The organism is Pseudarthrobacter sp. KH_020_B (genome assembly GCF_057840185.1).
Window position 1 is genome coordinate 4,221,932 of sequence record NZ_CM174506.1, and the last position, 57,077, is coordinate 4,279,008.

General features: G+C 61.8%; 51 protein-coding genes and 4 pseudogenes (1 of these 55 cut by a window edge). 24 read left to right on the top strand and 31 right to left on the bottom strand.

What is annotated here, in order from left to right:
- Nucleotides 1-66, bottom strand: the beginning of a protein-coding gene (locus AC3IT0_RS19755; protein ID WP_489321353.1) for an FAD-dependent monooxygenase. It extends 1,743 nt beyond the left edge of the window; the window shows 66 of its 1,809 coding nt (coding positions 1-66); it begins with the start codon at nt 64-66; its stop codon lies off the left edge, out of view.
- 665 nt (nt 67-731) lie between these two features.
- Here AC3IT0_RS19755 and AC3IT0_RS19760 point away from each other — a divergent pair.
- The 6 genes from AC3IT0_RS19760 to AC3IT0_RS19785 all read left to right on the top strand — a co-directional run bounded on the left by AC3IT0_RS19760 (nt 732) and on the right by AC3IT0_RS19785 (nt 6,595).
- Nucleotides 732-2,456, top strand: coding sequence for a flavin-containing monooxygenase (locus AC3IT0_RS19760; RefSeq protein ID WP_489321354.1), 1,725 nt, complete (start codon nt 732-734; stop codon nt 2,454-2,456).
- 182 nt (nt 2,457-2,638) lie between these two features.
- On the top strand, nt 2,639-3,253 hold the full coding sequence (locus AC3IT0_RS19765) for a cysteine hydrolase family protein (protein ID WP_489321355.1): 615 nt from the start codon (nt 2,639-2,641) through the stop codon (nt 3,251-3,253).
- 319 nt (nt 3,254-3,572) lie between these two features.
- Nucleotides 3,573-4,943, top strand: a complete 1,371-nt coding sequence (locus AC3IT0_RS19770) for an IS1182 family transposase (protein WP_489323850.1) — start codon at nt 3,573-3,575, stop codon at nt 4,941-4,943.
- A 203-nt stretch (nt 4,944-5,146) separates the two neighbouring features.
- Nucleotides 5,147-5,380: a hypothetical protein gene (locus tag AC3IT0_RS19775; RefSeq protein WP_489321356.1), complete on the top strand. Its 234-nt coding sequence runs from the start codon at nt 5,147-5,149 to the stop codon at nt 5,378-5,380.
- 88 nt (nt 5,381-5,468) lie between these two features.
- Nucleotides 5,469-5,747: a cysteine hydrolase family protein gene (locus tag AC3IT0_RS19780; RefSeq protein WP_489323851.1), complete on the top strand. Its 279-nt coding sequence runs from the start codon at nt 5,469-5,471 to the stop codon at nt 5,745-5,747.
- 137 nt (nt 5,748-5,884) lie between these two features.
- A complete protein-coding gene (locus AC3IT0_RS19785; protein WP_489321357.1) occupies nt 5,885-6,595 on the top strand; it encodes a GntR family transcriptional regulator in 711 nt (236 codons plus the stop codon).
- A 463-nt stretch (nt 6,596-7,058) separates the two neighbouring features.
- Here the strand turns inward: AC3IT0_RS19785 and AC3IT0_RS19790 are convergent, their stop codons facing one another.
- The 4 genes and pseudogenes from AC3IT0_RS19790 to AC3IT0_RS19805 form a co-directional block, all read right to left on the bottom strand.
- Entirely contained in the window at nt 7,059-7,325 is a 267-nt protein-coding gene (locus tag AC3IT0_RS19790) for a hypothetical protein (protein ID WP_489321358.1), read from the bottom strand.
- An 86-nt stretch (nt 7,326-7,411) separates the two neighbouring features.
- Nucleotides 7,412-7,633: a transposase gene (locus AC3IT0_RS19795; RefSeq protein WP_489321359.1), complete on the bottom strand. Its 222-nt coding sequence runs from the start codon at nt 7,631-7,633 to the stop codon at nt 7,412-7,414.
- Between the two features lie 50 nt (nt 7,634-7,683).
- Nucleotides 7,684-7,866, bottom strand: a pseudogene (locus tag AC3IT0_RS19800) (IS1595-like element ISCARN11 family transposase); the annotation flags it as partial.
- A gap of 311 nt (nt 7,867-8,177) precedes the next feature.
- A complete protein-coding gene (locus AC3IT0_RS19805; protein WP_427174558.1) occupies nt 8,178-8,486 on the bottom strand; it encodes an antibiotic biosynthesis monooxygenase family protein in 309 nt (102 codons plus the stop codon).
- Between the two features lie 250 nt (nt 8,487-8,736).
- Between AC3IT0_RS19805 and AC3IT0_RS19810 the strand changes: the two genes are divergently transcribed.
- Nucleotides 8,737-9,039, top strand: coding sequence for a hypothetical protein (locus tag AC3IT0_RS19810; RefSeq protein WP_489321360.1), 303 nt, complete (start codon nt 8,737-8,739; stop codon nt 9,037-9,039).
- Nucleotides 9,040-9,044: 5 nt separating this feature from the next.
- On the top strand, nt 9,045-9,473 hold the full coding sequence (locus AC3IT0_RS19815; protein WP_489321361.1) for a TSUP family transporter: 429 nt from the start codon (nt 9,045-9,047) through the stop codon (nt 9,471-9,473).
- A gap of 560 nt (nt 9,474-10,033) precedes the next feature.
- Here the strand turns inward: AC3IT0_RS19815 and AC3IT0_RS19820 are convergent.
- The 5 genes from AC3IT0_RS19820 to AC3IT0_RS19840 all read right to left on the bottom strand — a co-directional run bounded on the left by AC3IT0_RS19820 (nt 10,034) and on the right by AC3IT0_RS19840 (nt 15,156).
- A complete protein-coding gene (locus AC3IT0_RS19820; protein WP_489323852.1) occupies nt 10,034-10,627 on the bottom strand; it encodes an adenylate kinase in 594 nt (197 codons plus the stop codon).
- Nucleotides 10,628-10,980: 353 nt separating this feature from the next.
- Nucleotides 10,981-11,580: a UbiX family flavin prenyltransferase gene (locus AC3IT0_RS19825; RefSeq protein WP_489321362.1), complete on the bottom strand. Its 600-nt coding sequence runs from the start codon at nt 11,578-11,580 to the stop codon at nt 10,981-10,983.
- Nucleotides 11,567-12,526, bottom strand: coding sequence for a LysR family transcriptional regulator (locus AC3IT0_RS19830; protein ID WP_489321363.1), 960 nt, complete (start codon nt 12,524-12,526; stop codon nt 11,567-11,569). Before AC3IT0_RS19830 ends, AC3IT0_RS19825 begins: the two co-directional genes overlap by 14 nt.
- 9 nt (nt 12,527-12,535) lie before the next feature.
- Entirely contained in the window at nt 12,536-13,984 is a 1,449-nt protein-coding gene (locus AC3IT0_RS19835; protein WP_489321364.1) for a UbiD family decarboxylase, read from the bottom strand.
- A gap of 698 nt (nt 13,985-14,682) precedes the next feature.
- Nucleotides 14,683-15,156, bottom strand: a complete 474-nt coding sequence (locus tag AC3IT0_RS19840) for a molybdenum cofactor biosynthesis protein MoaE (RefSeq protein WP_489321365.1) — start codon at nt 15,154-15,156, stop codon at nt 14,683-14,685.
- 287 nt (nt 15,157-15,443) lie between these two features.
- Between AC3IT0_RS19840 and moaA the strand changes: the two genes are divergently transcribed.
- Both moaA and AC3IT0_RS19850 read left to right on the top strand, forming a co-directional pair.
- Entirely contained in the window at nt 15,444-16,514 is a 1,071-nt protein-coding gene (gene moaA, locus AC3IT0_RS19845; protein ID WP_489321366.1) for a GTP 3',8-cyclase MoaA, read from the top strand.
- A complete protein-coding gene (locus AC3IT0_RS19850; RefSeq protein WP_489321367.1) occupies nt 16,515-16,808 on the top strand; it encodes a MoaD/ThiS family protein in 294 nt (97 codons plus the stop codon).
- Between the two features lie 201 nt (nt 16,809-17,009).
- On the opposite strand, the gene AC3IT0_RS19855 is transcribed toward AC3IT0_RS19850, so the two are convergent.
- The 7 genes from AC3IT0_RS19855 to AC3IT0_RS19885 all read right to left on the bottom strand — a co-directional run bounded on the left by AC3IT0_RS19855 (nt 17,010) and on the right by AC3IT0_RS19885 (nt 26,584).
- On the bottom strand, nt 17,010-17,894 hold the full coding sequence (locus tag AC3IT0_RS19855; protein ID WP_489321368.1) for an alpha/beta hydrolase family protein: 885 nt from the start codon (nt 17,892-17,894) through the stop codon (nt 17,010-17,012).
- Nucleotides 17,895-18,278: 384 nt separating this feature from the next.
- Nucleotides 18,279-19,676, bottom strand: coding sequence for an MFS transporter (locus AC3IT0_RS19860; protein WP_489321369.1), 1,398 nt, complete (start codon nt 19,674-19,676; stop codon nt 18,279-18,281).
- 4 nt (nt 19,677-19,680) lie between these two features.
- Nucleotides 19,681-20,916 carry a 2Fe-2S iron-sulfur cluster-binding protein gene (locus AC3IT0_RS19865; protein WP_489321370.1) on the bottom strand — a complete coding sequence of 412 codons (1,236 nt, stop codon included), beginning with the start codon at nt 20,914-20,916 and terminating at the stop codon, nt 19,681-19,683.
- Entirely contained in the window at nt 20,913-21,830 is a 918-nt protein-coding gene (locus AC3IT0_RS19870) for an FAD binding domain-containing protein (protein WP_489321371.1), read from the bottom strand. The genes AC3IT0_RS19865 and AC3IT0_RS19870 overlap by 4 nt, the downstream gene beginning before the upstream one ends.
- 11 nt (nt 21,831-21,841) lie before the next feature.
- On the bottom strand, nt 21,842-22,621 hold the full coding sequence (locus AC3IT0_RS19875; protein ID WP_248761430.1) for an enoyl-CoA hydratase/isomerase family protein: 780 nt from the start codon (nt 22,619-22,621) through the stop codon (nt 21,842-21,844).
- 2 nt (nt 22,622-22,623) lie between these two features.
- The gene (locus AC3IT0_RS19880) at nt 22,624-25,032 is read right to left on the bottom strand and encodes a xanthine dehydrogenase family protein molybdopterin-binding subunit (RefSeq protein ID WP_489321372.1); all 2,409 of its coding nucleotides are present in this window, start codon (nt 25,030-25,032) and stop codon (nt 22,624-22,626) included.
- Nucleotides 25,022-26,584 (bottom strand): class I adenylate-forming enzyme family protein, encoded by a 1,563-nt coding sequence (locus AC3IT0_RS19885; protein WP_489321373.1) that lies wholly within the window; start codon nt 26,582-26,584, stop codon nt 25,022-25,024. Before AC3IT0_RS19885 ends, AC3IT0_RS19880 begins: the two co-directional genes overlap by 11 nt.
- 93 nt (nt 26,585-26,677) lie before the next feature.
- Between AC3IT0_RS19885 and AC3IT0_RS19890 the strand changes: the two genes are divergently transcribed.
- A complete protein-coding gene (locus AC3IT0_RS19890; protein ID WP_489321374.1) occupies nt 26,678-27,214 on the top strand; it encodes a PadR family transcriptional regulator in 537 nt (178 codons plus the stop codon).
- Between the two features lie 154 nt (nt 27,215-27,368).
- On the top strand, nt 27,369-28,517 hold the full coding sequence (locus AC3IT0_RS19895; protein ID WP_489321375.1) for an XdhC family protein: 1,149 nt from the start codon (nt 27,369-27,371) through the stop codon (nt 28,515-28,517).
- A 460-nt stretch (nt 28,518-28,977) separates the two neighbouring features.
- Here AC3IT0_RS19895 and AC3IT0_RS19900 read toward each other — a convergent pair whose 3' ends face one another.
- From AC3IT0_RS19900 to nboR, 3 genes are all read right to left on the bottom strand, one after another.
- Nucleotides 28,978-29,526, bottom strand: a complete 549-nt coding sequence (locus tag AC3IT0_RS19900) for an MFS transporter (protein WP_489321376.1) — start codon at nt 29,524-29,526, stop codon at nt 28,978-28,980.
- 863 nt (nt 29,527-30,389) lie between these two features.
- Nucleotides 30,390-31,964, bottom strand: a complete 1,575-nt coding sequence (locus AC3IT0_RS19905; protein ID WP_489319853.1) for an IS1182 family transposase — start codon at nt 31,962-31,964, stop codon at nt 30,390-30,392.
- Nucleotides 31,965-32,055: 91 nt separating this feature from the next.
- Nucleotides 32,056-32,754: a nicotine blue oxidoreductase gene (nboR, locus tag AC3IT0_RS19910; protein WP_489321377.1), complete on the bottom strand. Its 699-nt coding sequence runs from the start codon at nt 32,752-32,754 to the stop codon at nt 32,056-32,058.
- 475 nt (nt 32,755-33,229) lie between these two features.
- On the opposite strand from nboR, the pseudogene AC3IT0_RS19915 reads away from it, so the two are divergent.
- Nucleotides 33,230-33,387: pseudogene (locus AC3IT0_RS19915) on the top strand (integrase core domain-containing protein); the annotation flags it as partial.
- 706 nt (nt 33,388-34,093) lie between these two features.
- Nucleotides 34,094-34,402, top strand: a complete 309-nt coding sequence (locus AC3IT0_RS19920; RefSeq protein WP_489321378.1) for an antibiotic biosynthesis monooxygenase family protein — start codon at nt 34,094-34,096, stop codon at nt 34,400-34,402.
- On the opposite strand, the gene AC3IT0_RS19925 is transcribed toward AC3IT0_RS19920, so the two are convergent.
- From AC3IT0_RS19925 to AC3IT0_RS19940, 4 genes and pseudogenes are all read right to left on the bottom strand, one after another.
- Complete coding sequence (locus AC3IT0_RS19925) at nt 34,399-34,539, bottom strand: hypothetical protein (protein WP_489321379.1); 141 nt, start codon at nt 34,537-34,539, stop codon at nt 34,399-34,401. The genes AC3IT0_RS19920 and AC3IT0_RS19925 overlap by 4 nt on opposite strands.
- Before the next feature lie 101 nt (nt 34,540-34,640).
- On the bottom strand, nt 34,641-35,645 hold the full coding sequence (locus tag AC3IT0_RS19930; protein ID WP_489321380.1) for a PDR/VanB family oxidoreductase: 1,005 nt from the start codon (nt 35,643-35,645) through the stop codon (nt 34,641-34,643).
- 47 nt (nt 35,646-35,692) lie between these two features.
- Nucleotides 35,693-35,908, bottom strand: a pseudogene (locus tag AC3IT0_RS19935) (aromatic ring-hydroxylating dioxygenase subunit alpha); the annotation flags it as partial.
- Complete coding sequence (locus tag AC3IT0_RS19940; RefSeq protein ID WP_489321381.1) at nt 35,901-37,298, bottom strand: MFS transporter; 1,398 nt, start codon at nt 37,296-37,298, stop codon at nt 35,901-35,903. The pseudogene AC3IT0_RS19935 and the gene AC3IT0_RS19940, both read right to left, overlap by 8 nt.
- A 772-nt stretch (nt 37,299-38,070) precedes the next feature.
- Between AC3IT0_RS19940 and AC3IT0_RS19945 the strand changes: the two genes are divergently transcribed.
- The 6 genes from AC3IT0_RS19945 (at nt 38,071) to AC3IT0_RS19970 (ending at nt 45,108) form a co-directional block, all read left to right on the top strand.
- On the top strand, nt 38,071-39,066 hold the full coding sequence (locus AC3IT0_RS19945; RefSeq protein WP_489321382.1) for an MDR family oxidoreductase: 996 nt from the start codon (nt 38,071-38,073) through the stop codon (nt 39,064-39,066).
- Between the two features lie 514 nt (nt 39,067-39,580).
- Nucleotides 39,581-39,832 carry a fumarylacetoacetate hydrolase family protein gene (locus tag AC3IT0_RS19950; RefSeq protein ID WP_489321383.1) on the top strand — a complete coding sequence of 84 codons (252 nt, stop codon included), beginning with the start codon at nt 39,581-39,583 and terminating at the stop codon, nt 39,830-39,832.
- Between the two features lie 304 nt (nt 39,833-40,136).
- On the top strand, nt 40,137-41,327 hold the full coding sequence (locus tag AC3IT0_RS19955) for an FAD binding domain-containing protein (RefSeq protein WP_489321384.1): 1,191 nt from the start codon (nt 40,137-40,139) through the stop codon (nt 41,325-41,327).
- Between the two features lie 64 nt (nt 41,328-41,391).
- Entirely contained in the window at nt 41,392-42,426 is a 1,035-nt protein-coding gene (locus AC3IT0_RS19960) for an alcohol dehydrogenase catalytic domain-containing protein (protein ID WP_489321385.1), read from the top strand.
- Nucleotides 42,423-42,863, top strand: coding sequence for a cupin domain-containing protein (locus AC3IT0_RS19965; protein WP_489321386.1), 441 nt, complete (start codon nt 42,423-42,425; stop codon nt 42,861-42,863). The genes AC3IT0_RS19960 and AC3IT0_RS19965 overlap by 4 nt, the downstream gene beginning before the upstream one ends.
- A 445-nt stretch (nt 42,864-43,308) precedes the next feature.
- Nucleotides 43,309-45,108 carry a helix-turn-helix domain-containing protein gene (locus tag AC3IT0_RS19970; protein WP_489321387.1) on the top strand — a complete coding sequence of 600 codons (1,800 nt, stop codon included), beginning with the start codon at nt 43,309-43,311 and terminating at the stop codon, nt 45,106-45,108.
- Here the strand turns inward: AC3IT0_RS19970 and AC3IT0_RS19975 are convergent.
- Nucleotides 45,105-45,662: pseudogene (locus tag AC3IT0_RS19975) on the bottom strand (IS630 family transposase); the annotation flags it as partial. The gene AC3IT0_RS19970 and the pseudogene AC3IT0_RS19975 overlap by 4 nt on opposite strands.
- Before the next feature lie 132 nt (nt 45,663-45,794).
- On the opposite strand from AC3IT0_RS19975, the gene AC3IT0_RS19980 reads away from it, so the two are divergent.
- From AC3IT0_RS19980 to AC3IT0_RS19995, 4 genes are read left to right on the top strand one after another with little or no spacing between them, the layout of a single operon-like run.
- Nucleotides 45,795-46,991, top strand: coding sequence for a tyrosine-type recombinase/integrase (locus tag AC3IT0_RS19980; protein WP_489321388.1), 1,197 nt, complete (start codon nt 45,795-45,797; stop codon nt 46,989-46,991).
- The gene (locus tag AC3IT0_RS19985; RefSeq protein ID WP_489321389.1) at nt 46,981-47,133 is read left to right on the top strand and encodes a hypothetical protein; all 153 of its coding nucleotides are present in this window, start codon (nt 46,981-46,983) and stop codon (nt 47,131-47,133) included. Before AC3IT0_RS19980 ends, AC3IT0_RS19985 begins: the two co-directional genes overlap by 11 nt.
- A gap of 3 nt (nt 47,134-47,136) precedes the next feature.
- Entirely contained in the window at nt 47,137-47,958 is an 822-nt protein-coding gene (locus AC3IT0_RS19990; RefSeq protein WP_489321390.1) for a tyrosine-type recombinase/integrase, read from the top strand.
- Nucleotides 47,959-47,986: 28 nt separating this feature from the next.
- Nucleotides 47,987-48,958, top strand: coding sequence for a tyrosine-type recombinase/integrase (locus tag AC3IT0_RS19995; protein ID WP_489321391.1), 972 nt, complete (start codon nt 47,987-47,989; stop codon nt 48,956-48,958).
- 65 nt (nt 48,959-49,023) lie between these two features.
- Here AC3IT0_RS19995 and AC3IT0_RS20000 read toward each other — a convergent pair whose 3' ends face one another.
- From AC3IT0_RS20000 to AC3IT0_RS20025, 6 genes are all read right to left on the bottom strand, one after another.
- Nucleotides 49,024-49,614: an IS630 family transposase gene (locus tag AC3IT0_RS20000; protein ID WP_489321392.1), complete on the bottom strand. Its 591-nt coding sequence runs from the start codon at nt 49,612-49,614 to the stop codon at nt 49,024-49,026.
- A 505-nt stretch (nt 49,615-50,119) separates the two neighbouring features.
- Nucleotides 50,120-51,028, bottom strand: a complete 909-nt coding sequence (locus AC3IT0_RS20005; RefSeq protein WP_489321393.1) for an EthD domain-containing protein — start codon at nt 51,026-51,028, stop codon at nt 50,120-50,122.
- A gap of 95 nt (nt 51,029-51,123) precedes the next feature.
- On the bottom strand, nt 51,124-52,419 hold the full coding sequence (locus AC3IT0_RS20010; RefSeq protein ID WP_489321394.1) for a substrate-binding domain-containing protein: 1,296 nt from the start codon (nt 52,417-52,419) through the stop codon (nt 51,124-51,126).
- 90 nt (nt 52,420-52,509) lie between these two features.
- Nucleotides 52,510-53,544, bottom strand: coding sequence for an ABC transporter permease (locus tag AC3IT0_RS20015; protein WP_489321395.1), 1,035 nt, complete (start codon nt 53,542-53,544; stop codon nt 52,510-52,512).
- Nucleotides 53,541-54,503: an ABC transporter permease gene (locus AC3IT0_RS20020; protein WP_489321396.1), complete on the bottom strand. Its 963-nt coding sequence runs from the start codon at nt 54,501-54,503 to the stop codon at nt 53,541-53,543. The genes AC3IT0_RS20015 and AC3IT0_RS20020 overlap by 4 nt, the downstream gene beginning before the upstream one ends.
- A 59-nt stretch (nt 54,504-54,562) precedes the next feature.
- A complete protein-coding gene (locus AC3IT0_RS20025) occupies nt 54,563-56,113 on the bottom strand; it encodes a sugar ABC transporter ATP-binding protein (RefSeq protein WP_489321397.1) in 1,551 nt (516 codons plus the stop codon).
- Nucleotides 56,114-57,077 lie beyond the last annotated feature (964 nt).

The window sequence follows — 57,077 nt, forward strand, 5'->3', positions numbered from 1 at the left end:
CGTGGCTCCGGTCGGTCCGGTACCCACAACGAGCACATCCGTGTCGAAATCCAACTGAGTTTCCATCACACCTTCTAAGTCCAAAGTTCCGGGACGGCATCATCCGTCCGTGCCCGCCGGAGCACATTCTCCGGCCAGCTAGTGGCGGGGCTCCACGCTTCCACCAAGCGTGAGGCCGATCACTCCCGGGAAGCCTACTAGCATGCTAGTGCGAATGTAAAGCTTTTTGGGGTGCAAAGGGGTGGTCTAGCATGCTTGTAACCTTGCATGTAATGTTGCTCACGTAACAGTGGCTTAGGTCACGTATGGGCCAGCGCCGACGAGTGTCGCCAGGGGCATCCGGGCCGTACCTCCCCGATTCCAGAATGCAAGGAGCACAACGATGAGCTTGGGACCGCCTGGCGGGCTGCGATTTTGTAGAGACCGGCCAATCCAAAAATGACTTGCGTCACATCTGAAGCGGGCGTAGGATCATTTCAGCTCCCCCGCTAGCATGCTAGTTTCTCGTTTTTCCGTGTTTTCATTAGTCGCGTCGATGAGGACAAAGCTGGTGATACACACACCCCTTCAGTGCTGCCGAGCGAGTAAGTGTGACAAGCAGCAACAGATCCAACTCGAGGTCCACGGTAAGGCCGGCCGGCGCCATGCTGATGACGGCTCTTCACAGATCCCTGCATTGTCCGCAGATTGTCCGGCGCGTAAATGCACCTTCAACGAAAGAGATCACAAATATGAGTTCCACACCTATTGGTCAGCAACGTCCTGCTGGGCAGCCGATGGCAGAAAATTCGGTCGACGTTGTCATCGTCGGTGCAGGCGTCGCCGGGTTGTACGCGCTGCATCATCTACGCGGGCTCGGATTCTCGTGCAGGATCTTCGACAGCGCCGGAGGCGTCGGGGGGACATGGTATTGGAACCGCTACCCGGGCGCCCGCGTTGATCTTGAAAGCGTCGAGTATTCCTATTCGTTCGACAAAGAACTGCAGCAGGACTGGGACTGGAGCGAGCGCTACGCCGCACAGCCCGAACTGCTCCGCTATCTCAATCACGTTGCAGACAGATTCAACCTTCGCCCGGACATTCAGCTTGAGACCCGTGTGAACTCTCAGATCTACGACGAAGCTACCAACACCTGGGTCTCGACGATGAGCACCGGCGAAGTATTTCGATCCAAGTTCACCGTTATGGCAACTGGTTTCGTCTCCGCTCCCAACAAGCCGTCATTCGATGGCATCGACGAGTTCCACGGTGACGTTTACCATTCAGGACATTGGCCCCACGAAGAGGTCGACTTTACCGGTCGAACCGTGGCTGTCATCGGCACCGGATCATCAGGAATTCAGATGATCCCCATCATCGCAAAACAGGCGACCAGGACCGTGGTCTTCCAACGCACGGCGCCTTACATTGTTCCCTTGCGAAACCGCCCGATGGATCCGGTATTCCTCAAGAGCGTTCGAGAAAACTACGACGAGTGGCGCCGCCGGCAGCGGGAAGCTTTCGGAGGATTCATCGCCCTGAACGGTGGAATGGGAAAACCAGCCGAGAAACTGGCAGTAGATGCCAGCCCGGAGGAACGCCGGCTTGACTACGAAACCCGGTGGAAGAACGGAGGCTTGAGCTTCAACCACAGCTTCTTCGATCTCTACACGAGCAAAGAAATGAACGATACGCTCGCAGACTTTTTCCGGGAAAAGACCCTTGAACGCATAAAAGACCCGGCATTGGCTGAAAAGCTGATCCCTCGGGATTTTCCCATCATGACCAAACGTCTCATCTGCGACGACAACTACTACGAGGCCTACGACAACTACGACATCACACTTGTCGATGTTAAGGAAACACCGATCACCCGGATGACTGCCAATAGCGTTCAAGTAGGTGAGATGGAGTATGAGGTCGACACGATTATTCTCGCGACCGGGTACGACGCCGTCACCGGCGCTATGGACCGGATCGACATCCGCGGTCGCGGCGGCAAAACGCTAAAGGATCACTGGGGTGAGGGCCCGCGCACCCACACGGGAATCATGTCGGCAGGATTCCCTAACATGTTCATCATCGATGGACCTGGCAGCCCCGGAGCAACCTTCACACCGATCCTTCTTGTCGAATACCAGCTTCAGTGGGTAGGGCAGACACTCGAGTATCTCCGCAGTCGTAATGCGTCCGCAATCGAACCGACCACCACGGCGGAAAGCGAGTGGGTCGAACACGTCTCCGATGTGGCCAATGCCACGCTCTTCCCGGAAGCCAAGAGCTGGTACATGGGTGCCAACATCCCCGGAAAGCCAGTCGTAAGCCTGATCTACTTGGGCGGCTTCAAGGAGTACAGCCGCCGGCTGTCAGCGGCGCTGACGGACGGATACGACGGATTCCTTTTCTCGCACTCCCAAGCGCTGCCCGACGGTGCGGAGATTGAGTCGACTTCCGAAGGCGCTCTCCAACTGGTCTAGCCGCAAGGGGGGGGAGCCGACGCTGAACAACCATGGCTGGTGGGGGACGTGTCGGCTCCCTCCTTCTAGACCTGTCGCCGGCTTCGCCACCAGGGCCCATTGCGAACCGTCGATCCGCGCGGCCTCAGCCATCGCAGTACCGCAACCTATTTGTAACCCGAAACTTCTTAAGGACAACGCACATGTCACTCAACCCGACCACCACGGCGGTAATAGCCGTACATCTTTTGAATGATGTCGTCACCCCCGACGGCGCCTTCGGCGGGTTCTTCGCCAGGCAAGTGGCCGCTCGCAACGTACTTGCCAAGGCACAGACGGTGCTCGACGCAGCGCGCACATCGGGCGCCACTGTCGTCTACACCCGCGTCGGGTTTGACCCAGGGCACCAGCAGTTGATCGCGAACAACCCGCTACTTTCAATTGTCGCGGCGCAGGGTTGTCTCGTGAACGGCACGTGGCAGACCGAGATTGTGGATTCGGTCAGTCCGCAAGATGGTGACCTCACTATCACCAACGGGAGGGTGAGCGGATTCGCGGACAGCCCGCTGGACACGATTCTGCGGGGCAAGGGCATCAACACGATCCTGATTTTCGGAGTGGCGACCAACCTGTCCGTTGAGGACACGGCACGGCACGCGTCTAACCTCGGGTACCGGGTAATTCTTGTGGAAGACGCCTGCTCAGCGGCAACCGACGCCGCACACGCAGCGACCGTCGAAACTCTTGGGCTCCTGGCCGAAGTCTCATCGTCGCAGACTGTTACCGAGTGGCTGACGACCGAATTGTTGTCAGTGTAGCTGCAGCGAGTAGAGGGTGATGAGGCGCCGGGCAGGGATCAGACTCGGGTCCCGAACGTGGGTTGAGCGCGACATCAAATGTCCAGCTGGCCGCGGACCGTATGGTCCGCGGCCACGGACCTCCCACTAGGAGCGTGGGTCAGTAGTGATCGGCCCGGTTTCTTTAAAACGCCGGCGGATTAACCGGGCCCGGGTAGGGGTGGCTGGGAGAATCGGGGGCATGGATACCGGTTCTTCCGCGCAGGATGGTTTGTTCGGCGAGTCGCTGGTGGAGCGGGTCGAGCAGGCCACCGATGTGCCCATGGATGCCAACGGCGGGATCAACAAACGCTTCAAGGCGTTCGAGCCCGATGCGGTGATGCTGGTCCCGCCGTCGCTGGAGGAATGGTTGCCCCAGGGACATCTGGCCCGGTTCATTGGCGAACTCGTCGACGGTGAACTGGATCTGGCCCGGTTCTATGCTTCCTACGCCAAGGCCAAGGGCCAGCCGCCGCATGATCCGCGACTGATGCTGCGGATCCTGCTTTATGGGTATTGCGTGGGGGTGCGTTCTTCGCGGGAACTGGAGCGGGCCTGCACGGACGTGGTCGCGTTCCGTTGGTTGTGTGCCCAGCAGGCCCCGGATTTCCGCTCGGTCGGACGGTTCCGCGAACGCCACCTCGCGGCGCTGGCCAACGTGTTCCTCCAGGCGCTGGAACTCTGCCGGGCCGCGGGCATGGTCTCGTTGGGCCATGTCGCACTGGACGGCACGAAGGTGCGGGCCAACGCCTCGCGGCACAAGGCTATGAGCTATTCCCGCCTGACGGAGAAACAGAAGGTCCTGGCCGATGAGATCAGCGACCTGATGGCGGAGGCGAAGACCGTGGACGCGGCCGAGGACGCCCGCTTCGGTCCGGGCAAACGCGGCGATGAACTGCCCGCCGAACTGGCCAACCGGGCCCGGCGCGCCCAGGCCATGAAGACCGCCCGGGCGTCCATCGAAGCCGAAGCCGCGGACAAGGCCCGCCGTGAGGCCGAAGAGAAGGCCCGGGCCCGCGGGGACGACGACGAGGATGCCTCCGGCAAGGGCGATGCCGCCGCGTCGGCGGCGATCCCCAAGCCCACGGCCCAACGCAACTTCACCGACCCGGACGCGAGGATCATGAAGACCGCCGACGGTTCGTACCACTACTGCTACAACGGCCAGGGCGTCGTTGATGCCGATCACCAGGTCATCGTCGCCACCGAACTGAACAACACCGCGGTGGACGTGCAGCAACTGGCCCCGATGGTCAAGAACACGCAGGACACCCTGAAGGCCATGCCCCGGAAGTGGAGCGCCGATGCCGGGTACTGCTCGGCAGGCAACCTGGACCACGTCAAGGAACTCGAAGCCGCTGACGCCACCGAGTTCTTCATCTCCACAAGGCGGATGAAACACGGACGTCCCGTCCCGGAATCGCCCAGGGGCAGGATCCCGGCGGACGCGACACCGGTCGAACGGATGGCCCGGAAACTGAAAACGAAGAAGGGCCGGGCGGTCTACGCCCGGCGCAAAGCCATCGTGGAACCGGTCTTCGGACAGATCAACACCCGGCAGGGCAAGCACGTGCTGTTGCGCGGACTGGAGAAAGCATCCGGGGAGTGGAAGCTGATGGCCGGATGCCACAACCTGCTCAAACTCTTCAGTTACCGGGCCCAAATCGCCTGAATACCCGGGGACGGTGCCCCGGGATCGAACCTGCAGCACCGAACCGCGGCCCGTAGGAGCCCTTTCAGGTTTCCTACCGCCAAAATGCCAGAAGGCCGGCCCCCTTTCCAGAAAAAGGAGACCGGCCTCGGGCCGTCACGGTGCAAACCTGCGGAACCGTCAAACCACAACCGACCCACGCACCTAGGAACGGAAGACCAGAAATGGAACTAAACCCAGAACGCACGGCGGTCATAGCCATCCTCTACCGGGGAGACGTCGTCTCCGGCGACGGAGCGTTCACCCCGTTTTTCCACCACCAAGGCGTCAGCAGGAACACCATCAGCAAGATCGGCCGCCTGCTGGATTCCGCCAGGGAATCCGGAATGACAGTGATCTCCACCCGGTTCACGGTCAAACCTGATTTCAGCGACCTCAACGCGAACTCACCCTGCTGAATGTTGTCGAGCAGGCTGGCTGCCTGAAGGAAGGTAGCGCCCTGGCCGAAATTGTCACAGAACTGGCCCTACAGCCAACGACCTGATCATCACCACCAGCGCGTCGGCGGCTTCGTCTCCCGGGCTCGTCGCAATCCTGGAGTACCGCGGAATCGACACCGTGGTGTTCGGCGTCGCGACCAACGCATCGGTCGAAAGCTCGGTCCGCGTCTCCACAGCCGCCGGCTACCGGGTCATCATCGTCGAGGACGCCTGCTTCGCCGCCACACCGGAAGCCCACCAGGTGAGCATCGAATCCCTTGGTCTGCTGGCAGAGACAGCCAGGACCGAAGACATCATCGGTGCCTCAACTCCGCAGACCGTCTGAGCAGCGGGTGCCCGTAGAGCCATGCCTCAGCATTGGTTCTGTCGCGCACATCCGCTACTGAAGACCCATTCGCCGAAAACCCGCATGCTAGCCTGTCACTTCAGGACGAAAGGACTTCGATGCGCGATACTGGATACATGGCACCGGAACAGTCCCCCCTGAATCAACGCTCTACAGGCACCGGCGGCCGGCTGCTTGGCCGCATCTACGAAGCCATTCAGTTCCGCCTCCTCGACGGCGAATATCCGGCCGGGACAAAGCTCTCCGTGGAGTCCATCCGGGCAGAATTCGGCGTGAGCAAGCAACCCGTCATGGAGGCACTGCGCCTGCTGTCCGCCGACGGACTGGTCGAGATCTACCCGCAAATCGGATGCGTCGTAACTACATACTCCCTGGAAGAGGTTGAGGACTTTTTCCGGATGTTCGCCGGATTCGAATCCGTCATTGCGGCCGCTGCTGCCCAGCGGCGCACGGACGAAGACCTGGACGAGCTGTACCTCGCGGCCCGCAGAATGGACCGTCTGAACAGCGAACCCGACCCGGCCATTCGCGCCCGTCAGTACCGCATCCAAAACCGGAACTTCCACGAAATCATCCACCGGATGGCCTCCTCACGAGTTATGACCAATATGAGCCGCAGGATGTGGGACCTCAGCGATTTCCTGATCAACACCACAGGCGCTCCGCAGCCATTTGGGTCGGCCGTTGCTGAACGCAACGAGGACCATGCCCGCATCATCAGCGCGCTGGATGCCGGCGACGCCGAGAGTGCCAAAAGCGAGATGGAAAAGCACATCCTCTCCACCGCGACCATCATCCAGCAAACAAGAACGGCATCGCTTTCCTAGCGCCGTCCGGTGTCCGAGCACGGCGGTTCTTCATGACCAGATTGGCGGTTTCGGGCCCTTTGCCGCACATCCAATCCGCGCTTAGCGGGCGGCCTCGGGTCCGTGAGGGTCTTCCTGCCGGCTGATCCACCGTTAAACGGACACTCCCAGCACGGCGGCCCGGGCCGGGACTATTACGCCAGGAAAATCAGCGAAGGCAAAACGCCCCGCGAGGCCCGACGGCGCTCAAGCGCCGGCTCTGCAAACTCATCTACCGGATCATGGTCAAGGACGCACGCCGACCCACAACCTCCACCTGTTGACACAGAGGCACTATCAGCGATCAATCACTACCCACAGGTTCCCGGTGACAGCACCCCCAGATCCTGAGCAACAGGGGGAGGAAATCATGCCGGGGGCCGGCAGACCAGCAACCCCGATTCTTGCTCAACTAGGGGCTATAAGAAAGGTCTGGGCTATCCATTTAACCGGAGCTGTCCATGCGGGAATTGCGCCAGGGGCGGTCTGCCCGGGGACGTTCAAGACTGCGTGGATGCCCCGCCGCGGCAGGCGGTTTGGGGAGATCCTTCAGCGGCCGTGGATTCTCGATCAGTTCCCGGTACCGCACGGGGCCGTGGTGTACCGCGAGCTGGAGAACTCTGTAGAACAACAGCCCGCGACTTTGTGAGGTGCCGCGGTTGAACCGGAAGACGAACTCATCGAGGTAACCGGCCAGATGTTCGGGGCTCACCGCCCCTTGATGGGTCCCCAACAGCCAGCGTTGGCCAGCGCGGCGATCCGGTGAACCCCGGGAAGCAACTTGCCAGGGTCCTCTCCTCAGGCGGCGTCGGCTCGCTGACTGCGCGGCTCATGGACGTAGCCCAGCTTTTCGATGCCCAGGTACCCGTTCCACCCGTCGGTGATCACCGTGGATCCAGGAGCGATCTGGCCGGACACGAACGGGTGCAGCGATGCTGCGGACGCGTCGTCAAGGATGGCCAGGCGACACCGGCCGAACCCCTTCGGCTCCATAACCTCGATGGCGACCCCGACGAGCACTTTCTTCCCCCGGGCCCGCACGGCAGGCCGGGCTCCTGGCCTCCGATGAATGTCTCATCGACCTCGACCATGCCGGACAGGGGCGCCCTGCCCGACGGCGCCAGCACCGACCGGAACCGGTGCAACATCGCCCATGCGCTCTGGTATGACCCGATCTGCATTGTCCGCTGCAGGCTCAATGCCGATATTCCGTTCTTCGCCGTTGCGAACAGCCAACACGCGGTGAACCACACCGTCAACGGTGTCCGGGTGCGATCGAAAATCGTACCGGCGGTGACGGACTTCCGGCTGGCGGTACAACCGAGATCAGACCGACAGCCGCTAACGAGGCTGCCCTCCCGCAAATCCGAAGCGGAGGCGGCTAGAGTTGCACCACCGGCAGAGGGTGGGCGGGACTGTGACGGTTCCGAAGGATGAGCATCCCGACCGAAGCCGGGGCCGACGCTAAGCCCTATCAAGGTTGCCAGTTGTGCAGGTGTATCGAAGGTGTACGTGGTCGACAAAGCAGGCAGTTTGACCGCGGACAAGACCAGCTTGGCCGGGACTAGTGGGCGTTGGCCTGCGCGTCCTCGATGACGTCGTACCAGACAGTCCGGTGGCCTACCTGCTGTAGCTCGTCGAGCCTTGCGCGTGTGGAGAGAAAGGCGGGATCCTCGTGCCAACCCTCCCAGTCCCGTTGGCTTCTCCAGGTCCCGATGATGACCCGAGTGTCGGGTGCGTCAGCAGGGGAGAGCAACTGACCGGAGATCCAGCCCTCCCTGTCGTGGGCTGATCTGAAGCGTTCTCGGATCAGTTGGTCCCACTCTTCCGCTGAGTCGGAACGGAGCTGCATGGTGCTGACGACGGTCATCATGGAACCTCCTCGAAGGATCGGCTGTGCGAGTGCCGTCTGGACAGATTCTCAGGTTTAGATGCCGGCCGTCAACGGGATGGGCTGCTGCACTCTCAGGTCGGTCGACACGGCCATCACGAGTGCCGCCCAGCGCTGCCCGATAACCTGCGCGCTACCTAACCGGCGCCCGCACCACGTAGGGGGAGACCGCGAACAGAGTTCCCACGACAGCAGTCCCTCCCGCTGGTCTTCCTCGCGGGCGCGATCATCGGTGTCTTGGGCGGCATGGTCGGCCTGGGCGGCGCCGAGTTCCGGCTTCCCCCTGCTGATCGGGGTGTTCGGCCTTGCCGCGCTGCAGGCCATCATCATGAACAAAGCCATGAGCCTGATCGTCGTCATCACGGCCCTGCCCGCCAGGCTCTTCGCCGTCCCGCCCAGCGAACTCTCCCCGCACTGGTACATCGTGCTGAACCTGCTCGCAGGAAGCCTCCTCGGCGCCTGGATCGGCGCCCACTGGGCCACCAAACTCAAATCCAAAACGCTCTTCCCGTCAGCGCCGTCCTGCTGGTCCTGATCGCGGTGCTGCTGTTCGTCACCCATGTCTTCGCGATCGATCCCCTAACGCTAGATCCCGCTCCCCGGACGGTGCTCGGCCTCGCAGCCGGGATCCTCATCGGGGCCGTGGCCGCACTGATGGGAGTCGCCGGCTGCGAGCTGCTGATCCCCACGATTGTGCTGCTCTACGGCACCGACATCAAGATCGCCGGCAGCCTCTCCCTGGCCGTGTCACTGCCCACCATGCTCGTCGCGTTCGCCCGCTTCAGCCGTGACAAGAGCTTCGCCGTGCTCGGGCAAAGCAAGCCCTTCGTCATCACCATGACGCTCGGCTCCATCACCGGAACCGTCCTCGGCGGCCTGCTCCAGGGCCTGGTACCGAACCTGGTCCTCATCCCCTTGCTGGTCCTGCTCCTGCTGCTGTCCTCCATCAAAGTCTGGAACCACGACTAACCACGGGGCCATCACACCCCAACCGACACCGGGTATAAGCCGGTACGCACGGTGCCAGAAATCAGGGAAATGAGAGCATCAGCACCGCTGGCACAGTCCGAGAATAATACGGAACTGCCAACTCAAGTGAGACGGTTGGCGCGGGATCTGTCTCACTGAACCTGGCAAAACCCCAGGTCGGCGTTACCAACTTAACTGAGACCGGACAGACGGACTTTGATACCGCCGCCCGCCGGTGATTCCCCGCTCCGGGATTGCCATGGGTTTAGGGCTCGCAGCGAGGCCAGGCCTTCGCACGCGCAGCCCTCCACCCACCTAAACCAGCCCACACAACGGTCATCGGCAGACCCAGCGCTTACCAACCCAGGGCGCCCCACGGCTAATTCCCCTGAACGAAACCAGCGCCAGTGGCAGGGCTCGATTACGCCGGGTCACTAGCAGAGCAGGGAATATTGCATTGACGCAGTTTGCCCGTGCCGCGAGTCCTCCTCGTGGTGCGGACATTATAGTCTCCCGGTCCGCCCTGAACCTGCGCAGGTACTACCCTTGAGCGCGCGCAATCAGCAGCATCCATCAAAGATCGCGTCAAACAGGTCGCGCGCGCCAATGGCAACCATGGCGCGGTCGGTGACCTCGTCAATGCCGCCAATGCCGTCCACCTTGGTGAGGATCCGACGCTCGGCGTACTTGGCCACAACGGCCTCGGTCTGCTCGTGGTAAAGATCCAGGCGGTGACGGATGACGGCCTCATTGTCGTCGCTGCGGCCGGTTTCCTTCGCACGGCCCAGGAGGCGCGCAACAAGCTCCTCATCGTCCGCGGTCAGCTGCAGGACGACGTCGAGCTTCTGGTCACCATCGGCCAGAATCTCGTCCAGGTAGTCAACCTGCGCCGTGGTGCGCGGGTAGCCGTCAAGAAGAAAGCCGCCCTCGACATCGCCCTCGCTGAGCCGGTCGCCGACCATCTTGTTGGTCACACTGTCCGGAACAAAGTCTCCCGCGTCCAGGTACTTCTTGGCCTCGACGCCCAGCGGCGTCTCACCCTTGACGTTCGCGCGGAAGATGTCGCCGGTGGAGATCGCAACGACGCCCAGGCGCCCGGAAATGCGTTCCGCCTGCGTACCCTTGCCGGAACCCGGAGGTCCGATAATTAGCATTCTTGTCATGAATTGTCCTGTTGTTGATTCTGTTCTTGGTCGGCGCCCTGACCGTCCCATCAGGGAGTGTCTCTGCTGAACGCGATCGGTTGACGGACGGATTGCTTCGGGTGGGCAATCCTCTGGAGTGGTTTCAGCGATATGGGTTCTCGGTATTCTGTCCCTTCTGGGGACCTTGGTACCCGTGATCGCTATGGGCCTGGAGCCCAAGAGTCTGGAAACATGGGCCAAACGGCACTCATTGCCTGCTTTGTCCTCGGCCTGCTTGCTGTCCTAGGTTATGTCTTGTGGATCTGAGTCGAGGAACACCGAAAAGGAAGATTGCGCCAGCCCAGGTCCCACTGGGTTTGCTGTCATTGTCTCGTGCGCTCGTTCGTGACTCCGTCCCACCGCTTCACCAGACCGGACTCAATCTCAAAGAGGTCCAGGACGCGGCCCACGGTGTGGTTGACTATGTCGTCGATCGACTGCGGCCGCGTGTAGAGCGCAGGCACGGGCGGAGCGATGACCGCTCCCAGCTCGCTCAGATCGGCCATCGTCCGCAGGTGGTTGCGGTGCAACGGGGTCTCCCGCACCATCAGGACCAGCCTTCTGCGTTCCTTCAACACGACGTCGGCTGCACGCGCCAGTAGCGATGAGGTCATTCCCGAGGCGATCTCGGACATTGTCTTGATCGAGCACGGTGCGACTATCATGCCCATCGTGCGGAACGATCCACTTGCGATGGTCGCCCCGATGTCCTGGTTTGGGTGGACGACGTCGGCAAGCGCCTCAAGGTCAGTCATGCGGAGCTCGGTCTCCTGGGCCAGCGTTAGGCGTCCGGCCTTGCTGACGATGAGATGCGTTTCGATTGGGGTATCACGGAGCAGCTCGAGGAGCCGGACGCCGTATGCGGCGCCCGAGGCTCCGGACATCCCAACTATCAGGCGGGGGGTCAGGTCAGGCATCTTCATTTTGATCCTCCGGTGGTATTTGCATTGGGACGGTGGTGAATGCGGTAGTGGACAACTGCAGCGCTCGAAGCTTCCCGGCAAGCACATCAATAAACGTCGTTTCGGCCAGGGTGCTTGGATGTCTGGGGTCGCTCAGACACAACATGCGTCTTGAGACCCCCGGCGCCGCTAGTCCGTACACGCGGAGTGTCCCCTGCACGAGTCCGCGGTTGACCATGCCGGCGGGAAGGATTGAGACCCAGTTGGTCCGTTGAATGAGTTCCTCGATGACGCTCGTGTCATCGATCTCGAGCTGCGGGCGCACCTCGATTGAGTGTGCGCGGAGTACATCTTCAATGGCCTGGCGCAGGCCGTGGCGTCGTGAGGGCAGAACGAGTTTGAGTGAAGCCAGGGCGTGGAGCGGCACGGGGGTCGGGACCAACATTGCCGTTCTTGCTCCGGTAGTGACCACCAACTCCTCGTCAAGGATTTCACGGCCGGCGAAGTCGTCCTGACCGAAGGTCTGGTTGATGACCACACAGTCGAGCTCACCCGTCCGGAGCTTCTCGACCAGCTCACCACTGAACCCGGTGGTCACGTAAATCTGGACGTCCGGATAGTGTTCCACGAAGTGTGCCAAGGTGTCCGACAACGCTGCATTGGCCGCCGATGCGATCAATCCCACACGGATCGAGCCCGTCATCTCCGGACGATTTCCCAGAAGTTCCTGGCGCGCCCGGACGAGTTGGTCCAGCAGTGGGGAGAAGAGCTCGAAGGCGTGCTCTCCGGCCGCTGTGGGCGTCATGCCCCTGGGCGTCCGTTCGAACAGCGTCTGGCCGAGCTCGCTCTCAAGTTTCGCGATCTGCATGGACAACGCCGGCTGGACAATATTGAGGCGCTGTGCCGCGCGGGTAACGCTCCCCTCGCGGTACAGGCACGCGAAATACGTGAGCTGTCTCAGTTCCACCGCCGCCCCCTATGAGACATTGCCTACGCGTTCCTCCCAGTCGAGGGGGGCAGACGTCACTATCTGGTCGAGATCGAGGTCTTCCTGTCCCGGCACGCGGATGCGCGTGAACTTCATCGGGGGTGCGTCCACCGGGACGGTAGCATCAAGGCCCATCTTCGAACCGAAACCGTCGTCAGTTGAAGGGTCCAGCTTGGAGCCCTGTGCCCCGTGGACGACGAGCAGATCACGATCGGCCTGGAACCTTGTGGCGACAGCCCATTCCACCTCAGCAGGGTTGTGCACGTCGACATCGGTGTCGACAACGGTGACATGTTTGATGTCATAGTGCATGCCGAGTGCTCCGAGGATGACGTTCTTCGCCTCGCCCGCCTTTGGCCGGTCGACCTGCACGTAGAGGTGGTATCGGCACGTGCCGCCCCGGGAGAGATGGACGTCCTTGACACACGGGAAGCTGCGCCGGAGGTGGGACAGGAAGGACGCCTCCCGCGGGATCCCTCCGAGCAGGAGATGCTCGAGGCTGCCTCCGACGATCGTGTGGTAGATGGGCGACTTCCGGTGGGTAAGCGCATCCACCTCGATGACATGGCGCTCCGCCCGCTCGCCGTAGTACTGCGGGAACTCGCCGAACGGTCCCTCGGGCTCGCGGATATTGGCAAGCAGTCGGCCCTCGAGGACGAACTCCGCATCGGCGGGGACGCGCACGTCGTTGGTGACGCACTTGGTCACCGGGAGGGGAGATCCGCGCAGCGCACCCGAGATCTCGAGCTCGTCGTGGTCAATCGGCACAATCGCCTGGGAGGCCATAAGGGTCAGGGGGTCTACCCCGACCACGATGGCGATGTCCAGGTCCGCGCCCTCTCGTTCCTGCTGGTGGAAGAAGGAGAGTGTGTGTCGTGGCAGGAGCAAGGCACCCAGCCGGTCAGGGCCGCTGACCTGAAGGCGGTGGATTGAAACGTTCTGCACACCAGTGTCGGGCCGTCGCGCGATGAGCAGCCCGGCTGTGATGTAGGCCCCGTGATCGTGCTCGTTGTGTGTAGGGATCGGAAGCTGCTTCTCCAGATCGACATCGTGGTGGACGACTTGCTGGCAGGGCGCGTCCGCCACTTCGATCCACGGCACCGGGCTGAGACAGGCATTCTCGAAGGTGGAAATCAGCTCTTCCTGCCCAACGCCTGCCGCCTCGGCCATCCAAGACCGCTGGGACAGCAGTCCGGAGACAACGGGCACGACATGTGCGCTGGGTCTGGGGAAGATCGAGGCACTCGTACCGTCCAGACGATTGGCGACCCCGGCGACGCCGAAACGCAGATCAATGCCCGGCTCGGTCAGAGACAGACGCCCGGAGGCCTGCAGATGGTCGAGCCAGCCGCGCAGGCTTGCGCCGACGGGTACGTCGGCGATGGTCATGGGCTTCGTCGCTGCGTCCTGCAAAGCCTGCTCTGTTGACGGACTCATCTTCTTGCTCCTTCAGTTGGCCGGTTGCGCTCCAGGCCAAGTCTTGTCTTCGCTGAGTACTGATCTCGATGCGCGCACGTCCTCCCACGACGATGCTCGCGGTGCCGATGCCAGGGATGAGCTGGCGGGGCATGGCTCGCGGGCTCCGGCGGCTACGCGCGTGCGTTGGCCTGCAAGATTGTGCCCGGCTCGGCGTCATCACTGGGGGCTTTCCGAAGTCCGGGAAGAGCGGCGGACGAAGTAACTGGTCGCTGCGAGCACCACCATATAGGCAACGACGACGAGCATGACTAACCAAACGGACTTCATCCATGTCTCCTAGTTCCGGGACCCATACCGTGAGCCACGCCACAATGACCGTATGCCTTGGACCATTGCACGTCTAATACCGTTTAGCTATCCGCCGTATCACTCCTCCTGATAGGTCTTGAGGTGAGCAAGAGGATCGGTGCCCGAGGCGCCGATGGAGGCGCTCGTCGGGACCAGGTCTGTGGCAGCGGTTGTGAACCTCATGAGCAGTGTGGCCGCTGCGGCGGACTGATTCGGGGTGTCATAGACCCCCGGGGCGTCCCGCTGGCTATAAGCAGGGCAGAGGGACGCCGCGCGACCATCCGCGGAATGCGAAGGCTGTCAGCCACTGCGTCCCGCCGCTTTGAACCGTGTGACGCCTACCAAGCAAGGAGGCGCCGGATGGCAGTTTATCTATCAGCCTGTCCGTCAACTCCGATGCCAACCCATTCCACGTCTCCGTCCTCAAAGAACTGCTCTTTCCAAATCGGCAGCCGGAATTTCACACCTTCCACGAGGTCCCGGCAGGCATCGAAGGCGTCGCCGCGGTGGGCCGCGGACACCGCGGCGACAAGTGCCGCGTCCCCGACCTTCAGCTCGCCTACACGGTGAGCGGCCCAGAGCCTGACGCCGTCGTACTTTCCAGCAACCTCGGCAGCAATATCCTCGATCACACGATTCGCGCTCGGGTGCGCGCTGTAGTTCAAACGGAGCACGCCGCGGCGGCCGTCGTGGTTGCGGACCACGCCACTGAAGCTCACGACGGCACCGCACTCCTCCGCTGCCACTGCGGCGAGGGCCGTGTCCAGGCTGATAGCGGTGTTGCTGACCACGGCGGTAACCACTTTGCCGATCCGGGGACTCTTCGATTCGTCGCCTGCCATGTTTCGTTTACCCCTTCCAGCTGGCTGTAAAAAATTGGAACGACTAACGGCAACCACCCTGTGGACTTGGGAGAGGTTGCTGTTCAAGGTGGCCTAGTCCTCGTGGTCGTCCTCGTTGAAGTCCAACAGCAATTGCTGGCCGCGACGGGGATCCTCCCTCACCTGTTCCAATCCGACGTTCAAATCCTGCCGGGCTTGTGCGGGGACCTAAAGTTCTTAATAAGAAATATAGGTCTGATTCGGACCATATACAAAGGATGGTCGAGGAAGGGGCGTAACCTCGAGACATGAGTGTTTCAATGCGTCCGCCGCCTGCCGGCTCCCGGTCCCCGGCAGGAGGTCTAGCGGACCGCTACGGCCGGCGAGCGACTGATATGCGATTGTCCCTCACGGACAAGTGCAATCTGCGCTGCACCTACTGCATGCCGGAAGAGGGCCTGGCGTGGCTGAGCAAGAACCAGATCATGACGGCCGATGAGATCGTGCGTCTGGTGGGCATCGGTGTGGACATACTGGGCATTCGCGAGTTGCGGCTTACTGGGGGTGAGCCCCTTGTGCGGCGGGACCTGGTCGAGATCCTTGTCCGGTTGCGGCACAATCACCCCGAATTGCCGATCTCCATGACGACCAACGGGATCGGTCTGGCCAAGAAGGCTCAGGCGCTTAAGGATGCAGGCCTCAGCCGGATAAACGTCTCACTGGATTCGCTGCACGCGGAAACCTTCAGGGCACTCACCCGCCGCCCCTTCTTGGATCAGGTGCTGGCGGGCGTCACAGAGGCCGCCAGGGTGAAAATCGGACTGGTGAAGGTCAATGCAGTGCTGATGCGAGGCATCAATGACCACGAGGCCGTGCACCTGCTCTCCTGGGCCGTGGCCAGCGGCTTCGAATTGCGATTCATCGAACAGATGCCACTGGACGCGGACCATGGCTGGACCCGGGAGAACATGATTACGGCAGCCGAAATCCGGGTCCGTCTGGAGGAATCCTTCTTGCTCACGCCGGACCCGAGGCAACGCGACGGCGCCCCTGCCGAGCGCTGGCAGGTTCGTGCCAAGGACGCCCCCGATGTCGTACTGGGCACCGTGGGCATAATCGCCTCAGTTACCCAGCCGTTTTGCTCCGATTGCAAACGCACTCGGGTCACCGCAGAAGGCAAGATCATGAGCTGCCTGTTCTCGCGTGAGGAAACCGACCTTCTGGGTCTGTTCCGCACGGGAGCCACAGACACGGACATCGCCCAGCGCTGGTCAGAGGCGATGTGGCTCAAGCCGAAGGCACACGGCATGGACCACACCGGGCTCGGCGGCGTTGACTTCGTCCAGTCAGACCGCTCTATGAGTGCGATAGGCGGCTGAATGCTGGTCAGATACTTTGCGGCCGCGATGCATGCCGCGCAGGTTGCGGAGGAAACGATACCGTGCGGCGACATCGACTCCAACAGCTGGGCTGCAGGCGGTGTGTCCCTCGGCGCACTGCTGGATCGGCTTTTGGAACTCCATCCCCCTTCCGAGGACCCCACGAGGCCGTCACTGGCTCAGGTGCTGGACCGGAGCAGCTTCTTGGTGGACGAGGTCAGCGTCCGCGACAGGAATACGTTACTGGCCGAGACTGCAACCGTGGACATTCTGCCGCCATTCGCCGGCGGATAGGCTCCGCGCCTCCGAGCGCTGTCCTCCGGTTCGGCGGCGGAAATGGTGGGCCGGGGTTGGCATCCTGGGCTCTGGTGAGGAACCAAAACCCGGCAAGAGTCCAGCGGCAACTTCGAGACCGAGGACCACTCGGAGCCAAAAGCGCACGCGAGCACCGGCGCTTCTGGACGTGCGGGCAGCGCAGTAACAGCGCGTGTTATTTCAGGCCCACGGATTCACGCCGTCTCGCAGCCACCGGATGGTACCCATCCAGAACGTGTCGCGAAAGCTGCTGTGAAAAAGCGAGAAGTGCCCAATCTCTGCTCTCCCGAAGTCCTGCGGTTTCAGCTGCACCAGGATGGCGGAGCTGTTGGGGTAGTAGCTCAGGCCCCGGACGACAGCAGTTTCTGTTGCGAACGGATCATCGGTGGCAGCCACTGCAAGCGTCGGGGCAGTGAATGAAGCCTGATGCGCCCGTATCACCTCGCGGGCATGACCTGCTCCCCCGGTGGTGAAGTCCCTCGGGCTCCGTGCCCAGTCCAGGGCTACCCCCTGCGGTAAATCCTCAAGCCAGCCGAGTCGCTTGCCAGGAAAGTAGCCGTTCCAGATCGCCAAAGCAGGCATCAGGATGTGCCAGCGCCACCAGAGCCCTAGCCGATGACCGGGGCGGTAGTCCCGCCAGTAGGCATGTTGAGCGCCCACTGTCAGCAGCCGGTTAATCCTTCGACCATTGCGCGCTAATCCGACGCTAAACCCACCAAAACTGTGGCCGACAACATGCAGATGCTTTTCAGCGCAGTTGATCTGAGCCCATTCCAGAACCGCATCAAGGTCCTTCAGAGCCCAGTCGTACCAGCTGGCCTGCAGATTCTTTAAACTGGATTCCCTGGATTGACCGATACCCCGGTAGTCGAAGGTGATCGACGTGAACCCGTTCTCCGCAAGAAAAGCTGCATAGCGGTGATAGTAGGTTGCTTTGACTCCGGTAGCGCCGGCAATAACAACGACTGCCCCAAGTCCTCCTTCTTCCGAGGAACCGGGCTCCCATAGATGTCCTCCCAGTACATAGCCGTCGTCACAGGAAATTGTCAGAGAGACAGGTTCCATCGCAGAACGTCCTTTCACTTGGTCTCAGCCCGGGCCACGCATGGCAACGTTGGCCGTTCCTCACCGGCCTGGCCTTCCGATGGTTCCGCTCGGCCGTTTCAGGGAGGCCGATGGCCCGATCAGGTCCAGCGATGTTCGCTATGGTCTGCGTGGACTTTTGCGAGCACTGTAGCGCAGCTGGTTCAACGGCTCACAGGATTGCCCAGCATGTCCGGGGGCGGAGGCGGCCCGGATCAGCTCGAATGCTGTTGGGCGTGCTGTTGATGCGACCGATGTTTGGAGCGGTGTTGGGGCAGCGCTGATGAATTCGAGTCGGTGTGGGATGTGGGCAGCGCCTGCTGAGTCCGTTCTCGAAAACGGGCCGGTCGCGTTGCGCCTACAGCATTAGGTATGTGGGGTCCTGTTGATCGTGCCCTTGCCGTTTTTCGGTGGCGGCGGGCCGTCATCGTGCGCGTGGGATCTTTCCAAACGGCCACGGGTTTCCGGGCTTGTGAGGACCACTGCGATGAAGATGAGCGTCGATGCCGCGAGGAAGATCGCCAGCTTGATTGGAATGTCGGCCACGGTCGGGCTCAGCAGATTGACGAACGTCGGCAGCAGGCCGCCGAGCATGAAGCCGGTGTTCCAGGTGATGGCCGTTCCCCGCGACCTGATTGCGGTCGGATAGCGTTCGTTCAGGAAGACCATCAATGGTGCGTAAGCCGCGTTGGCGAAGCACGCCAGCAGGCAGCTCAGCGCCAGAATGGTCCCTGTGGAGGAAGGGTCTGACCCGGCGATTGCGATCGTGAGCAGCGGGAGCGCGACGATGTTGATGCCGCCGAAGATCAGCATGGTCTTGCGGCGGCCGATCCGTTGGCTCAGCTCGCCAGCGCCGGTGGCTGCAACAATGACCACGAGGCTCGCGCCGAGCAGAATCCAGCCGCGTTCAACTGTGGGTACCTTGACGACCGGTCCGAGCAGGGTGGGCAGGAATCCCGAGGTGAGGTAGTACTGCGCGCCGGCGCCTGCCGCCAGAGCGATGTTGAGCAGGGTGATGGTCCGGTATTTGCCGGTCAGTAGGTCTTTGAACCGCATTTTCTGTGCGGGGGCAGCTGCCGGTGAAGTCTTGGCGGCTTCCTGGGCCTCGAGCCACATCGGGGACTCCTCGACCTTGCTGAGCACGAACAGGCTCAGGAGCGCGCCCAGCAGCCCGGTAAAGAACATGACGCGCCAGCCCCATTCATCGAACGCGTCCCCCGGGTAGAGGTGGCCGACGACAATGAACGTGACACTGGCCATGGCCGCGCCGATGCCGGCGCCGCCTCCGCCGATCAGCCCGCTCATCAGGCCCCGCCAGCGCTCCGGGACGCTCTCTGTGCCAAGCGTGTGCGTCGTGGCGGTCACGCCGCCGACAAAAAGTCCCTGGATGACCCTCAGGATCAGGAAGATGATGGGTGCCGCGGCCCCGATCGCGGCGTACGTCGGGACCAGACCCATCGCCGCAGTCGAAAGGCCCACACCGGCGAGTACGGTCACCATAATCTTCTTCCGGCCAATACGGTCAGCCAGCTCACCGAAGACCGCCGCCCCGCCCGGACGCATAATGATGCTGACCGCAAACGAAGCAAAAACCAGGGCAAGACTGAACGTCTCGCTCTCGGCCGGAAAAATCTGCCGGCCAACCGGCCCTGCGACATACAGCAACAAAAACAGGTCAAACAGGTCGAAGGACCAGCCCATGACCGATGCGAAGGCGGCGGGCAGCGGCGAATGAGTTCCGGAACCACGGGTGCTGGGCGGCATCAGATCATCCTTCTTCGTGGGGGTTGTTGGCTTGACGACCGGGAGCCTTACGACGGAGTTCCCGAACGCTGCGGATCCGGTCACGCATGGCGCCGACGAGGATTCCGAACGCGCTGGGCGGTTTGGAGCCGACTTCAGGTTCCTCTCCGCGCGCGGCCTGGTCCACGGCCTTGGCAAAGTCTTCGAACATTCGGCGGCTGACATCTCCTGCCAGCGACCGGCCGAACCCGGCGATGCGGCCGACGAGGTACACCCGGGCTTCGGCCTGCAGGCGGGTTCCTGCCCCGTCAGGGACCGCCAAGAGATGGATCTCCGCCTGGGCTCGGCCGCCGCCGGTGTCTTTGGCTTGGCCGAGCACATGCATCCGGTCTGATTTATGTTCGAGAAGATGGGCAAAGCCGTTGAACGAAAGCTTGATGGGCCCCAAGGCAACGCGGGCCCGGCCCCGGTACCAATTGCCGCCAAGCTCCTCCGTGAGCTCCGCCCCCGGCAGGCACCGGGCCAGCAATTGTATGTCTTCGAAAACCCGGGCGACGTCCTGCGGCGGGGATTCGAGAACGGTCGTAACGTCAATTGCGATTGTCGGTTCACCGCTGGGCATGCTGATTTTTTCGGGTGCACTGTCCTGAACATTGTCGGACGCTGGGGTGGGTTCATCCGCTGCAGCCGTCGATCCGATGGGAGAACGGCCGGTCAGGGTTCGTTGTCCGCAGTTCTTCGGTCCCGGCAGGCCGGCGCGGTGGTTTGTTGCGACGTCGTCGACGGCATCGATGATGTTGCGGTAGCCGGTGCACCGGCAGATCACTCCGGAGAGCTCCTCCGGAAGGTCCTCCCGCCGAATGTCGGGCTCGTGGTCGAGCAGGTCGTATGAACTCATCAGAAAACCCGGAGTACAGAATCCGCACTGCAGGCCGTGGTGGCGGCCGAAGGACTCCTGTAGTGGGTGCAGGTCGTCGGGTTTGCCGAGACCCTCGACTGTGGTGATCTGCGCGCCGTCCAGCTGGCAGGCGAAGAGCAGGCATGCACGGCTGGCATCACCATCGATCAGAATAGTGCACATCCCGCATACACCGTGTTCACATCCGATATGTGTGCCCGTGAGGCCGAGGTTGTCGCGCAGGGCGTCCGAAAGGGTCATCCGCGCAGGAACCCGCAGCGAAACGGGAGTCCCGTTGACAGTGAACTCGACGGCCACCAGGTCTTCATGTCTGGTATGGGCGACAGTGCGCGGGGTGCTCATGCTTTCTCCTCATCAGTGTGGCTGGATGCGCGGACTGCCTTGGCATAGGCTCGCGCGAGTTCGCGGCTGGCGAGAGCTGTGATCAGCTGGCGCCGGTACGCCTGGCTGCCATGTTCATCGCCACCGGTGTCGACAACATCAGCGGCCAGTTCTTTCGCCGCATCAGCCAAGGCCGTGCGCAGGCGTGCTTCCGGCGCATCAGGGCCGTCCTTGCCCACAGCAGCCGTGAGTTGCTCGGAAACGTCCCGGACCTGCGGGATGTCCGATATGCCGAAACACGTGATCCGGGCAGAGGGTCTCGTCGGGTCCTTCGCATCCACACGTACAGCTACTCCGGAGAGCGCAAAGTCACCATGCCTTCGGGCAATTTCGGCGAAACCGAAGCCCTGGTGTTGGGTGGCTCGAGGGAAGTAGACCGAAGTGATTAATTCTTCCGGCTGCACTGTTGTCGTCATCGCCGCGGTGAAGAAGTCGACCGCATCGACGGTCCGCTCGCCTTTAGGGCTTGCAATCGTTAAGGTTGCTTCCAGGCAAATTGCCACGGCCGGCAGCTCCGCCGCAGGGTCCGCATGTGCGAGACTGCCGCAGATGGTTCCGCGGCTGCGAATCTCCCGGTGCCCGATCCACGGCAGTGCCATTCCGAGCAGGGGCACTTCTGCGATGGCGGGGTCTCGCTGTGCTGTGCGTTGCCGCACCGCGGCCCCAAGCCGCACGCCGCTAGGCTCCGTTCTCAGCGTATGAAGCTCATCGACAGCGTTAATGTCCACCAATGTTGTCGGCTGCGCCAGTCGCATAGCCAGGACGGGAACGAGCGACTGTCCGCCTGCGATGACCTTGGCGCCGTCCCGGCTGAGTTCACTGAGCACGTCAGTAACGCTGCCTGGGCGCACATATGCGAAGGGGGCTGCTTTCACGACTGGATACCTCAGCGTCCTTGGAATTCGGGGGTGCGTTTCTCTCCGAAAGCAGCAACCCCTTCGGCGAAATCGTGACTGGCCCGAAGCATCGAATACGCCTTGCGTTCAAGCTCGATGCCGGTGTAAAGAGGGCCGTCAATCCCCTTGTCCAGGACCTCCTTCGCCGTGCGCATGGCGATAGGAGAGTATCCGAGCATCTTGTCGACAAGCGCCTGGGTTTCCTTTTCGAGTGCTTCTGCGTCGGGAGCCAGGATGTTGACAAGGCCCCAGTCGAGGGCCTGCTGGCCCGTAATGCGCTCCCCGGTGAGAATGTGGAACTTAGCGCGGGACAGGCCAATCAGCCTTGCAAGCCGCTGCGTGCCGCCACTCCCGGGAATCATGCCTAGCTTCATCTCCGGCAGGGCGAACCTGGCAGCGGTAGTGGCGATCCGGATGTCGACGGACAGGACCAGCTCGAGGCCGACTCCGAAGCAGTAGCCGTCGATGGCTGCGATGACCGGCTTGGGGCTTCGGGAAGGGGCGGTGACGTTTTGCCCAAGATCAGTAAGGTCAATGGGGTCGACCTCCATGAAGCCCGCGATGTCGCCTCCGGAGGTGAAATGTTCGCCTTCCGCACGTATCACCACGAGTTTGATGTCCCGATCGGCATCTATCTCAGCGAACCGGTCGGCCATCACTTGCCGGGTCTCCCACGTGATGATGTTGAAGCGCCCGTGGTTGAGCGTGAGGTTTGCGACGCGGCCTTCGTGGCTGCGTTCGAGTCGGATTTCGCCTCCGGTGAGTGGCATTGTTAGTTTCCTTCCTTGGTGGCATTCGCCTGGATGAGCTTGTGGATAATGTTCGGGTGCAGAGGCAGCGAGTCGATGGAGATCCCGAGCGGGGACAGGGCGTCGGCGACTGCGTTGGCAATTGCCACAGGGAAACTCATGGAGCTGCCCTCGCCGGATCCCTTGGCGCCCAACGTGGTCAGCGGAGACGGTGTTTCGAGGTGGTTGCTGATCAATGGAAACGACGATTCGGCGCTGGTGGGGCAAAGGTAATCCATGAACGTCGTCGCTGTCGGCTGGCCGGAGTCCGAATAGGTCATCTCCTCGTAGAGCGCGCCGCCGAGTGCCTGGACGAGGGCTCCGTGGATCTGGCCGTCGAGGAGGGTGGCGTTGAGGATTGTCCCTGCGTCGTGCACCGTGGACAGTGTCTCGATTTTTATCTGCAGGGTCTCAGGATCTATCCGGCAGGCTACGAGCTCGGCGACGAATCCGTAGCACAGGCTCGAGTTGATCTGATCGGTGCGTGAAGGCGCCTTGGACTGGGGCGGAGTGAATGCAGCTTCCTCGTACATCCGTGCGGAGGCACCCTCAGGCAGGGAACCCGGATCCCAGTGAATGAGACCCGCTGCTTGTCGGAAGGGAACACTGCGACCGGGGTCGGCAATGACATGGACCTGTCCGTCGGCGAATTCGAGGTCCGCAGGGTCGGCCTGGAGCAACACACCTCCGGCGATCCGGATGGACTCGCCCAGACGGTCCGTGGCCTCAATCAGCGCGCTTGTCAGCAACGGAGCAAACCGTGACGAGTAGCTACCGGTGCTGATCGTCCACGGCGTGGTCGCCGTATCCATCTCCACCCTGGGGCGAACCTGCGCCAAAGGAAGACCCAGCCGGTCCGCTACTATCTGCCGGGCGACGGTAGCGTGTCCCTGGCCTTGCGGAACAGTTCCGAGTAGAACGGTGACGATGCCTTGTGGATCGACACTGACCCGGACGTGCTCAGTCGAGCCTGATTTGCCCCGGCCCCGGTTGTGGATCGGGGTGGCGAGTCCGACATATCCGATGTTGGTCGCCGAAGGATCGGTAATGGTGGCCACGCCAATTCCGAACAGCTCGCCCCGCTCACGCGCGGCCCGCTGTTCCTCCCGGAGCCCCCCGTAGTCGGCGGCATCGAGGACCATCTGCAGAGCAGTCTGGTAATCGCCGGAGTCATAGATGCCCCCGCTTGGAGTCGAGTACGGAAACTCATCTTTCCCGATGAGGTTGACACGGCGGACCTCCACGGGGTCCAGGCCCAGTTCGAGGGCGATGTCATCTATCAGCCGCTCGAGTCCGAAGTACAGCTGTTGTCCGCCGAATCCCCGGTTGAGGCCGGTGGGACACTTGTTGGTCACCACTGCCCGGGCGCGGATCTGGACTTGCTCGATCCGGTAGGAGCCGGTGATGCTGCCGAAGCACCGGTACAGGGTACTGGGTTCGGGAGGGCGCATGTAGGCTCCGACGTTGTCGATCAGGTCTACGCGCAGGGCCGAAATAACGCCTTGGTCGTCGAACGCGGCCTCAAACGTCATTTCGCGATCCGATCCGGCGGAACTCGAGAGCATGTGTTCAAGGCGGTCTTCAGTCCATCTCACCGGCCTGCCGGCGTGCTTGCTGGCAAGAGCCATCAGTGCAACGTAGGGGTAGATCGCTGCCTTGATGCCGAAGCTGCCGCCGATGTCGGCAGGGACGATCAGCCGCAACCGGGACGTCGGGATGTTGAGTGCACCCGCGACGACCTGGACCATTGAGAAGGGTCCGTGGAAGTTGGCCCATGTTGTGACCTCCGGCCCGTCTGCGGTTTCCCGCCACTCTGCGATCACGCTGGAGCACTCCATGGGCGTGGAGGAGTAGCGGGGGAAGGAGTAACGCTTGGAGACGGTGTGCTGGGCCTTGGCGAAACTTTCGTCCACCTCCCCGAAGGTGAACGTGCGGTCGGTGGCCACGTTGCTGTCGGCGGAATCGTGCAGGCGTGGCGCGTTCGCCTCCATGGCCTCGTACGTGCGCACGACGGCTTCCAGCGGTTCGTAGTCAATCTCGACGAGCTCGGCGGCGTCTTCGGCGGTGTACCTGTCGGTGGCGACCACCACGGCGACCGGTTCGCCGACGTAGCGGGTCTTATCTGTCCCTGTTGGGTAGTAGGGCATCGGGGTCTTCACCGAGAGCGGGAAAGGTTTCAGGGTTTGGAGAACCTCCTCCGGGCCGATCACGGCAGCGACGCCGGGGTGGCGCCGAGCGCGCTCGAAGTTGACACCGCGGATCCGGGCGTGCGGGTGCGGGCTGCGAACTACAGCGGCCACCAACGTTCCGGGTAGGGGGTCGAGGTCATCAAGGAAGCGGCCCTGGCCGGTGAGGAGCTGGGGATCCTCGATGCGTGCGAGATCATCGGTCATGGGGGCTCCTGGCAGGTGGTGGGGACTGGTTGCTCTCTGTATCGGCGAGGACTTTGTAGTCGCCGTCGACGAGCCTGCGGCGCAGGATCTTGCCGACCGCAGAGGTCGGGATAGCGTCAATCGCGACGAGTCGTTTCGGTCGTTGAAGCGAGGGCAGTCCGGATTTCTCGCGTACCCATGTCTCGACCTGGGCGAGGGCCAGGCGGGGGTCGGTCCGGTCCGCGGGGACGAAGAAGGCCGTGACGGCTGACCCCCATTTGTCGTGGGGGGTGCCGGCGACCACCACATTCTCCATGTAGGGGCAGCCGGCAAGGCTGCGCTCGATCTCCTCGGGATAGAGGTTTTCGCCGCCGGAGTTGATCATGTCATCGACGCGCCCCGAAACCCACAGGTCACCGTCGTCATCCTCTGTGGCGAGATCCCCCGGAAAATACCAGCCGTCCCGAATGGATTTTGCGTCGGCGTCGGGGCGGTTCCAGTAGCCGGCAAATGCTTCAGGGCTGTCCATGCTGACCGCGATTTGCCCCTGCTCACCTTTGGCAACAATCTGGTCGGGATGCGCCCCCGGTACGGGATCCACGAGGCGGACGTTGGAGAAGATCCCGGCACGGCCTGCGCATCCGGGCTTTCGCGCACTGTCAGGGCCGATCGTAAAAGTGTAGATCTCGGTGCTGCCGAAGTGGTTGACGAACCGTTCGGGCTGCACGGCCTCCACAAGCTGCTGGGCAAGTGTGGAGGTCATGGCCGCCCCGGCATAGGCGAGACGCCGCACGCTGCGTGCCTCTGGGAACCGACCGGTCTGGTACAGCGACCAATAGATTGTGGGAACCAGATAAAGCGTATCGATGTCGTTTTCAATAATCAGCTCAATCGACTCATCAGCGCTGAACTTGGCCTGCGGGACCCAGGTTCCGGCGCCAATGACACTTGCGAGCAGGGACCGCAGCCCCATGGTGTGGAACATTGGCATGACGCCCAGGGACACGGCCCCGGTTGGTTGGCCCGTTTGGATCAGGTGGGCCACCGCCGCCGAATGTTCCGCCTTATGTGTGCGCGGCACGCCCTTGGGCTTTCCCGTGGTACCGGAAGTGTAGAGCATCACACTCAAATCAGATTCGGCTGGAGCGCTCGGCAGCGAACGGGCATACTGCCTCGGTGTGCGAAGGTCATTGACATGCACGATGGCCACCGAGGCATGGAGGGAAGTACAAGCCTCGGACACCAGGTCTGCGGTGGTGTCATCGACCACAACCAGGGCTGGCGAGCAATCGCCCACACAATGAGCCAGTTCGTGGACGCCGAACCGTGTTGACAGAGGAACGGAGGTCAGATTGGCTTTCTGGGTGGCCAGATGGAGCGAAGCCAGCGGCTCGCCGCCCTGAAGCATGAGGACGACGCGGTCGCCGGGGACGGGTCCGAGGGCAAGCAGGGCCATGGCCAACTGATCCGTGCGCTTGTCCCACTCTGCGTACGTCAGAGGGTGCGCGCCCCCCACAGCCAACCGCTGCGGATAACGCTCGGCAGCCCATCTTAAAGTGGTGGCAATATCCACGCAGCTTCTCCTGACCGATCGACGTTGATCCAACACAGTCCATTTCGGACCGTATATTCAATACGGTAAGGACACTACGGTATGCTTGATAGCATGTCAATGGCTAAGCTGACCCCAACCTCATACGTAATTCTCGGGATGGTCGCCGTGCGAGGACCCAGCACCTCGTATGACCTGAAGCGCGCCATCGGGCATTCGGTTGGGTACTTTTGGCCATTCCCACACGCACAGCTTTACTCCGAGCCAAAGAGCCTCGTCAAAGCCGGGCTGCTGACTGTCTCAACCGAGGCTGACGGGCGCCGGCGCCAGACGTACTCAATCACTGATGAGGGAACGCGTGAACTGCGTGTCTGGCTCGCAGAGCCCACCGGTGAGCAGATGCAGGTCAGGGACATCGCGCAGATGAAACTGTTCTTCGGTGAACTGGCGCACCCTGAAGATCTTCTGCTACTCGCGAAGGAACAAATTGTCCAGCACCATGACCGAATCAGGACATACACCGCCATGCAGGAACGGTTCAGTGGCCGGGAGGACGTAGCACATCGGATGGTCCCGTTGCGCCTTGGGCTCGCGCTCGAGCACGCAGCGCTGAAGTTCTGGGAAGAGTTCGAACTTGAGCACGAAAGTTAGCATCGCCGGGGTTTGGAACAGTGATGGGAAAAGGACGGCCCAAGCGTGGCTCGGACTAATGAGCGCCGAACGCCCGCATCCATGAGCTTGAATTACCAATACCGATAGGCGGTTTGAAGATGGAAAACAGACATGATCCTGGAATTCACTGCTCATGAGGGACATTGTTGGCCAGCTGCAGTCCTGGTTCGAGGATGGAACTGCTTTCGCCCTGGCGACGGTGACCCGGACCTGGGAGTCCTCACCGCGGCCACCTGGCGCTGCCATGGCAGTGTCAACGTCGGGGGAAGCCGTCGGAAGCATTTCCGGCGGGTGCGTAGAAGGTGCTGTATACGAACTCGGGAAGCAGGTCCTGGCGACGGGCGAGCCGGTTTCGGTGGTTTACGGCGTCGCAGACGGTGACGCTTTTGCTGCAGGGCTTACGTGCGGCGGAACCATAGAAGTCTTTATCGAGCCGGTCACCAGGGAGACTTTTCCTGAATTTCTTCGCGTAGCCCAGGCAGTTGAGGATTGTCAGGCTCTCAGCGTGGCCACAGTCACCGGAGGCAGCTCAAACATCGGCCGCCATCTGCTGATCGGAAGTGATTTCGTTTCAGGGTCCCTTGGATCGACAGGCCTGGACCTGGGCGTCTCTATCCAAGCGCGTGGTTTTTTGGAAGCTGGCCGGACGGGGACCCTACACCTCGGACAAGACGGCGAACAGAGAGTTGACGACGTGGCCGTGTTCGTTGCCTCCTTCACACCTCCGCCCCGGATGTTTGTGTTTGGTGCCATAGATTTCGCAGCAGCGGTAGTACGCATGGGCAAGTTCCTCGGTTACCGAGTCACCCTGTGTGACGCGCGCCCGGTGTTCGCGACACCGCGGCGCTTCCCGGAAGCCGATGAGATTGTTGTGCAGTGGCCGCACAAATTCCTGGCAAACGCCGTCGTTGACGCCCGGACCGTCATCTGCGTTCTGACCCACGACCCGAAATTCGACGTTCCGTTGCTAGAGGCCGCATTGCAGACCGATGCCGCCTACATTGGAGCCATGGGTAGCCGGCGGACGCACGAGGACCGCATGGTCCGTTTGCGGGAGGCCGGTGTCGAAGAGCACGCCCTGGCAAGACTTTCCTCACCCATTGGACTGGATCTGGGTGCCCGAACCCCGGAAGAAACAGCAGTGTCCATCGCCGCTGAAATTGTTGCGTCTGCCTGGGGAGGCAGCGGCCGCCGACTCACCTCTATGTCCACGCCGATCCATGGCCGGCAGAGCCGGTATCAGCCAAACGCCCAGGAGCGCTCCGAGAAGGTTCCTTTTTAGGGAAGCCGCGAAACTGGTTGCCGGCAGCACCGCCCTTGCTGGAGGCGCCGGCGGATGAACCGCTGTTGTCGCCGCCAACCACCAGTGTCCGGCCCTGTAGCAAGGTCCACAGACCCGGGCACCTTTTCGACAGCAGCGGCAGATATAAGCGGATCGAGATGGGCTCCCGCTGTCCGCGGGTCTTCACGATGAAGCGTGCCAACGGTGCTCCGCAGAAACTCCTCGGCCTGTAAAGCCTGGTGCTGCTGGACTAGGCGATATGAGGCAGGAGGAGGCTGGCGTTCGAAGGGGCGCCCGGTCCGTCTGAAGGCCATTATCGCCGGGTCTGATCCGGATCGCCCAGCTGGGATGGACGGCTTGTGATGTGCTGGGGATGGGGCGCTCCGGACCCTGTCCCCGGCGCTGATGGTCTCTGCCAGAAGGACGAGGAAGTGTGGTCCAGGGGGCTGGAACCTCCTTTTCAAAGCAAGGCGTGGGTTGCCTGCCACACTTGGCGGACGGGTAGAGCCACATTTGAAATTTGGAGGTTCCAGCTATTTTCGAGCCTCATCAGGCCGCGCCAGCGTTCAGGCACGCTCTCTGTGCCGAGCGTGTGCGTCGTGGCTGTCACGCCGCCGACGAAAAGGCCCTGCACGACCCTCAGGATGAGGAAGATGATGGGTGCCCCGACACCGATGGCGGCGTACGTCGGGACGAGTCCCATTGCCGCTGTTGAGAGTCCGACGCCGGCGAGTACGGTGACCATGATCTTCTTACGGCCGATACGGTCGGCCAGTTCCCCGAAGAGTGCCGCCCCGCCGGGGCGCAGCAGGATGCTGACCGCAAACGAGGCAAAGACCAGGGCAAGGCTGAGTGTTTCGCTCTCGGCCGGAAATATCTGCCGGCCGATCGGCCCTGCGACATACAGCAACAGAAACAGGTCAAACAGGTCAAAGGACCAGCCCATCACCGACGCGAACGCAGCGGGCAATGGCGAATGGGCCTTCGGGTTAGTGGCAACGTGGGGCATTTGATTACCCTTTCTCTCGGTTCGGTGTCCGGGCAGTTCCCGGGAATGGTTCCGGCTAATGCCCGGACAAGGTAGCGCAGCGTCCTGATGAAGGCTTCAAATCTCCCGATCAGCGGGCGCCAAGGCAATGGGTATAGGGGTCTTGGGGTCTCCCTCTGCGCTGCGAGTTCGGACGAGTGGAAGACATTGCGTGCATCGCCGCGCCGGGCTGCTCGAGGGCCCGAGCCTGGCTGCGGAGCACTCGTCGTCCCAGCTCTTGCAGCCAGAGGTGGCCATGGAATTCGGCAGGCCGAGCCGCGGCCGATACCATCTACCAGCCACTCCGGGAAGGTGAGGACGCCCCGCAGACTCTTTACTTGATAGCTGACAGGATTCTTCTAGACAGTCCGTATGCACGGTCTGGTTCGGACGTTATTGACATATGGTAATGAAGTGAATCACGTCCCCGGTCAATTCATGCGGCGTTGAAAAATAACAGTCGACGCAGTTTCGTCGTCGGGGCCCTGTCCCGTCTCGGATACGAGGTCCACTCATCCACGGGCAAGGAAGTAACCTGGGAGCGACCGAGGTCATACCGAGCGACAGCCTGTCTTCCGAGACCTCGGAGCTCGGCAAAGCAGCTGCTCTAGTCAAGCAGGTGCACTAGCCAAGCAGGTGCAACTAGGACGGCGCTGAACAAGGGACAATTCGGAGCGGCAGGTTTCGCTTTTGGACTCGTTCCGGGGCCTTGGGCGGCTCGTTGGGGGCATCGATTCCGGGCGCCGGAATTCCGGTCATGAATTTTGCGGGCCTTGCCGGGCCGTCCATAGCTCCCGTCGGCGCGGATCGGGGCCGGGGGCCGGGGCGGCCCCCCATTTTGGGTGCTATCCCAGGGCCCAGGCCCCGTTTTCGCCGGTGAGGCCTAGTTTCAGCAGTCGCCGAAGGTTCAGTGCGGCTGTGCGGACCTGCAGCCAGGCGTTGTTCTTTTCCACGCCCCGGTATCGCAGGCGCCGGTTGCCTCCGGCGACCAGCCAGCCGATGGATCTTTCCACCAGGGGCCGGTAGGCCCGGTAGTCGTGCCTGAATGCTTCCTGGCGGGCGGCGGCGCGGTGGGCGCGCTGGCGGGCGTGGTGGACGGTGATAACGACTTTCCGCCCGCCCTTGGCCTTCGTGCATTGATCCCGCAGCGGGCACGCCTTGCAGGCGGTGCCGAAGTTCACGTTGCCCCGGGGGCTGATCGTGCGGACCTCCCCGGCCGGGCAGCTGAGCGTGTTCTTTGCTTCGTCGTGGGTGAAGTCGTCCAGGTCGTACCCGCCTGGCACGGCCGGGCGCAACGGCTTGGGCTTGACCAGGCCCTGGTGCCCGGCCGTATCGAGGGTCTCGAGCATGGGACCGGAACCGTAGGCCGAGTCCCCGAGCACCTGGTAGTCCACGGCGTCGTCTTTCATGGTCGGGTCCGTGCCGAGCAGGACGATTCCGGCGTCCGCGTCACTGGAGCCGGGCCCGGCGGCCCGGGTCATCACCGCGGAGGTGTACAGCCCGGTCTCCGGCTCCGCGACGATGTGGCCCTTGAAGCCGTCCATCATCACCGAGCGGGACTTGTGCGCGTGCCGGGCCTCGGTGTCCACCGTGGAAACGATCCGGTCCGGGGCGACCTTCCGGGCGATCCGCCACCTCCCGTCGGTGCCGTCGGAGCCCTCGGCCGGCTCCACGTCCTGCCCCGCCACCAGCGCCAGCAGCACGTACGCCTGATACTCCGGGGACCTGTCATCCAGGGTGGCGGGGTCCACCGCGGCCAGCAGCGCCAGCGCGTCAGTGACCAGCCCGGAAATCAGTTCGTCTTTTGCTTCCTTGTCATCCCAGGCGATATCCGGCTTCCCCACCCGCGTGTAGTCATAGGAGGTCGCGTGGACGGCCATGAGTGTCGCGCCGTGCTCCATGGCCTTGCCGAAGCGCCGGATCACGGCAATGAGCTGGGTGATGGTGTCCTGGCGGGCCACCGCGTCCTGGAAGACCGTCGAGTCCACCGCCCGGCGGTGCCGCCCGGCCAGGACCCCGGTGGCGGTAATGACCTGGGCGACAGCCTCCATGATCCGGTGCGGGTTCTCGCTGGTCCGCAGCCGGTTGCGCCAATGGACCAGGGCGGTGGGGTGGAACGCGGCCTCCGTCAGCCCGTACCCGCAGGCGGCCTTCCAGCGCAGATCGTACGTCAACGCCTCCGCGGCCGCCCGGTCCGACAAGCCTTCCAGGGCCTGCAGGACCAGGACCGTGCCGATCACCGAGGCCGGGATCGAGGGCCGGCCCCGCCGGGAGGGAAACAGGTCCTCCATCATCGAATCCGGAAACAGCCGGCCCCGATGCTCCGCCAAAAAAGCGTAGGCACCGCCCGGAGCCAACAACTCCCCGGCCAGTGCCTCCACATCCAAATACCCGCGCTGGGCCGCCTCAATACCTTGCATGTACCCAGTCTTAACGACCACGACCCGAAGTCCAGCAGGCGCGCCTCAACCCACCCACATTGTTCAGCGCCGTCCTAGCCAAGCAGGTGCACTAGCCAAGCAGGTGCAGCTGGTCCGGGGTGTCGAGGTCTTCCCCGCCGGACTGGCCTGAACCCGAAGCCGGGGTGCAATCCACCAGGTCGATCAGCTCCGGGTGCGCCTGCAGGAAAAACCGGGCACCGGCGTCGCCTGTTGCGGACGCCGCGGCTTTGGCACGCAGCGTTGCATCCAGCAGCAGGGGATGACCGCGCCGCACGTTCCCTGGGCCACCCTCAGCACCCGTGCCTCCAGAACCCAAGCCTTCAGAATAGGAGTCGTTCCGGTACGCGGCGGCCGTGACGCGGCCGGGCGTGTGTGCCTTCAGCAGCAAGCCCACGGTTTCCGGTGTGAGCCCCGGCTGGTCCACAAGTGCCACGAGCACATGGTCCTGAGGCCGCGCGGTGGTAAGCCCCAATTTGAACGAGCTGCCCATGCCGGTCTGCCAGTCGGGGTTCTCCACCAAACTGTGCGGCTGCAGTCCAGGGACTTTCCGTACCCACTCCGCCCCGGCCCCGAGTATTACCACGACTTCGCGGCAGCCGCCGTCGAGCAGGACGTCTGCCAGTACTTCAACGAGGGTGCGGCCCCGGAACGGCAGCAGCGCCTTCGGGCCGCGCCCCAGCCTCGTGCCGGCACCCGCGGCGAGAAGGACAGCGGTGGTATCGGCAGTGGCGTCGCCCTTAATGCCGCCCGGAGCTGGAAGGGGTGTCATATGCTCCACCTTAGAACCGCCTTCCGTTTCGATAGCAAAGACTGCTGGCTGGTAGAGGTGGATACTCCAGTTAGTGGTCGCTAACCTCGTAAATGTCGTGCCGTCAGTCCAAAACCTCCCGCAGCGGCGCAGGCATCGAACCGCGGCTGTAAGAGCATGATCACGGGTGCTGTCTTCCTCCATTTTTACCCATCAACCCGGGCTCCCCCTCAAGGCCTGTCGTGCAGGCCTCCGCTGCGAGACGAAGTGTTGGCCGAGGACGCTGCCTAAAGCGTACCTGCCCTGGCGGGGCCGTTAGCTGGGGAACGCCCTAAGAGCGGCCCAGCCCTGGCGAAGTGTAATTCGAGACGAGCCAGTAGGGACGGCCCTGTTCCACCGGAAGAGGGTCTTCAAATGTCAGGACTAGCGGCTAAGAGGCCGAGGCAGAACCGACGTGGGAACGTCCTCCTAAGCCAATCAGCGCGACCCCATCAAGGCGATGCAGGAATCGTTCTGGTCCACCCTGAAGACCGAGTTCTATGACCGGCGCCGCCGGGCAACCAGGCAGGCAGCGATCCAGGCAACAGGCGCTGGATCGAGGAGTTCTATAACCGTGCCCGGCTGCACTCAGCCCTGGGCTACACCACACCCGTGAACACGAACGATTCCTCACCACAAATAAATCTCAGTTGGCACACGCCGCCTGATCAACTGTCCACGATTTTCAGGCAACCCCAAAACGTGTCTAGCTCATGAGTTCCAGCCCCGACAGCGGATTACGTCAAGGTAGCGGTCAGAACGGTCAATTGAGGGGTCTTCAAGCCGTATGGAGTACTGAAATGCCTCAGTGGAGTGAGGCCACGAAGGGTGCACGAACTCCTTGGAGTCTTCCTGTCGCAAACAGCCTTGGTTTGTCCTGCGCCCTCAACGGGTTCTGGTCAATTGTCGTGGGAACTAGGGTGGGTTACTTTCATCCGCAGGGGTATCTGCTGTTGCTGCCTCGATGATCCATGCGGGCCAGCCCAGAGGATGCACGGAGGGCCTGCTGAGCACGTAACCCAACCCTGCCCGGTAGCCATTCCTGGCTTTCCACTGCAGACACTGGGTGTCAGCCTCTACGGACTCGGGGTTCTCGGCGAGCTGAGCCTGGGCTCTCCAGCCCGATCGACTCGACCAACGCCGGCACCACGAGGAGACCGCTCAGCTCCGCGGCCGAGTTTATCGCGCTGCGCTGGGCGCTTTTGTGATGGCCGTGCCATCCGACCTGGGAGTGCAGCAGCACCATCCCGTTGACGGCCAGCATCTAACCTGAGAACCTGTCCACACTGCACTCGGATAGCCGATCCTTCGAGGAGGTTCCATGATTACCGTCGTCAGCACCATGCAGCTCCATTCGGACTCAGCGGAAGAGTGGGACCAACTGATCCGAGAACGCTTCAGATCAGCCCACGACAAGGAGGGGTGGATCTCCGGTCAGTTGCTCTCCCCTGCTGACGCACGCGACACTCGGGTCATCATCGGGACCTGGAGAAGCCAGCGGGACTGGGCGGCTTGGCATGAGGATCCCGCCTTTCTCTCCACGCGCGCAAGGCTCGACGAGCTGCAGAAGGTAGACCACCGGACTGCCTTGTATGACGTCATCGAGGACGCGCAGACCAACACCCACTAACAAACGGCCCGGTGCCTCCAAAGTTCCAGCACGCCCGCGAGAGCCACCAAGGCTGTGTTCACCAGTGCCATGCCCGCCAGCAGCGCCGGCTTATCCGCCGTGCCGAACAGCGCGACTGCCCTCCAGAGCTCTGTCATCTGTGTAATCAACTACAGCTCTCACTGGATCCGCCATCATCAGTCGCTATATACAGGCACTGCCCGGCCTGACTGCCCGGCCCGATTTGTTGATACCAGTCCTAGGACACGCTGATGGTAACGACTGCCAGGCCGCCAATTGAAGCGCTCGCACCTGATTTCGGAGGAATCGCACGGGAAACGCAACAGCATATTTTCTTCGTGGCCTGCTGCTGGCGTTCACTGTAAAAGACATCGCGGTGGTCAATGGCTCCATCGAGCTCAACTATCTTGACCTCACAGAGCCCGCACTCCCCCTTGCGGCAGTCGGACATCATTTCAACGCCCGCCGCTTCCAAGGCTTCTAGCATTGACTGGTCCTTGCCGACCTTGGTCTCGACACCCAGCCCGGGGATCCGGACGAGGAACTCCTCCGGGTCATACCAGCCGCTGTTGCCGAAAGTTTCGTAGCGCAGGTTGGTAAAGTTCAGCTCGCGCTCGATCCACGCTCGCCGGACGACGTCCATCAGCCGGATCGGCCCGCACATATACAGTTCCGTATCCATGTGCGCGCTGTCGACCAGCTCCTCGACCCTGAGCGATGTCCCCTCGTCATCCACATGGACCACCAGGTTCTCACCATGAAGTTCCTGCAGGTCTGACAGGTACGCCATAGCCTCGCGGTTGCGGCCGGCATAAACGAACGTGTAATTCGCCTTCAGGTTTTTCAGCACCCGCGCCATGTTCACGATGGCCGTGACTCCGATGCCGCCTGCAAGTAACAAGTAGTGCCTGGCACCGACCCGCAGCGGGAAGTTCTGCAGCGGCTGCGTGATCTCGAGGGAGTCACCAACTTTCAGGTCGTGCATAAAGAGGGAGCCACCGCGCGACTGCGGAGCCTTAAGGACGCTTATAGCTAATCGTTGGCCGTTCGGCTCGGATTCCACGACGGAATAGGATCGCTTGCGCTCTTCTCCGCCGATGGTGACCATCACGTCTAAATGCGAACCAGGATCGGCCTTCTTTGGCCGGGACGGCTCTAGTATGATCCGTTGAATATCGGTGGCGATATGCTGGGTCTCTACGACGGTCCCCACCTGCCAGACCTCATTGTTCGTTGATGCCATGTTTTCTTACCTGCCTGAGCTTCCTGTGATGACATATGCACGACGTCCTAGGCGGTCGGCACGAGGCGTCCTTCTGCCTCCAACTGGCGTTCGATCAGTCGCCGGACCCACATGCCGCCGGCATCAATGTTGAGGTTGTAGAACTCATAGTCCGGATTGGCGTCGATCGCGACCTGCTGGGCCTCCAAAACGACCTGATCCTCACCGAAGACATGGTCGATGCTCTGGCGAATCTGGGTGGTGATCAACTGGCTTTCAAGACGGGGGCATATTCTGAGAAGCTTCGTCGTGAACGACGGCGGGTCCGTCAGTTGGCTCCGACTCCGCCAGGGCACCGCGGGTTTCGGGGCTGATCAGGACCACACCGATGAAGACAGCCGTGGAGGCAACGAGGAAGATCGCCAGTTTGCCCGGGACGTCACCGACGGTCGGGCTGAGCAGATTGACGAAGGTCGGCAGCAGGCCGCCGAGCATGAAGCCGGTGTTCCAGGTGATGGCCGTCCCCCGTGACCTGATGGCGGTCGGGTAGCGTTCGTTCAGGAAGACCATCAAGGGCGCGTACGCAGCGTTGGCGAAGAATGCCAGCAAACAGCTCAGCATCAGGATCGTTCCGGTCTCAGAGGGCTTCGTGCCGGCTATGGCCAGGGTGAACAGCGGAAGTGCGACGACATTGATGCCCCCGATGATGAGCATGGTCTTGCGCCGGCCGAACCGTTGGCTCAGCTCACCAGTGGCTGTAGCCGAAATAACCACAACAAGGCTCGCGACAAGCAGAATCCAGCCGCGTTCGACTGTCGGCACGGCCACGACGGGTCCGAGCAGGGTCGGAAGGAAGCCAGAGGTCAGGTAGTACTGGGCCCCGGCACCGGCCGCGAGGGCGATGTTGAGGAGGGTGATGGTGCGGTACTTGCCTGTCAGCAGATCCTTGATCCGCATCTTCTGCACAGGCGCTGCCGGTCCTGAGGCCCTGGCTGCCTTGGCCGCTTCCTGCGCCTCCAACCACATCGGGGACTCCTCGACCTTGGTGAGCACAAACAGGCTGAGCAGTGCCCCCAGCAGTCCGGTGAAGAACATGACGCGCCAGCCCCACTCGTCGAAAGCGGCTCCCGGATAGAACTGGCCGACCACAATGAACGTGACACTGGCCATGGCCGCACCGATCCCGGCCCCGCCACCACCGATGAGCCCGCTCATCAGGCCCCGCCAGCGTTCCGGGACGCTCTCTGTCCCAAGCGTGTGTGTCGTGGCGGTCACGCCGCCGACAAAAAGTCCCTGGATGACCCTCAGGATCAGGAAGATGATGGGTGCCGCGGCCCCGATCGCCGCGTACGTCGGGACCAGACCCATCGCGGCAGTCGAAAGGCCCACACCGGCGAGTACGGTCACCATGATCTTCTTCCGGCCAATACGGTCAGCCAGCTCACCGAAGACCGCCGCCCCGCCCGGACGCATAATGATGCTGACCGCAAACGAAGCAAAAACCAGGGCGAGACTGAACGTCTCGCTCTCGGCCGGAAAAATCTGCCGGCCAACCGGCCCTGCGACATACAGCAACAAAAACAGGTCAAACAGGTCAAAGGACCAGCCCATCACCGACGCGAACGCAGCGGGCAACGGCGAATGGGCCTTCGGGCTAGTGGCAACGTGGGGCATTTGATTACCCTTTCTCTCGGTTCGGTGTCCGGGCAGTTCCCGGGAATGGTTCCGGCTAATGCCCGGACAAGGTAGCGCAGCGTCCTGATCAGGGCTTTCAAACCTCCTGCTTAGCGGGCGCCAACAGCAATGGGTTTAGGGGTCTTGGGGGTCTCCTTCTGCGCGGCGAGTGGGAGCGAGTCGAAGGCACTGCTTGCCTTACGGCACGGTATCCGTCTGTTGGAGGCCCCAACCCGGCTGCGGGGCACTCGTCGTCCCGGCTCTGCCACCCCGGAGCCGGTCAGGGAATTCTGCACGCCGATCCGCGGCCGAATACCATCTGCCGACCACTGCGGGAAGGTGAGAACGCCCGCGGACTTCTCCTGACTGATCCGCCATTGGACCCTTCTGGACAGTCCTTGTAGTATGGTCTGATTCGGATGCTACCGAGCATACGATATGACTTGGATCACGTCAACGGCCAATTCAATGGGGTTGGAATCACAGTCGGCGCTGGTCCCCTAGGAACTGCTGGAAGACAGTTTCGACCTGCTGGCGCGAGGAGCGGCTGATTTGGGCCGGTGCCAACAGGAAGAGTGGGCGGGGACCAGCCACCCCGGCTTCGACCAGGGGCTCGATTCCCCCAGGAGGTTGACGCGCTTGTCATCACCACCTCGACCGCCTGGGACGGTCGGCTTCCAGCGTGCCGGCGACTCCTTCTACTGTCAGAGCCCCACAGACACCTGTACGAAGAGTGCCACAACGACACCCCTGTCAACTCCCGAGGAGAATAATGAATAATCTGACCTACCACGCCTACCAGGTGGCTGCACCGAAACAGGCGGCGGAGTTAGTCACCCTGACTGAGGCAGATCTGCCCGAAGGTGACCTCACGGTGCGCGTGACGCACTCGTCGCTCAACTACAAGGACGGACTCGCCATGACAGGCAAGCCCGGCGTCGTCCGGACCTTTCCCTTGACGTGCGGCATCGACCTGTCCGGTACGGTCGTCGAGGCGGGCGGCGGATTCGCCGCCGGCGACGAGGTCGTGCTCACCGGGGCGAACCTCTCCGAGACCCGGCCGGGCGGTTTCTCCGGATACCAGCGGATCGAGGCCGGATCCGTCGTCAAGGCCCCAGTGCGACTCGGCACGTGGGGTGCGATGGCCGTCGGCACAGCCGGTCTGACGGCCATGCTCTGCATCCTGCGCCTGCGCGCCGCCGGCATCGAGCCCGGATCGGGCCCCGTGCTGGTCACCGGGGCGACCGGCGGTGTGGGTAGCTTCGCTGTCGGCGCCCTGTCCCGTCTCGGATACGAGGTCCACGCATCCACGGGCAAGGAAGCAGAGAAACGATACCTCAAGGCGTTGGGAGCGGCCGAGGTCATACCGCGCGACAGCCTGTCTGCCGAGACCTCGGCGCTCGGCAAGCAGCGCTGGATCGGATGCATCGACAGCGTGGGCGGCGCGACCCTCGCCAATGTGCTGAGCCAGGTCAAGTACTCGGGTGCCGTCGCGGCGTGCGGGCTCGCCGGTGGAGTTGGGTTGCCGGCGACGGTGATGCCGTTCATCCTGCGCAACGTCTCACTCCTCGGCGTCGACTCGGTTAATGCTTCCCCGGAGCTGCGCCGCGAGGCCTGGGCAGAGCTCGACCACCTCTTCAGCGCCGATGACCTGCGTGCGGTTGCGGTGGATGCAGGCTGGGAGCAGCTCCCCGAGCTGAGCCATAAAATCCTCACCGGAACCATCCGCGGCCGTGTGGTCGTGGACATCACGGGCATGGCAAACTAGGCGGGCCGTGACTACCTCAGTCCAGATTCGCAGGGCCGCAGAGGACGCCACCGGCGCGGTATCCAGCGAGATTTGGTGCCGCAGTGTTGCGACTCAGCTGAGCAGGCGGCAAGGACCCTCTCGAATGCGCTTGTTCGTGTGTTATCGGCGACCTGTCTCGCAACGCTGTTGATTACCCTTGACCTTTACGTCCACTGGGAGACAAGGATGCAAGACACTCTCCGCATTGAATCCCCACATCCGCGGTGCGCGCGTCGAATGGCGCGAGGGGAGAGGGGTTGCGTTGATAACGGAAGTTCTCCGCGTAGTCGAGATCCGTGAAGAACCCATCGCCTACACGCCAGGTTCCGTCGGCGTCTCGATGTGTGGCCAAGCTGCTGTAGCCGGCGAAAATGATGTCGGAGCTGTTCAGAGGCAAGGAGGTGTAGAAAACGGTACTCAAAACCTACCCACGCAAAAGGTAACGGGGAGACTGGCAACAACGGCGTCTCTCCTTTTTCTGTCGGGTGGCTCGATGTCAACGCTTGCCCTCAGTCCCCACAGTTTCCCTGTGGGGCAGCTGATCCACCACCTGTCCTCAAGTGTCGAGCTCTATCCAGGGGACCTTATCTTCACCGGGATGCCCGATGGGGTAGGTTTTGGCCGTTCCCCCCAGCAGTGCCTTGTCCCTGGCGATGAACTGGTCAGCTCGATCGAAGGCCTCGGCGAAATCCGCCAGCGCTTCATCCCCAGAAGCAAGGCCCCCGACAGACTCCCAGCGTCTTGAAAAAGAAGGAAGCCTGGCATAGATACGCGCAATGAGGAGGGCCGGCCGGGGGAATAAATGCTCCCCGCGGCCGGCCCTCCTTGTGCTCGTTATGACTTCATGCCCGCATCAACGCCAGCACAGACCTTGGATTTCGTTTGGTCGGTTATCCCCCACCACGCATGGCGTTCCAATGTGCTTCAAGACACAGAGTCAGCCGCATTTATGGTCGGCGACACCTTTGTTTGAGATGTTGTGCCGAGCACACTTGACGTAGTGATTGCGGTCACTGATGACGCAACAAATTGGCAAAGGAGCTATCTAGATGACTACCCATACCGGCAAGCGGGCTTTGGTCCTCGGGGGGTCCATTGGCGGACTTACCGCGGGCTTGCTGCTGCGGGAACAAGGATTCGATGTCACGATCTTCGAACGGACACCCATCGAGCTGGGTAACCGTGGAGGCGGCATTGTTCTTCAGCCTGACACCCTGCGGTGGTTCCGGGAACGAAGCACGATCACTCTTGGGGACATGAGCACGTCCACGCAGTTCATCCGGTACCTCGGGGAAGAGAACAAGGTCATCTTCGAGGAGAAGGCCGAGTGGCGTTACAGCTCCTGGAGCGTGATGTACAGCTCCCTGCTTTCGGACTTTGGCCGGGAGAACTACGTTTTGGGCGAATTCGCCGTCGGATTCCACCAGGACGCTGACGGTGTCGACGTCCGCTTCGTCAGCGGACGGACCGAACGTGCCGATTTGGTCGTCTTTTCCGACGGCATCACCTCCGTGGGACGCAAGCGCCTGTACCCCGAAGCCGGACTGTCATACTCCGGCTACATCGGTTGGCGCGGTACCGTTCTGGAAAGCGACGTCTCCCCTGAAACGGCGGAGCTGCTCGGAAGCTCGCTGACCTACTCATTGGGCCCGAGCACGCAAATCTGCATGTACCCGATCCCCGGCCCGGACAACGGCTTTGAAGTGGGCAAGCGCCTCCTCAACTACGTCTGGTATCGGAACGTTGCCGAAGGCCCTGAACTCGACGAGATCCTGACCGACAAGCGCGGATTCACCGGCCCTGTCTCGGTTCACCCCGGCCAGGTGCAGGATCGTTTCATCACAGAAATGAAAGCCACAGCAACCGAACTGCTGGCTCCGGCAGCCGCCGAACTCGTCAACCTCACCGCAGAACCCTACATTCAGCCTGTACTTGATGTACGTACCCCCCGAATGGTCGAGGGTCGGGTTGCACTGATTGGCGATGCTGCATTTGCCGCCCGCCCGCACGCTGCAGCCGCCGCCGCCAAGGCAGCGGCGGACGCTTGGGCGCTGGCCGCCGCCCTGGGCGAGAGCGACAGCATCCTCACTGCCCTAGCCAAATGGGAACCCGGACAGCTCCAGGTCGGCAACAATCTGATCGACCGCGTGACCCGAATGGGCGCACGCTCCCAGTTCGAAAACTCCTGGATCCCAGGCGACCCCGACCTCCGTTTCGGCCTCTACGGCCCCGGACAGTAATAACCCCACGCCCGCGTCGCATGGGCGCGACACGGGCTCACATCACAACCCTGAAAGGAAAGCCATGAAGGCTCTCGTTTATGACGGACCCGGACAGATCGAGTGGCGCAACCACCCGGACCCGAAGCTCCAGGACGACACGGACCTCATCCTGAAGGTCACAGCTACCACCATTTGCGGCTCGGACACCCACATCCTCAAGGGCGGAGTGCCCGACACCCCGTTCGGGACGGTCTTGGGCCACGAAGGCGTAGGCATCGTTGAAGAAGTCGGTTCGGCAGTTCACAACGTCAAACCTGGAGACCGTGTGTTGGCTACCTGTGTCTCAGCATGTGGTTTTTGCCGTTTCTGCAATGTGGGCATGTACGGTCAGTGCCTGACGTCTGGTGGCTGGGCGCTCGGTCACTTCGTTGACGGCCTCCAGGCCGAATATGGACGCATCCCGTTCGCGCAGAACAGTGTGTACAAGATCCCGGACGAGCTCAGCGATGAACAGGTCATCTTCCTGACCGACATTCTGGCCACCGGTTACGAAGTCGGCGTCCTGCGCGGAGAAGTGAAGCCTGGCGACACCATTGTCATCGTCGGTGCCGGTCCGGTCGGACTTTCCACTGTCCTGACCGCACAGCTGTACTCCCCTGCCAACATCGTGGTGGTTGATCTCGTCGAAAACCGCCGGCTTAAGGCCCTGCAGATGGGTGCCACACACGCCGTCGGCCCCGAGGAAGTCCATGACCTGGTTGCTCAGTTGACGGGCGGTCTTGGTGCAGATGTCACCATCGAAGCCGCCGGGTTCCCCAAGCCCTTCGAGCTGGCAGTATCGCTGGTACGTCCCGGCGGTCACATCGCCAACATAGGTGTCCACGAAGAACCGGCCACCCTGCATCTGGAGACCCTTTGGGCTAAGCAGATCACCCTCACCACCGGCATCCCGTCGGCATTGAGCGTGCCTGCCCTGATGAAGGCCATTGCAGCCGGAACCTTTGACCCGACCTCCCTGATCACTCACCGTCTGAAGCTCTCAGACATGGAGAAGGGCTACGACATCTTCAAGAACGCAGCTGATACCGACGCCCTGAAAGTGGTGCTGAGCGCATGAACGATACGCGATTTCTCTCCGATCTGCCCCTTGCCGGTGACCTTATCGGAACCAACTTTGAAGGCTGGTCTGAAGAACTTCGCCGCGAATTCGAAAAATACGTCTTCGACGGCGCCGTCGGCTCGAAGCTTCTGAGCGAAAACGACCGCGTCCGTGTGTGGGAGATCAGGCTCGCTCCGGGAGAGCGCTGGCACGCACACAGGCATGTGCTGGATTACTTCTGGACCGCCGTCAACGCAGGACGAAGCCGCCAGCACACCTTCGATGGAACCACCCGTGAAGTGTCGTACCTGCCAGGCGAAACCCGCCACTTCCACTTCGGACCTGGCGAGTTTCTGCTCCACGACATCGAAAACGTGGGCGAGAACGAAATTGTGTTCACCACGGTCGAGCACCTGAACTCCGACAACGAACCCTTGCCGCTGACCGAACAGTAGCAACACGGGTGAACAAGGCTCCGGGCTTCGCTTTCAGTGACAGCCCGGAGCCTTTTCCGTCAGCCCATCAACGGCCGTATTGCGCGGCCGTGGCACGCCTGACCTTTCCAAAACAGACCTTGCCCGCCTGCCAATGGCGGCCCGCAACCCTACCGTGTCGCCATTGGCATCGCTGACCCGACATCTGCGTGTGATCTAGTGAGTGGAGGGCAAAGCCACAGCGCTCAACGCGGCCAGCAGGGTGTCGATGTCCGCGGATTGATGGGCGAACGAGGGGTAAAGCACAATAATGATCAACTCTCTTGCCGCCGGCGCCTCCAGTGACCGCCATCACTAAGTGTTGGGAGTGACATGCTGGCAACATGTACACGGAAACATAAAAACTTGAAGGGTGAAAGTGAGATCGGATCGGATGGCAGAGCAGCTACAGGGGTGGTTGCACTCAGTGGCCGTTATTGGTTCCGCGGTTAATCAGGGTGTTTCACTTGATGCCTTGCTTAAAGTGATCGCTGAGACCGCGTGCAGGCTGATGGCCTACGACTTTTGCGCCATCACACTTCCTGACCCCGAAAACCGGGCGTTGGTGATCAAGGGCTCGTTCGGTCTCTCTGAGGACTACATCAAATATGTCAACGCCACCCACCCCATCCGGCTTCATGGCGTTTCAAACCCCGCCCCCTCTAGTCAGGCTTTCTCGCGCGGCATCGCGGTCCAAGTGGCCGACACGCGAACCAACGCTTCGTTCGGCCCGTGGGGTGGAGTAGCCGAAGATCAGGGCTTCATCTCCATGATCGCCGTGCCGCTGAACACGGCAAGCGAAACTCTCGGAACACTGAACTGCTATACAAAAATTGCACACGGCTTTTCCAAAGAAGAAGAATCCCTTCTGAGCATGCTGGCCGACCAGGCTGCCATTGCCATCACGACCGCCAGACTGAAGTCCGACCAGGCCCGGATCATCGAGCATTTGAATGTCACCAATGCAACACTCGAGGAACAATACGATCTTCAACGCCAAGGAGCCGAGGTTCATGAACGCCTCACTGCCCTCGCCTTGGAAGGAGGTGGCGTTCCAGCCGTGTCGACCGCCTTGGCGGAGCTCCTATCACGCCCAGTAACTGTAAGAGGCGGAAATGGTGCGCTCCTGTGCAATTCAACGTCCGACCGCGACGTTCTCCCTGAACTTCTGACCCGGGAATCGAACTACCAACACGCCGAACCAGCGGCTAAAGGGGCGAAATTTCCCAAGCTTGCACAAACCCAAGTGCTGTCCGACAACGGGCACCCCGCCCCCGTCCTCCGCGCACCAGTCATGATCAAAGATGAGATTGTCGCCTGGATCTGGACCACTGGACGGCTGGAGTCGTTAGCGCCCCTTGATCGCCGCACGATAGAGCACGCCGCGACCGTCATGGCCCTGGAGCTGCTCAGGACCCGGACCGCCGCCGAAGCCGCGTGGCGGCATTCCGGCGAAATCCTCTCCGGACTGCTGAGCGGAGCAGTCCGGGGATCGACTGCCCTCATTCATCAAGCGGCAAGCCTCGGACATGACCTGTCTCACCCACACGCCGTCATCGTCGCCCGGTACGAAAGCGACAATGATGGGCCTCCACAGTACCGGCTCGCCTCGACGTTCATGCGGCTCAGTGAGAACGCCAATCCCAAACCTCTGCTCGGAATGCACGAGGGCTATGTGGTAGCCCTCTGGCCCCTCGAGGAAGAGCCACTGGAAAGCGCCAGGGAAGTAAGCGAAGACATCCGCCGTAGCTTTGCCGGCAGCAGCGCCGCTGCGCGGTCGGCCACCACCGTTATCACGGGGCCCGTCAGCGACCCCGCCAACTATCCCGAAACATTTGCCGTGGCCCGGGGGGCCGTCGAACTCGCCGGGCTCCGCGGTCTCCCCACTCGAACGCTTATCCTTTCCGATCTGGGAATGGCGGGCCTTTTTCTCCAGATACCAGACACCACACGCCTCGAACATTACTGCGAGCGGGCCTTGGGGCCGCTGCGGGCTTACGACAGCGCTCAAGGCACCGCTCTGCTGCCCACCCTTTCTGCCCTCATCACGAATGACCTCAATGCCAAGGCCACCGCCGAACAGTTGTTCATTCATAAAAACACTGTCGATCAACGGCGCCGGCGCATTGAAGAGCTCCTCGGACTTCAGCTCACCAACATCGCTTCCCTCACACACATCACAACTGCCCTGAACATTGAAGACGTCATTAACGCAAGAGCCATCTAGTGTCCTGCGCCTGAAATTCGGTTCAGAAGTCGGCCGATTGATTCGAGGATCTGTTCTGCGGTTTTGGTCCAGGTGAAGGGTGTGGGGTTGGTGTTCCATTCGCTGACCCATTTGCGGATGTCGGCTTCGAGCGCTTGGACGCTGCGGTGATCGCTGCGGCGCAGGAGGTCCTCGGTGACGAAGCCGAAGAACCGCTCGACCTGGTTCAGCCAGGAGGAGTACGTCGGCGTGAAATGCATGTGGAAACGCGGGTGGTTCTGCAGCCATGTCTTCACGACTGGGGTCTTGTGAGTCTGGTAGTTGTCGCAGATCAGGTGCACGTCAAGGCCTTCGGGGACCTCGGCGTCGATCTTGGCGAGGAACTTCCTGAATTCGATTGCGCGGTGCTTGCGGTGCAGGCTGGAGATCACGGAACCGTCGGCGGTGTTCAGCGCCGCGAACAAGGTCGTTGTCCCGTGCCGGACGTAGTCGTGGGTCCGCTTCTCCGGCATGCCGGGCATCATGGGGAAGGCCGGCTGGGACCGGGCCAGCGCCTGGACCTGCGACTTCTCATCTGATGTGAAGTCATCGGTTATGTGAAGCTTCTGGCGTTTGGGGTGGTGAGCGGCTTGAGAGGGGCTGACTTCTTCACATAACCGAGGTGTCCTTGATTGGTCATGTTGTTCAATCAAGGAGGTTGATCGTTGATGTCTGACGTCAGCGAATTGGCGGCGGAAGCGGCCGCGTTCATGGTGCAGGCCGGCTACTCTCATGGCTCTTGTGCCGTATACCAGCGGGTTTGGGATCATTTCGGGGAGTATTGCACCGGGCATGGAATTGAAGACCCGGATCGGGAGACGGCTGCCCAGTTCTGTACGACTTCCGGAGCGGATGGCGTTGGGCAGTGGCAGGTGTTTCAGCGCCGGGCTGTGGGCTGCCTTTTCGACGTGGCCGAGACCGGCCGGTTCGTGTTGCGCGCGGGGCGCGGGAGGATTCAGGTACCCGAGGTTTTCACAGCGGAGTACGAGGTGTATTCCGCGTGGCTGAGCGGACGTGGGCTGGCCGAGGCGACCCTTCGAACTAAGACCGGGATGCTGCGCCGGTTCTTGGCGTTCCTGGCCGGCTCGGGGGTGCAAGAGATGGCAAGGCTCAGAGCCCTGGACGTTTCCAACTATGCTCGCTCGCTGGCGTCGGGGGCCGCTTCCAGCCGCGCGGGCCAACTGTATTTCCTGCGTGAGTATCTGCGATTCGCAGTGCGACAGCATGGCGCTGATCCTGCTCTGGGCGCCATGTTCCCGGTCATCGTCACGGACAAGGACGCTGTCCTGCCTTCGGTCTACCGGTGGGGCGAGGTCGCTGGGGCGTTGGCGGAGGCCGGGAACCGGTCCGAGTCACCGCTGCGAGACAGGGTGGTGATGCTGCTCGCGTCTGTGCTTGGGATGCGATCGGGCGACATCAAGGGACTGCGGTTCGACCAGATCGACTGGGCGAACCGGCGGCTGTCCTTGATTCAGCATAAGAGCGGCCGGCGGCTGGACCTGCCGCTTCCGGATGAATGCGCGCTGGCGATCATTGACTATTGGAAGAACGAGCGCCCGCAGGTCGAGGATCCGCATCTGCTAGTGCGCCAAAGAGCGCCGCTTCAGCCGCCCGCGGCGGGCAACCACTTTCACCAGGTGGTCGCCGGATGCTTCGACGGTGCTGGGGTCCAGGCATCCGGCAGGCACTGCGGCCTGCATTCGTTGCGGCATTCTGCCGCGGTCGGGATGCTCGAGGCTGGGACTCCTTATCCGGTGATCGGCGCTGTGCTGGGCCATGCCGATGCGAATACCACTCGCAGATATCTCAGGGTCAACGTCGCCGACCTTCGCCCGTTGGCGTTGGAGGTGCCCGATGTCTGTTGAGATCATTCCCGACGGGGCGTTCCCAGAGTTGTTCAGCGAGTTTGTCGAGTACAAGAGGAACCTCGGATACGTCTATCCGAAAAGCCGTCTCTACCTCGTCAGGCGCTTGTCGAGATTCCTCGCCGGGCGCGGGTGGGACTAGCGGGTGCTGACCAAGGACGCGGCCGAGGCGTTCATCCGGCCGGGCGATTTAGAGTCCTCTGGGTCGGTCGCGGGTCGGCGGGGTATTGTCCGTCAGTTCGCCTTGTTCCTGCGCTGGAAGGGAATCGAGGCATGGGTGCTGCCGGCCCGGTCGGGGAGACGCCAAACCACCTCGTTCACTCCCAGGATCCTCACGGCAGATGAGATGGCCCGGGTCATCGCCTGTGCCGACGCCCGTCCCGCTTCGCGGTGCGGGCCGCAAACCCAGCCGGTCTACGCGATGCTTGTCCGGTTGCTGTGGTGCTGCGGGCTGCGGATTGGCGAGGCGCTGTCTCTGCGCATCCGTGATGTGGACCTGGCCGATGCAGTCATCACCGTTCACAAAGCGAAGCACAACCGAACCAGGTTGGTGCCGATGTCCGAGTCTTTGGCGGTATGCGCCCGCCGCTACGTGGTTGCTGTCGGCCTCATCCCCGAAGATCGCGGAGCGTGGTTCTTCCCCTCCCCGCGAGGCGGGCGCTATAACCCTGGCTCGGTCACGGCGCACATTCAGGGGTTGATGCTCCAGGCGGGCGTCTTTACCGCCTCGGGTCGTGCTCCGCGTGCCCATGATCTGAGGCATTCGTATGCGGTGGCCTGCCTGGGGAAGATGCAGGCCTCCGGGGTGGACGTTTACGCAGCGCTGCCTTTGCTGGCGACCTACATGGGACACGCCGACATTGTCTCAGCAGAGTACTATCTGCGCCTCGACCCGTCGGCTTGGGGCAGTATCGATCAGGTCATGGAAGACGCTTACGCGGGCGTATTCCCCAACGAGGAGGTGTGAGATGGCTACCGCTCGATCTTTCGCTGACATGCTGGCCCGGTTCCTCACCGTCCACCTGCCCGTCGCCAGGGCTTGCTCCAATAACACCATCTCCGCCTATCGGGACGCGTTCACGCTGTTCCTACGGTTCGTGGAAGACCGGTTGGGGACCTCGCCGGACAGGGTCTCCTTCACGGACTTCACCACGCAGAACGTGACGGCCTTCCTCGGTTGGCTGCGCACCGACAGGGACTGCTCCACCGCCACCGCAAACCAGCGCCTGGCAGCATTGAAATCGTTCTTCCGATACGTTCAGACCGAAGCCCCAGAGCAAATCGCGCAGGCCCAACAAGTCTTGAGCCTCAAAGCCGCCCAAACTCCCGAGCCACCCATCGATTACCTGCCCGTGGAAGCGATCGGGCTGCTGCTGGAGCACGCCAAACGTCGCGGACCGCGCGACCTGGCGCTGCTGACGACCCTTTACGACACTGCAGCCAGAGTCCAAGAAGCCTGCGACCTGTCACTTGCGGATCTCCGTCTCGACAAACCCGCCAGCGCGATTCTCACCGGAAAGGGCCATAAAACCCGGGTCGTTCCACTGACACCGCAGGCCGCCTCGATCCTTGCCCGGCACGTCGGCACACTGCCTCAAGAACCGTCCGGGCCGGTGTTTGCCAACAGAGCAAATCAACGGCTGGGACGTGCCGGCGCCGCTTACATACTCGCCAAATGCGCCCACGCCGCGCACGCAGACCGTCCCGAACTCGTGCCCGAGACCGTTTCGCCCCATGTGCTGCGCCATTCGAAGGCTATGCATCTACTGGAAAACGGCGTCAACCTGATCTACATCCGCGACATCCTCGGCCACGCCTCCGTCATCACCACCGAGATCTACGCCAAAGCCAGCCCGGAAATGAAACGCCAAGCCATCGAAGCAGCCGCCGCGAAGACCCTTGGAGCAAGCAACTACGACCAGACCGCCCGGCGGGATCTGCTGACCTGGCTCCGCCAAACGATCTGAATCCACCTGTTATGCGAAGAAGTCAGCCCCTCTCAACCCGCTCACCACCCCAAACGCCAGAAGCTTCACATAACCGATGACTTCACATCAGATGAGTTATGCGAAGCTTCGCATAACTCATCGACACTGAGCACCACGGCGGATTCGGGCGGGTTCAGGTAAAGCCCCACGACGTCGTAGACCTTCTCCACGAAGAAAGGGTCATTGGAAAGCTTGAACCCGTCGGCGCGGTGGGGCTTGAGTTCGAACGCTTTCCAGATCCGCCCGATCGTTGATTTTGACAGACCTGACCGCTCGGCCATCTTCGCCCTCGACCAGTGCGTGGCGTTCTTCGGCGTCGATTCCAGCGTCGCAACCACGACATCCTCGACCTGATCGGTCGTGATGCTGGCAGGACGACCGGGCCTGGGATCATCGACCAGCCCGTCAAGCCGGCGCTCGAGAAAACGGCGCCGCCACTTCGCCACAGTATGAGGTTCCACTCCGCACCGGGCGCCCACCTCCACATTGCTCAGACCCTCGGCGCTGCCCAGCACAATCCTCGAGCGCGTGGCCAGCGCCTGGGACGATTTCGCCCTGCGCGCCCACCGGGACAGCGTCTCCCGCTCGTCATCCGACAGTTCCACCGGGGCCTTCGGCCGTCCAACGTTCGCCATACCCCATTCTATAATTACGAAGCGAATTTCAGGCGCAGGACACTAGCCAAACGGACAGGACCGGCCTTTGAGACGCCGGTCACCGCCTGGTTCAGGGTGACACGCGAAACGCGCCGACGAGCATGCTGCCATCGCCATGGCCAACTCGGCACTGCCCCAAGAGTGACCTCGACTGGCAGCTTTCCATGGCATTTCCAAACCAAGCTGCTTGCCACGGCGTAACAACTCACACCCAGCCCACCGTGGCTTTCGTTCAGAGGCGTTGGCAGAGTAACTGTTGCTAGGATTTCAGCATGGTTCGACCGCCAGCGTGCACTTCATCGAAGCCGTTGATTCCGGCGGCAGTTGTAGCCACTCAGAGCCAGCGGAGCATACCTGCGGCCTCTTCCATCGATACCGCCACTGTGGCCGCGTTGCATGAGCGCGCTGCGACGCAGCCCGTTTGAGTGGAACCTACGAACACGTTTGCGGCAACGAGCCCGCTGAATTTCTCTCGCTGAATATCTTAGGAGCGGGCACTCGTCTGGGGATGGGCCTCCAACAGCAGGCGATTCACCGCTTCCCCGGTCTGGTTGATGGCACCCAGCGCTGCGATCTGGGCTGCCATCTTTGGTGTCCTCAATCCCGCCACTGTGATCCGGCCGTGGTTGTACACGGTGTAAGTCCGAAGAACCCGGGTCGGATAGACGTCGCGGCAGTGACTTCCGAGAATGTCCGCTACTTCCCTGCTCGCCTCGGAAGCCCCATACCGTCGGCAGGCTGCAGGATCGACGAAGACGACCTCCAAACACGCGTGTATCTGTGTGTGATCAGGTTCGTGGTTGGAGACGTTCGGCGCTGACAGCGTGACGGCGTCGTTGTCGTAATATTCGGGCAGACGATACCTGACCTTTGACACGTCGGGGCTTCCCGCCAGGACGCTGGCGGCGGTCTTGATCGCCGACTGGAACTCTTCGACCTCCTTCTCGTTTCGTCGCAAGTAGAGAAGGTACTTCTTGTTGCCACCAAGGTCGCCGTTGGGTGAGTCATCGTCGGTGCGGTCGATCACAGTCCTGATGTTCGACCATGTCGCCTGATACGAGATGGTCTTTTGGAAGACGTTTTGTTCATCCTCCATCAACGGGGCCAGCGCGCCGGCGAAGGATGCCAGCTGCTTCGCTGAAGCGAAGGTGATCTCCGCATCGCCATAGAAGCCCGGGAATGGTGCGGACTTCTCGACAAGATGGGAGACCCTTGGGAACGTTAGGCCGGCAACGGGATCCAGCTGGTGCTGGAAGTATTGGTGGATGCCCGGCAGCCGCGAGGAGATCTGAGTGTGGGCACCGGACCAGTAGTCGTAGAAGAGTTGGCGCTTCAGTCCACGCCGCGGCCACAGCAGGTTCATCATTGCGACATGTACTTGCTCTTCGGTCATGTTCTCTCCCGATTCTCCACGGCATTGTTGACTTGTAGTAGTGCATGAGCCGGGGAGAGGGTCATCCCTCTCCCCGGCTCATTTGTGGACTGCAATCAGCCCTTGGCGCAGCCTTCAACACCTTCAGGCAGTGTGGACTTCTGCCAGCCATCCGGGCAGGATTCACGCGTCACGTAACGGCGTGAGGCAGCCTGCTCGTACTTCTGGAGGTCCTGCACCGAGAACGGCGTGGCCTTCATGCCAGCTGACGGGTTCCCGCTCTTTGATGCACTAAGGGAGGACTCGGGCAACATCACGTTGAAGATGTCGGCTGTTTCCTCGTCACCGACAGTGCCCGGTTTGAACACATTGCATCCCTCCGTGTACGTGTCCTGTTCGCACACCTTCACGTTCTCGGAAGTGACAATGTTGTACGGCACCTCGACGTCCATCGGAATCCCCTCCGTGCCCTTGAGCAGCAACGCCAGGGCGACCTTCATGGCGATGCCGCCCTGGGCGGGAGGTGAACCGATGCTGACGCCCGGCCAGCCTGCGAGCAGCTGCTCGCGGAAGAACTGGGAGGTTTCACCGCTTACAGGGATCTTCTTGCCCGCAGCCGTCAGAGCCTTAACACACCCGGACTCGCCGTAACCGCAGAAGATGCCATCGACGTTGGGGAACGAGCCAAGCGCTTTGGCTGTTTCCTTTTGCTGTTGTGCGCTGTCCCACTTGCCCTCATATTCGGTGAGGATCTTCACATTGGGGGTCTTCTTCAGAGCGGCTTGGGCCGAGTTGTAGTGGACGTTGTCGGTCGACGTTCCAACAACACCGTGTGAAACGAAGATGTTTCCCTTTCCACCCATCAACTTGGTCAGCGTCTCCGCCGCGTTGTACCCCATAAAGGGGGATGTTGCGCCGGTGGGGACACTGGTGATGTAGGAGACGTTGTAGACGCATGGTTCGGTGACCGTGGCGTCGTAGGAGACGACAGCCACGCCTTGGCTGCATGCGTCGCGGTAGGCCGAGTTGATTGCAGTTGGCGAGAGCGGGTAGGTGACGATGGCATCGGCACCGGCAGCTACCATTGACTGGACCTGAGAGATCTGCGCTTGCGGATCAGGTTGGGTCATCTCCTTGCGCACTTCGACGCAGCTATCGTAGGGGCTCATTTGTGCGACGGCGTTCCCGAGGTTTGCCGCCTCCTCCTGCCAGGCGTTCCCGATGTTCAGCGCGGACATGTAGACGACGTACTTCTCGCCGCCAGCGCGTGGGGCCTTGCCACCGCTGGGTATACAAGCAGAGGAATTTCCTTCGGCACTGCTGCCGCTGGCACCGCCGGAGCAGCCAGTCAGTGCCAGGCCAAGGGTGGCCAGTACAGCCACAACCCCTAGCCCACGGGTGGATTTGCGCATAGCTATTCCTTTCTCAGCTTCGTCTTCGAAGCACTTTCTTCTTCTTTGAAGGACGCCGTCGAGCCGACGGCGCACGTGGAGGTGGATCAGTCAGGGACGTGCCGGCCGCTTCATGCGTTCTTTGATGCTCCTCCAGAGCGGATGATCGCCTCGTCGCATGACCAGGAGGGCGAGGAGAACTACGGCGCCGTACAGGACGTTTTTCCAGCCTTGTGAGAATCCCGTCGCCTGGATCACGACTGTGATCGTGGTGAGCAGGATGCATGACATGAAGGTCGCCTGCCAGAACCCGCGACCGCTTCCGATCACGGTGCCGCCCACGAGGACGGCAGCGATTGCGGGCATCATCCATTCATCGCCAAGGCTGAGCTGCGCGTTGCCTGAGAAGCCAAGGAGCATGATGCCAGCGATACCGGAGGCGAGAGCTCCCACGACGTAGACGCTGATCTCAATGCGCCGGACAGGAAGTCCGGAGATGCGTGCTGCGGCCGGGGCGCTGCCGAACAGTTGGACTGTGCGGCCCCAATTGCTCCGGGCTTGAATGAAGTATCCGATGACGCCGACGAGGATGAAGATGACGACGGGAAGTCCAATGCCGAAGAACTTGCCGCTTCCGCTGAACAGGCTGATGATCGCGTCCGGAGCCGCTGGCGCTTTGCTGCCGAATGTGACACCAATTGTGGTGCCCGTCAGGATTCCCCCCATGGCCAGAGTGACGATGAACGCCGGTATCTGGAACCGGGAGATCAAGTAGCCATCAATCAATCCCACAGCGACCGATGCTCCGAGAGCGAGCAGTACTCCGGTGAAGACATCGTGTCCCAGCACGCTGGTCCATAGAGCGAGGATTGTTGCTGAGAGGGCAACGACGCCTGGGATTGACAGGTCCAGGCCGCCGATCAGCATAACGAGGCCTTGGCCGAAGGCGAGTACGGCCACGAAGAGGCTCTGCGTGAGGATCGCTTCGCCCGCGGTCCAGGACGGCAGGCCGTCGCTGAAGATCCTGCCGGCGATCAAGACGATGGCTGAGATAATCAGGAGTACCAGCGGCCGTGCGAGTCCCGGGCTGAGCCAGGGGCTCTTGTCAGGCACTGCCGTGACGATAATTTCTGTGTTTGTTGTCATCGTCCTGCTCCTTCGGGGATGAGCGCTGCTGGTTGCTCGGCGGGCGTTTCCGGCTTGCTCTGGACTTTCTGCTTCTTTTTGCTTTCATTGCGGGCTGAGACGGCGCCCACCAGGACGGCCACGATGATCAGCGCCCCGGTGAAAATGGTCTGTGCCCAGCCGTTGATTCCTACGACGAAAAGGAACTTCGGGATGACCGTCAGGGTCAGAGCACCGAGGATTGTCCCAATGACTGATCCGCTACCGCCGATGAAGGCTGTGCCGCCTATGGCGATGGCCGCGAAGGTCTGCAGAAGATAGGTGGATCCGATGGATGCATCACCGGTCTGGATGGCTGCGCTGAGCACGATCCCTGCGACAGCGTACAGCGCCCCAGCGATCGTGAACGACGCGAACTGGACCCGGGGTACCGATATCCCGGAGAGCCGAACCGCTTCTTCGTCCTGTCCGACGGCGAACATGTAGATCCCCAACCTGGTGCGACGGAAGGCCAGCCAAGCCAATGCCAGCACCACGATGATGATGAGGCTACGCGGAACGAAGAGGGGGCCCGTGATGAGCTGCACAAGGTCCTTCGAAATCTTCCCGCCTGGGGCGGGTAGTATCACGAGCGCCAAACCGTTGAGGATGATGAGTACTGCGAGTGTGACGGCGATTGCAGGGAGTTTCCCCACAATCACCAGAAGCGCATTGAGAGCGCCAATGGCAGCGCCCAAAGCCAGAAGCAGCGCTACGGCAACCCATGTGTTCTGCTGGCTCAACGTGGTCGTCATGAGTACGTTCGTCAAAGTCACGACGCCGGCCGCTGAGAGATCGAACTGCCGGGTAAAGATCACAAGCGTGACGCCGATGGCTGCGATAACGAGCGGCAAGGAAAGAACCAGCCAGCTGTTGATCAGGAAGATGTTGAGCCCGCCCAGTTGCCGAGATCCCCATGCCAGCAGAAAAAAAGCAAGCACGAGAGCTGCACGGAAAGTACCGTTCCGCAACAGGGAAACTACCGTTGATCCAGTGTTTTTCATCGTGCGACCTCACTCGCGGTTGAACTGATCGATTCCAATGGATCGGCAGTATGATTGCGCCGGCCGACAGCTGCTGCCATCACGGCCGACTCCACCATCTCGCGCCCAGTCAACTCCGTAGCGACCTCGCCGCCGTAGAGGACGACGATCCGATCACTCATTCCAATGAGCTCCGGGATCTCCGTGGAGTAGAGAAGAATGCCGGCGCCGTCAGCTGCTGCCCGGCGCAGGGTCCGATAGACCTCGAGTTTTGCTGCCGGATCGATACCTCTGGTGGGATCGAACATCAGCAGGATGCGTGCGCCGGTCAAGGCCGTGCGGGCGATGATCGTTTTCTGCTGATTGCCGCCTGACAATGGCCCAACGTCCTTGGTGAGGTAGTCCTCTCGTAGATAGTTGGCCTGCCCGGCAGTTTTGGCGGTGGTGTGTTCCGCTCGGGAGTTGATGAAGCCGAACTTCGAGACCTTGCCCAGCACGGGAATCGACATGTTTTTCACCGACGTCATATCCGCGAAGATGCCTTCGCGTTTGCGTTCCTCCGGGACCAGTGCGATGCCCGGTCCGCACCGGAGAGCGTCTCTGGGGGAACTGAACTTGGCGTCCTTTCCCTCAACTCGGATGCTGCCGGACGTCAGTGGCCCGGCCCCGGCTATGGCGTAAAACAGCTCCTTTTGACCCTGCCCCTCGAGCGCGGCAACGCCAACGATCTCACCAGGGCGCAAGCTCAGAGCCACGCCCCGAAGCCGCTCGTCCACCACAGCGTCCGACACTTCAAGGATCGGCTCGGCAGCCTCATCAACTGAACCGATGGCCGCTGGAAAAGCAACCTCAATGGACCGACCGATCATCCGGGAAATCACCGTGTCGTGATCGAAGCCATCCTTCGTAAAACTCCCAACTATTTGCCCGTTCCGCATGATGCTTCCGCGATCACACAGTTCCTCAATCTCGGCGAGCTTGTGGGAAATGTACAGCACAGCCGCACCGCGTTCCTTGGCCTGGCGGACCTGGCGGAAAAGCCAACCTGTTTCAGGCAGTGAAGCGGTCGGTTCATCGAGTATGAGGATCCGCGGTTCGGGGTTCAGTGCGCGGACGATCTCCAGTCTTTGCTGCGCGCTCAGTGGCAGTTGCCCGGCAAGGGCTCTGGGATCGATGTCATCGACGCCCCAGCGCGCCAGAATTTCTGCAGCACGCGCCTCCACCAATTTCCGCGGTACGACACCGACTCGCGTAGGCAACTCGGAGAACAGCAAGTTCTCCGCGACAGTAAGACTGGGAAGCAGCGAAAGCTCCTGAAAAGCGGTCCTGATGCCGGCGTTGCGGGAAGCTGCCAGTACTCCGAGCTTCATCTCCTCGCCGCCGACGAACACACTCCCAGCGTTAGGGGTGAGCATGCCTGACAGGGCCTTTACGAGGGTTGACTTCCCTGCCCCGTTCTCCCCTACCAAGCCGTGGACTTCACCAGCCTCCAAATTTAGCGCCGCCTCTCGCAGCGCTACAGCGTCGCCGTATTTCTTGGCGAGCCCCTTAATCTCCAGTACAGTCAACTTCTTTGTTCCTTACTGCAGTGGGTGTGTGCACATTCGAAAAGATGCAGATGACATGCCCCGTTGTGGAGAATCCCCTGTTTTCTCACGAAGCGTTGCATTCGAGTATGCGATCAAAATCACAGTAGAACGATGGTTTCCGGAACACACTTGGCGCGCTTTGGTTGTGCTGTAGGACACAATGGGTGGAAACGCGCTCAGGCAACGTTCCACCCGCGCCCAGGCTCTCGCAGCCGAAAATAAAAGGATCAGCCAGCGGCGCAAAGCCAGTGGCCGTAGGAAATGACGATGTTGCCCGAGCCGCGGGCCCATTAGCACAGGAACTTGTCGGTGCCATGGCCGTGGCCCCTTGTTAGCACCCTTTCGCGGCATGTTCGACTACACAGTTCTGCAAAGGTCCGCTATCGACAATGGCACCAGGAGTCGAATGCAATGACTGCACTGTGTCCCATGATCGGACGCGGGCTTGGCGATTTGAGCGCGGCGCCTCTGATGATGCGGGGCGCAGCAGCCTAGGTCAGCTGAGGCCAATGCGAGATCGCTTCAGAGCTCCCTGATATCGACAGAATATGCAGAATTGCAGCGATGAACCACCCATGCAATTCGTGATGCTCAAGCAACTTCGCTTCACTTCCGACTGTCCAGACGGAAGTGGTTGACGGGCTCCTCTCCTGGCTGCTGGCACACCCCCGGCGACCTGGAAGACTGCCGCTCGCTTGCCGGGCCCGCCCGATGAAAGACGGCCGAAATCAGGGCTGGCTCTTAGGCCAGTTGAGTTTCTGCAGGGGTGGAGTGCTCCAGAAGTTCATGGCTGTGGTGCAAAAGGAATTCATGCCGGAAGTGAAGGCCGATCCACGGTGATGCGGCGAGGTCGTCAATGCTGCGGGACTGTCCGGGACCGATCATTTCAGGCGTGGCGTGATTCCAATCCCTCCGACGCGGGTGGAAGAGTTTCGATGTGACG

Coding starts and splice junctions, on each gene's coding strand:
- AC3IT0_RS19860 (WP_489321369.1), bottom strand. CDS start 19,676: ATGCCGCCCAGCACCCGTGGTTCCGGAACTCATTCGCCGCTGCCCGCC.
- AC3IT0_RS19950 (WP_489321383.1), top strand. CDS start 39,581: ATGTCAACGCTTGCCCTCAGTCCCCACAGTTTCCCTGTGGGGCAGCTG.
- AC3IT0_RS19940 (WP_489321381.1), bottom strand. CDS start 37,298: ATGCCCCACGTTGCCACTAGCCCGAAGGCCCATTCGCCGTTGCCCGCT.
- AC3IT0_RS19805 (WP_427174558.1), bottom strand. CDS start 8,486: ATGATGACCGTCGTCAGCACCATGCAGCTCCGTTCCGACTCAGCGGAA.
- AC3IT0_RS20010 (WP_489321394.1), bottom strand. CDS start 52,419: ATGCGCAAATCCACCCGTGGGCTAGGGGTTGTGGCTGTACTGGCCACC.
- AC3IT0_RS19765 (WP_489321355.1), top strand. CDS start 2,639: ATGTCACTCAACCCGACCACCACGGCGGTAATAGCCGTACATCTTTTG.
- AC3IT0_RS20015 (WP_489321395.1), bottom strand. CDS start 53,544: ATGACAACAAACACAGAAATTATCGTCACGGCAGTGCCTGACAAGAGC.
- AC3IT0_RS19825 (WP_489321362.1), bottom strand. CDS start 11,580: ATGAAGATGCCTGACCTGACCCCCCGCCTGATAGTTGGGATGTCCGGA.
- AC3IT0_RS19995 (WP_489321391.1), top strand. CDS start 47,987: ATGCTGGCCCGGTTCCTCACCGTCCACCTGCCCGTCGCCAGGGCTTGC.
- AC3IT0_RS19890 (WP_489321374.1), top strand. CDS start 26,678: ATGTCAATGGCTAAGCTGACCCCAACCTCATACGTAATTCTCGGGATG.
- AC3IT0_RS19820 (WP_489323852.1), bottom strand. CDS start 10,627: ATGCTAATTATCGGACCTCCGGGTTCCGGCAAGGGTACGCAGGCGGAA.
- AC3IT0_RS19875 (WP_248761430.1), bottom strand. CDS start 22,621: ATGCCACTCACCGGAGGCGAAATCCGACTCGAACGCAGCCACGAAGGC.
- AC3IT0_RS19865 (WP_489321370.1), bottom strand. CDS start 20,916: ATGAGCACCCCGCGCACTGTCGCCCATACCAGACATGAAGACCTGGTG.
- AC3IT0_RS19850 (WP_489321367.1), top strand. CDS start 16,515: ATGCTGGTCAGATACTTTGCGGCCGCGATGCATGCCGCGCAGGTTGCG.
- AC3IT0_RS19760 (WP_489321354.1), top strand. CDS start 732: ATGAGTTCCACACCTATTGGTCAGCAACGTCCTGCTGGGCAGCCGATG.
- AC3IT0_RS19930 (WP_489321380.1), bottom strand. CDS start 35,645: ATGGCATCAACGAACAATGAGGTCTGGCAGGTGGGGACCGTCGTAGAG.
- AC3IT0_RS19900 (WP_489321376.1), bottom strand. CDS start 29,526: ATGCCCCACGTTGCCACTAACCCGAAGGCCCATTCGCCATTGCCCGCT.
- AC3IT0_RS20000 (WP_489321392.1), bottom strand. CDS start 49,614: ATGGCGAACGTTGGACGGCCGAAGGCCCCGGTGGAACTGTCGGATGAC.
- AC3IT0_RS19855 (WP_489321368.1), bottom strand. CDS start 17,894: ATGGAACCTGTCTCTCTGACAATTTCCTGTGACGACGGCTATGTACTG.
- AC3IT0_RS19925 (WP_489321379.1), bottom strand. CDS start 34,539: ATGACAGAGCTCTGGAGGGCAGTCGCGCTGTTCGGCACGGCGGATAAG.
- AC3IT0_RS19985 (WP_489321389.1), top strand. CDS start 46,981: ATGTCTGTTGAGATCATTCCCGACGGGGCGTTCCCAGAGTTGTTCAGC.
- AC3IT0_RS19895 (WP_489321375.1), top strand. CDS start 27,369: ATGAGGGACATTGTTGGCCAGCTGCAGTCCTGGTTCGAGGATGGAACT.
- AC3IT0_RS19840 (WP_489321365.1), bottom strand. CDS start 15,156: ATGGCAGGCGACGAATCGAAGAGTCCCCGGATCGGCAAAGTGGTTACC.
- AC3IT0_RS19960 (WP_489321385.1), top strand. CDS start 41,392: ATGAAGGCTCTCGTTTATGACGGACCCGGACAGATCGAGTGGCGCAAC.
- AC3IT0_RS19920 (WP_489321378.1), top strand. CDS start 34,094: ATGATTACCGTCGTCAGCACCATGCAGCTCCATTCGGACTCAGCGGAA.
- nboR (WP_489321377.1), bottom strand. CDS start 32,754: ATGACACCCCTTCCAGCTCCGGGCGGCATTAAGGGCGACGCCACTGCC.
- AC3IT0_RS19775 (WP_489321356.1), top strand. CDS start 5,147: ATGGAACTAAACCCAGAACGCACGGCGGTCATAGCCATCCTCTACCGG.
- AC3IT0_RS19835 (WP_489321364.1), bottom strand. CDS start 13,984: ATGAGTCCGTCAACAGAGCAGGCTTTGCAGGACGCAGCGACGAAGCCC.
- AC3IT0_RS19880 (WP_489321372.1), bottom strand. CDS start 25,032: ATGACCGATGATCTCGCACGCATCGAGGATCCCCAGCTCCTCACCGGC.
- AC3IT0_RS19785 (WP_489321357.1), top strand. CDS start 5,885: ATGGCACCGGAACAGTCCCCCCTGAATCAACGCTCTACAGGCACCGGC.
- AC3IT0_RS19945 (WP_489321382.1), top strand. CDS start 38,071: ATGAATAATCTGACCTACCACGCCTACCAGGTGGCTGCACCGAAACAG.
- moaA (WP_489321366.1), top strand. CDS start 15,444: ATGAGTGTTTCAATGCGTCCGCCGCCTGCCGGCTCCCGGTCCCCGGCA.
- AC3IT0_RS20005 (WP_489321393.1), bottom strand. CDS start 51,028: ATGACCGAAGAGCAAGTACATGTCGCAATGATGAACCTGCTGTGGCCG.
- AC3IT0_RS19980 (WP_489321388.1), top strand. CDS start 45,795: ATGTCTGACGTCAGCGAATTGGCGGCGGAAGCGGCCGCGTTCATGGTG.
- AC3IT0_RS19965 (WP_489321386.1), top strand. CDS start 42,423: ATGAACGATACGCGATTTCTCTCCGATCTGCCCCTTGCCGGTGACCTT.
- AC3IT0_RS19905 (WP_489319853.1), bottom strand. CDS start 31,964: ATGCAAGGTATTGAGGCGGCCCAGCGCGGGTATTTGGATGTGGAGGCA.
- AC3IT0_RS19955 (WP_489321384.1), top strand. CDS start 40,137: ATGACTACCCATACCGGCAAGCGGGCTTTGGTCCTCGGGGGGTCCATT.